The 56,283-nt window shown below is 73.3% G+C and carries 58 protein-coding genes and 1 pseudogene (2 of these 59 cut by a window edge); 34 read left to right on the top strand and 25 right to left on the bottom strand.

Translation table 11 applies throughout. The features are described 5' to 3' along the window. The 4 genes in view from cofD to KPL59_RS09500 are tightly spaced (at most 38 nt apart) and all read right to left on the bottom strand, a layout consistent with a single transcriptional unit that may run on beyond the window. Positions 1–94, bottom strand: partial view of a 2-phospho-L-lactate transferase gene (gene cofD, locus KPL59_RS09485; protein ID WP_226360589.1) — the 5' portion only. 905 nt of this gene lie to the left of the window's left edge; 94 of the gene's 999 nt are visible here — the first part of the coding sequence; its start codon is at positions 92–94; its stop codon lies off the left edge, out of view. A gap of 19 nt (positions 95–113) precedes the next feature. Continuing rightward, positions 114–1,061, bottom strand: a complete 948-nt coding sequence (locus KPL59_RS09490; protein WP_226360590.1) for a DNA-3-methyladenine glycosylase — start codon at positions 1,059–1,061, stop codon at positions 114–116. A gap of 11 nt (positions 1,062–1,072) precedes the next feature. Next, positions 1,073–2,143: a sugar phosphate nucleotidyltransferase gene (locus tag KPL59_RS09495; protein ID WP_020625544.1), complete on the bottom strand. Its 1,071-nt coding sequence runs from the start codon at positions 2,141–2,143 to the stop codon at positions 1,073–1,075. Positions 2,144–2,181: 38 nt separating this feature from the next. After that, positions 2,182–3,060, bottom strand: a complete 879-nt coding sequence (locus tag KPL59_RS09500; RefSeq protein WP_226353208.1) for a glycosyltransferase family 2 protein — start codon at positions 3,058–3,060, stop codon at positions 2,182–2,184. Between the two features lie 404 nt (positions 3,061–3,464). On the opposite strand from KPL59_RS09500, the gene KPL59_RS09505 reads away from it, so the two are divergent. From KPL59_RS09505 to KPL59_RS09520, 4 genes are read left to right on the top strand one after another with little or no spacing between them, the layout of a single operon-like run. After that, the gene (locus KPL59_RS09505) at positions 3,465–5,123 is read left to right on the top strand and encodes an LCP family protein (RefSeq protein ID WP_226360591.1); all 1,659 of its coding nucleotides are present in this window, start codon (positions 3,465–3,467) and stop codon (positions 5,121–5,123) included. 17 nt (positions 5,124–5,140) lie between these two features. Then, the gene (locus tag KPL59_RS09510; RefSeq protein WP_226360592.1) at positions 5,141–5,887 is read left to right on the top strand and encodes a TIGR03089 family protein; all 747 of its coding nucleotides are present in this window, start codon (positions 5,141–5,143) and stop codon (positions 5,885–5,887) included. 22 nt (positions 5,888–5,909) lie between these two features. Beyond that, complete coding sequence (ilvA, locus tag KPL59_RS09515) at positions 5,910–7,175, top strand: threonine ammonia-lyase IlvA (protein ID WP_255676813.1); 1,266 nt, start codon at positions 5,910–5,912, stop codon at positions 7,173–7,175. Between the two features lie 58 nt (positions 7,176–7,233). Continuing rightward, on the top strand, positions 7,234–7,506 hold the full coding sequence (locus KPL59_RS09520) for an MSMEG_0570 family nitrogen starvation response protein (protein WP_226360665.1): 273 nt from the start codon (positions 7,234–7,236) through the stop codon (positions 7,504–7,506). 9 nt (positions 7,507–7,515) lie between these two features. On the opposite strand, the gene KPL59_RS09525 is transcribed toward KPL59_RS09520, so the two are convergent. Further along, positions 7,516–8,694: a benzoate/H(+) symporter BenE family transporter gene (locus KPL59_RS09525; RefSeq protein ID WP_226360593.1), complete on the bottom strand. Its 1,179-nt coding sequence runs from the start codon at positions 8,692–8,694 to the stop codon at positions 7,516–7,518. A 234-nt stretch (positions 8,695–8,928) separates the two neighbouring features. Here KPL59_RS09525 and KPL59_RS09530 point away from each other — a divergent pair, with 234 nt between their 5' ends. Genes KPL59_RS09530 through KPL59_RS09540 form a run of 3 tightly spaced genes read left to right on the top strand, consistent with a single transcriptional unit; the run spans position 8,929 to position 10,291 of the window. Beyond that, positions 8,929–9,447, top strand: a complete 519-nt coding sequence (locus KPL59_RS09530) for a DUF1097 domain-containing protein (RefSeq protein WP_020627729.1) — start codon at positions 8,929–8,931, stop codon at positions 9,445–9,447. Between the two features lie 25 nt (positions 9,448–9,472). Continuing rightward, complete coding sequence (locus KPL59_RS09535) at positions 9,473–9,709, top strand: MerR family DNA-binding transcriptional regulator (protein WP_020627730.1); 237 nt, start codon at positions 9,473–9,475, stop codon at positions 9,707–9,709. Positions 9,710–9,757: 48 nt separating this feature from the next. Further along, entirely contained in the window at positions 9,758–10,291 is a 534-nt protein-coding gene (locus KPL59_RS09540; protein WP_226360594.1) for a helix-turn-helix transcriptional regulator, read from the top strand. 56 nt (positions 10,292–10,347) lie between these two features. Here KPL59_RS09540 and KPL59_RS09545 read toward each other — a convergent pair whose 3' ends face one another. Together KPL59_RS09545 and KPL59_RS09550 are read right to left on the bottom strand one after the other, a co-directional pair. Further along, a complete protein-coding gene (locus tag KPL59_RS09545; protein WP_226360595.1) occupies positions 10,348–11,313 on the bottom strand; it encodes a squalene cyclase in 966 nt (321 codons plus the stop codon). 14 nt (positions 11,314–11,327) lie between these two features. Then, positions 11,328–12,482, bottom strand: a complete 1,155-nt coding sequence (locus KPL59_RS09550) for an acyl-CoA dehydrogenase (protein ID WP_226360596.1) — start codon at positions 12,480–12,482, stop codon at positions 11,328–11,330. A 60-nt stretch (positions 12,483–12,542) separates the two neighbouring features. Between KPL59_RS09550 and KPL59_RS09555 the strand changes: the two genes are divergently transcribed. After that, complete coding sequence (locus tag KPL59_RS09555; protein ID WP_075310316.1) at positions 12,543–13,250, top strand: TetR family transcriptional regulator; 708 nt, start codon at positions 12,543–12,545, stop codon at positions 13,248–13,250. 161 nt (positions 13,251–13,411) lie between these two features. Here KPL59_RS09555 and KPL59_RS09560 read toward each other — a convergent pair whose 3' ends face one another. The 3 genes from KPL59_RS09560 to KPL59_RS09570 all read right to left on the bottom strand — a co-directional run bounded on the left by KPL59_RS09560 (position 13,412) and on the right by KPL59_RS09570 (position 16,554). After that, positions 13,412–14,335, bottom strand: a complete 924-nt coding sequence (locus tag KPL59_RS09560) for a hypothetical protein (protein ID WP_051050250.1) — start codon at positions 14,333–14,335, stop codon at positions 13,412–13,414. 462 nt (positions 14,336–14,797) lie between these two features. Next, complete coding sequence (gene purE / locus KPL59_RS09565) at positions 14,798–15,313, bottom strand: 5-(carboxyamino)imidazole ribonucleotide mutase (RefSeq protein WP_020625222.1); 516 nt, start codon at positions 15,311–15,313, stop codon at positions 14,798–14,800. Beyond that, positions 15,310–16,554, bottom strand: coding sequence for a 5-(carboxyamino)imidazole ribonucleotide synthase (locus KPL59_RS09570; protein ID WP_226360597.1), 1,245 nt, complete (start codon positions 16,552–16,554; stop codon positions 15,310–15,312). Before KPL59_RS09570 ends, purE begins: the two co-directional genes overlap by 4 nt. Before the next feature lie 34 nt (positions 16,555–16,588). Between KPL59_RS09570 and KPL59_RS09575 the strand changes: the two genes are divergently transcribed. Then, positions 16,589–17,122, top strand: coding sequence for a GtrA family protein (locus KPL59_RS09575; RefSeq protein WP_020625224.1), 534 nt, complete (start codon positions 16,589–16,591; stop codon positions 17,120–17,122). Here the strand turns inward: KPL59_RS09575 and KPL59_RS09580 are convergent. Next, the gene (locus KPL59_RS09580) at positions 17,119–18,393 is read right to left on the bottom strand and encodes a HAMP domain-containing sensor histidine kinase (protein ID WP_020625225.1); all 1,275 of its coding nucleotides are present in this window, start codon (positions 18,391–18,393) and stop codon (positions 17,119–17,121) included. The two genes, KPL59_RS09575 and KPL59_RS09580, sit on opposite strands and share 4 nt — an antisense overlap. A 7-nt stretch (positions 18,394–18,400) precedes the next feature. After that, the gene (locus KPL59_RS09585; RefSeq protein ID WP_043279754.1) at positions 18,401–19,057 is read right to left on the bottom strand and encodes a response regulator transcription factor; all 657 of its coding nucleotides are present in this window, start codon (positions 19,055–19,057) and stop codon (positions 18,401–18,403) included. Between the two features lie 65 nt (positions 19,058–19,122). Here KPL59_RS09585 and KPL59_RS09590 point away from each other — a divergent pair, with 65 nt between their 5' ends. Beyond that, positions 19,123–19,941: an inositol monophosphatase family protein gene (locus KPL59_RS09590; RefSeq protein ID WP_051050249.1), complete on the top strand. Its 819-nt coding sequence runs from the start codon at positions 19,123–19,125 to the stop codon at positions 19,939–19,941. A gap of 20 nt (positions 19,942–19,961) precedes the next feature. Here KPL59_RS09590 and KPL59_RS09595 read toward each other — a convergent pair whose 3' ends face one another. The 3 genes from KPL59_RS09595 to KPL59_RS09605 form a co-directional block, all read right to left on the bottom strand. Beyond that, the gene (locus tag KPL59_RS09595) at positions 19,962–20,894 is read right to left on the bottom strand and encodes a hydroxymethylglutaryl-CoA lyase (RefSeq protein WP_075310312.1); all 933 of its coding nucleotides are present in this window, start codon (positions 20,892–20,894) and stop codon (positions 19,962–19,964) included. After that, complete coding sequence (locus KPL59_RS09600) at positions 20,891–21,514, bottom strand: PH domain-containing protein (protein WP_075310310.1); 624 nt, start codon at positions 21,512–21,514, stop codon at positions 20,891–20,893. The genes KPL59_RS09595 and KPL59_RS09600 overlap by 4 nt, the downstream gene beginning before the upstream one ends. An 80-nt stretch (positions 21,515–21,594) precedes the next feature. Continuing rightward, positions 21,595–22,443, bottom strand: a complete 849-nt coding sequence (locus tag KPL59_RS09605; RefSeq protein WP_226360598.1) for a biotin--[acetyl-CoA-carboxylase] ligase — start codon at positions 22,441–22,443, stop codon at positions 21,595–21,597. A gap of 145 nt (positions 22,444–22,588) precedes the next feature. Here KPL59_RS09605 and KPL59_RS09610 point away from each other — a divergent pair, with 145 nt between their 5' ends. The 7 genes from KPL59_RS09610 to KPL59_RS09640 all read left to right on the top strand — a co-directional run bounded on the left by KPL59_RS09610 (position 22,589) and on the right by KPL59_RS09640 (position 28,314). After that, entirely contained in the window at positions 22,589–24,229 is a 1,641-nt protein-coding gene (locus KPL59_RS09610) for an acyl-CoA carboxylase subunit beta (RefSeq protein WP_226360599.1), read from the top strand. Beyond that, positions 24,229–24,486 carry an acyl-CoA carboxylase epsilon subunit gene (locus KPL59_RS09615; protein WP_226360600.1) on the top strand — a complete coding sequence of 86 codons (258 nt, stop codon included), beginning with the start codon at positions 24,229–24,231 and terminating at the stop codon, positions 24,484–24,486. The genes KPL59_RS09610 and KPL59_RS09615 overlap by 1 nt, the downstream gene beginning before the upstream one ends. Before the next feature lie 153 nt (positions 24,487–24,639). Further along, positions 24,640–25,137, top strand: a complete 498-nt coding sequence (locus KPL59_RS09620) for a hypothetical protein (protein WP_226360601.1) — start codon at positions 24,640–24,642, stop codon at positions 25,135–25,137. A gap of 39 nt (positions 25,138–25,176) precedes the next feature. After that, the gene (locus tag KPL59_RS36825) at positions 25,177–26,358 is read left to right on the top strand and encodes a histidine kinase (protein WP_226360602.1); all 1,182 of its coding nucleotides are present in this window, start codon (positions 25,177–25,179) and stop codon (positions 26,356–26,358) included. Then, positions 26,355–26,597 (top strand): hypothetical protein, encoded by a 243-nt coding sequence (locus tag KPL59_RS37500; protein WP_374111611.1) that lies wholly within the window; start codon positions 26,355–26,357, stop codon positions 26,595–26,597. Before KPL59_RS36825 ends, KPL59_RS37500 begins: the two co-directional genes overlap by 4 nt. Positions 26,598–26,706: 109 nt before the next feature. Beyond that, positions 26,707–27,279, top strand: coding sequence for an HNH endonuclease family protein (locus tag KPL59_RS09635; RefSeq protein ID WP_226360603.1), 573 nt, complete (start codon positions 26,707–26,709; stop codon positions 27,277–27,279). A 270-nt stretch (positions 27,280–27,549) separates the two neighbouring features. Then, on the top strand, positions 27,550–28,314 hold the full coding sequence (locus tag KPL59_RS09640) for a transposase (RefSeq protein ID WP_226360604.1): 765 nt from the start codon (positions 27,550–27,552) through the stop codon (positions 28,312–28,314). A gap of 231 nt (positions 28,315–28,545) precedes the next feature. On the opposite strand, the gene KPL59_RS09645 is transcribed toward KPL59_RS09640, so the two are convergent. The 5 genes and pseudogenes from KPL59_RS09645 to KPL59_RS35575 all read right to left on the bottom strand — a co-directional run. Further along, positions 28,546–29,769: an ISAs1 family transposase gene (locus tag KPL59_RS09645; protein ID WP_226351754.1), complete on the bottom strand. Its 1,224-nt coding sequence runs from the start codon at positions 29,767–29,769 to the stop codon at positions 28,546–28,548. Positions 29,770–30,805: 1,036 nt separating this feature from the next. After that, positions 30,806–31,036 (bottom strand): hypothetical protein, encoded by a 231-nt coding sequence (locus tag KPL59_RS09650; protein ID WP_226360605.1) that lies wholly within the window; start codon positions 31,034–31,036, stop codon positions 30,806–30,808. A 990-nt stretch (positions 31,037–32,026) separates the two neighbouring features. Further along, positions 32,027–32,209 (bottom strand): hypothetical protein, encoded by a 183-nt coding sequence (locus tag KPL59_RS09655; protein WP_226360606.1) that lies wholly within the window; start codon positions 32,207–32,209, stop codon positions 32,027–32,029. Between the two features lie 1,452 nt (positions 32,210–33,661). Then, positions 33,662–34,087 carry a transposase family protein gene (locus KPL59_RS36830; protein ID WP_308187863.1) on the bottom strand — a complete coding sequence of 142 codons (426 nt, stop codon included), beginning with the start codon at positions 34,085–34,087 and terminating at the stop codon, positions 33,662–33,664. After that, positions 33,979–34,425, bottom strand: a pseudogene (locus KPL59_RS35575) (transposase family protein); the annotation flags it as partial. The pseudogene KPL59_RS35575 and the gene KPL59_RS36830, both read right to left, overlap by 109 nt. Before the next feature lie 587 nt (positions 34,426–35,012). Between KPL59_RS35575 and KPL59_RS09665 the strand changes: the two are divergent. After that, on the top strand, positions 35,013–35,390 hold the full coding sequence (locus KPL59_RS09665) for a hypothetical protein (protein ID WP_226360607.1): 378 nt from the start codon (positions 35,013–35,015) through the stop codon (positions 35,388–35,390). After that, complete coding sequence (locus KPL59_RS09670; RefSeq protein ID WP_226360608.1) at positions 35,365–36,030, top strand: response regulator transcription factor; 666 nt, start codon at positions 35,365–35,367, stop codon at positions 36,028–36,030. The genes KPL59_RS09665 and KPL59_RS09670 overlap by 26 nt, the downstream gene beginning before the upstream one ends. Positions 36,031–36,130: 100 nt before the next feature. Here KPL59_RS09670 and KPL59_RS09675 read toward each other — a convergent pair whose 3' ends face one another. From KPL59_RS09675 to KPL59_RS09685, 3 genes are all read right to left on the bottom strand, one after another. After that, on the bottom strand, positions 36,131–36,610 hold the full coding sequence (locus KPL59_RS09675; protein WP_226360609.1) for a zinc ribbon domain-containing protein: 480 nt from the start codon (positions 36,608–36,610) through the stop codon (positions 36,131–36,133). Positions 36,611–36,672: 62 nt separating this feature from the next. Continuing rightward, on the bottom strand, positions 36,673–37,968 hold the full coding sequence (locus KPL59_RS09680) for a hydroxyacid-oxoacid transhydrogenase (RefSeq protein WP_226360610.1): 1,296 nt from the start codon (positions 37,966–37,968) through the stop codon (positions 36,673–36,675). Beyond that, a complete protein-coding gene (locus KPL59_RS09685; RefSeq protein ID WP_226360611.1) occupies positions 37,968–38,780 on the bottom strand; it encodes an N-acyl homoserine lactonase family protein in 813 nt (270 codons plus the stop codon). The genes KPL59_RS09680 and KPL59_RS09685 overlap by 1 nt, the downstream gene beginning before the upstream one ends. 137 nt (positions 38,781–38,917) lie before the next feature. Between KPL59_RS09685 and KPL59_RS09690 the strand changes: the two genes are divergently transcribed. From KPL59_RS09690 to KPL59_RS09750, 13 genes are all read left to right on the top strand, one after another. Next, complete coding sequence (locus tag KPL59_RS09690; protein ID WP_226360612.1) at positions 38,918–40,732, top strand: helix-turn-helix domain-containing protein; 1,815 nt, start codon at positions 38,918–38,920, stop codon at positions 40,730–40,732. A gap of 11 nt (positions 40,733–40,743) precedes the next feature. Further along, entirely contained in the window at positions 40,744–41,361 is a 618-nt protein-coding gene (locus KPL59_RS09695; RefSeq protein ID WP_226353438.1) for a nucleoside triphosphate pyrophosphatase, read from the top strand. 40 nt (positions 41,362–41,401) lie between these two features. Then, the gene (locus tag KPL59_RS09700) at positions 41,402–42,292 is read left to right on the top strand and encodes a sulfurtransferase (protein WP_226360613.1); all 891 of its coding nucleotides are present in this window, start codon (positions 41,402–41,404) and stop codon (positions 42,290–42,292) included. Then, positions 42,289–42,753, top strand: coding sequence for a SufE family protein (locus KPL59_RS09705; protein ID WP_020622450.1), 465 nt, complete (start codon positions 42,289–42,291; stop codon positions 42,751–42,753). Before KPL59_RS09700 ends, KPL59_RS09705 begins: the two co-directional genes overlap by 4 nt. 168 nt (positions 42,754–42,921) lie before the next feature. Continuing rightward, positions 42,922–43,863 (top strand): TIGR04222 domain-containing membrane protein, encoded by a 942-nt coding sequence (locus KPL59_RS09710; protein WP_305080540.1) that lies wholly within the window; start codon positions 42,922–42,924, stop codon positions 43,861–43,863. A 90-nt stretch (positions 43,864–43,953) separates the two neighbouring features. After that, positions 43,954–44,847, top strand: coding sequence for a DUF692 family multinuclear iron-containing protein (locus KPL59_RS09715; RefSeq protein ID WP_226360614.1), 894 nt, complete (start codon positions 43,954–43,956; stop codon positions 44,845–44,847). Continuing rightward, positions 44,844–45,278 carry a hypothetical protein gene (locus KPL59_RS09720; protein WP_226353442.1) on the top strand — a complete coding sequence of 145 codons (435 nt, stop codon included), beginning with the start codon at positions 44,844–44,846 and terminating at the stop codon, positions 45,276–45,278. Before KPL59_RS09715 ends, KPL59_RS09720 begins: the two co-directional genes overlap by 4 nt. A gap of 115 nt (positions 45,279–45,393) precedes the next feature. Then, entirely contained in the window at positions 45,394–47,172 is a 1,779-nt protein-coding gene (locus KPL59_RS09725; RefSeq protein WP_226360615.1) for an acetyl/propionyl/methylcrotonyl-CoA carboxylase subunit alpha, read from the top strand. A gap of 4 nt (positions 47,173–47,176) precedes the next feature. Continuing rightward, a complete protein-coding gene (locus tag KPL59_RS09730; protein ID WP_020622275.1) occupies positions 47,177–47,761 on the top strand; it encodes a GNAT family N-acetyltransferase in 585 nt (194 codons plus the stop codon). 312 nt (positions 47,762–48,073) lie between these two features. Then, entirely contained in the window at positions 48,074–48,580 is a 507-nt protein-coding gene (locus tag KPL59_RS09735) for a hypothetical protein (RefSeq protein WP_051050033.1), read from the top strand. Between the two features lie 138 nt (positions 48,581–48,718). Continuing rightward, a complete protein-coding gene (locus tag KPL59_RS09740; protein ID WP_226360616.1) occupies positions 48,719–49,084 on the top strand; it encodes a hypothetical protein in 366 nt (121 codons plus the stop codon). After that, positions 49,081–51,039: a hypothetical protein gene (locus KPL59_RS09745; RefSeq protein WP_226360617.1), complete on the top strand. Its 1,959-nt coding sequence runs from the start codon at positions 49,081–49,083 to the stop codon at positions 51,037–51,039. The genes KPL59_RS09740 and KPL59_RS09745 overlap by 4 nt, the downstream gene beginning before the upstream one ends. Further along, positions 51,032–51,811: an ESX secretion-associated protein EspG gene (locus tag KPL59_RS09750; protein WP_226353611.1), complete on the top strand. Its 780-nt coding sequence runs from the start codon at positions 51,032–51,034 to the stop codon at positions 51,809–51,811. The genes KPL59_RS09745 and KPL59_RS09750 overlap by 8 nt, the downstream gene beginning before the upstream one ends. Here KPL59_RS09750 and KPL59_RS09755 read toward each other — a convergent pair. Next, complete coding sequence (locus KPL59_RS09755) at positions 51,786–53,189, bottom strand: NAD(P)H-quinone dehydrogenase (protein ID WP_226360618.1); 1,404 nt, start codon at positions 53,187–53,189, stop codon at positions 51,786–51,788. The two genes, KPL59_RS09750 and KPL59_RS09755, sit on opposite strands and share 26 nt — an antisense overlap. A gap of 143 nt (positions 53,190–53,332) precedes the next feature. Here KPL59_RS09755 and KPL59_RS09760 point away from each other — a divergent pair, with 143 nt between their 5' ends. Continuing rightward, positions 53,333–53,797 (top strand): gamma-glutamylcyclotransferase, encoded by a 465-nt coding sequence (locus KPL59_RS09760; protein ID WP_020624005.1) that lies wholly within the window; start codon positions 53,333–53,335, stop codon positions 53,795–53,797. A 105-nt stretch (positions 53,798–53,902) separates the two neighbouring features. Here KPL59_RS09760 and KPL59_RS09765 read toward each other — a convergent pair whose 3' ends face one another. Further along, entirely contained in the window at positions 53,903–55,150 is a 1,248-nt protein-coding gene (locus KPL59_RS09765; RefSeq protein ID WP_226360619.1) for an amidohydrolase, read from the bottom strand. A 474-nt stretch (positions 55,151–55,624) separates the two neighbouring features. On the opposite strand from KPL59_RS09765, the gene KPL59_RS09770 reads away from it, so the two are divergent. Further along, positions 55,625–56,283 carry the 5' portion of a serine/threonine-protein kinase gene (locus tag KPL59_RS09770; RefSeq protein ID WP_226360620.1) on the top strand. Its footprint extends 1,018 nt past the window's final position, so the window shows 659 of its 1,677 coding nt (coding positions 1–659); its start codon is at positions 55,625–55,627; its stop codon lies beyond the right edge, outside the window.

Here is a 56,283-nt window from a genome sequence, read left to right on the forward strand (position 1 = left end):
CCCCCGCGCCGACCGCGGGCAGTCCGAGCGCGACCTTCACGCCTTGCAGGAAGCGGGCCCCGCCGACGCCGCCGACCAGTACGGTGACCTTCACGGGTACGACCCTACGTCGGTCAGAACGAGCGGTAGTCGCGCGGGGAGAACCGCGGCCCGAACCGGGGGCGGCGGAACCCGGACGCCTCGATGTAGCGCACCGCGCGCTGGCGTTGCGGGACGTAGGGGGCGAGCACCTCGAGCATCCCGGCGTCGTCGAGGTCGTGGCCGAGCAGTGCCCAGCCGACGGTGTTGGGCACGTGGAAGTCGCCGAAGCTGACCGCGTCCGGGTCGCCCCAGGCGCGCTGGGCGGTCTCCGCGGCCGTCCACACCCCGATGCCGCGGACCCGGCGCAGCAGCACCCGGCCCTGCTCCCCGCCCAGCTCGGCGGCCCGTTCCAACCGGTGGGCGACGACGGCGGCGTGCAGGATCGCCGTCCGGCGCGCGTGGTCGACGCCGGCCCGGTGCCACTCCCACTCGGGGATCGCCCGGACCTGCTCGGGCGTCGGCGGCACCCGCATCCCGGCGGGCACCACCCCGGCGGGCCCCGGCGCGGGGTCGCCGAAGCGCCGGGCGAGCTCGCGGAAGCTGCGGCGCGCCTCGGTGCCGGTGACCTTCTGTTCCAGCACCGCGGGCAGCAGCGCGTCCCACACCCGGCCGGTGGAGCCCAGCCGCAGGCCGGGACGGCGCCGGTGCGCGTCGGCGACGAGCGGGTGGTGCGCCACGAACGCCGCCGGGTCGTCGTCGGCCCCCAGCAGCGACGGCAGCCGGTCGATCTCCCAGGCCGCGCCCGGTCCCCAGCCGGTCGCCCGCACGGTGCCGTACGGGCCCCCGTCGGCCCGGCGGCGGATCGCGACGGTGGCGGGGCCGGCAGGCGTCGTCGAGACCCGCCAGACCACGGCGCCGTCGACGGCGGTGCGCCAGGTGGGGTCGCCCCGGCCGCGGCGCAGCGGGGCCAGCACACCGTGCAGGTCGAGCGGGAACGGCGGCCGCCATTCCCGGTCCACCACCACGGCGACCGCGTCCACGCCCCCGATGGTCACACGTCGGGCGAGAACCGGACCCCGTGGGGCGGCAGCGTGACGTCCGGCCACACCCGCATGTTGTGCCGCAGCTCGCAGTGCGCGCCGATCACGGCCCGGTCGCCGACCACGGTGTCGCGGATGCTCGCGCCCTCCTCGACGACCGCTCCGGCCCCGATCACCGAGTTCTCCACGACCGCTCCGGCCCGGACGACCGCGCCGTCGAACAGCATGGAGCCCTCGACCCGGGCCCCGGAGCCGATCCGGGCGCCGCGGCCGACGGTCGTCCCGCCGAACACGAACGCGTCGGCGGCCACCTCGGCCCCCTCCAGCACCATCGACTCGCCCGTCGGGCCGGGCAGTGCCGCCGAGGGCGCGACCCCGCGGACCAGGTCCGCCGAGCCGTGCACCAGGTCGCCGGGGGTGCCCATGTCGCGCCAGTACGCGACGTCGACGTGGCCCTGCACGTGCGCCCCGGAGGCGAGCAGGTCGGGGAACGTCTCGCGCTCCACCGACACCGGCCTGCCCGCGGGGATCGTGTCGATCACCTCGCGACGGAAGACGTAGCACCCGGCGTTGATCTGGTCGGTCGGCGGGTCCTCGGTCTTCTCGAGGAACTCCAGCACCCGGCCGGTCGGGTCGGTGGGGACGCAGCCGAAGGCCCGCGGGTTCTGCACCCGCACCAGGTGCAGCGTCACGTCGGCACCGGTGCTCCGGTGGGTGTCGGCGACGGCGGTCAGGTCGGTGCCCGCCAGCACGTCGCCGTTGAAGATCATGACGTGCTCGGCCGAGAGCTTGCCGGCCACGTTGCGGATGCCCCCGCCCGTGCCCAGCGGCTCGGTCTCGGTCACGTAGGTGAGGTCCAGCCCCAGCGACGAGCCGTCGCCGAAGTGCTCCTCGAAGGTCTCGGCCAGGTAGCTCGTACCCAGCACCGCCCGCCGGATGCCCGCCTCGCGGATCCGCGACAGCAGGTGCGCCAGGAACGGCACCCCCGCCGTCGGCAGCATCGGCTTGGGCGCCGACAGGGTCAGTGGCCGCAGCCGGGTGCCCTTGCCCCCGACCAGCACGACCGCCTCGACGTCCTGCAATGCAGGTTCCCCCTCAGGTTCCTTCTTCTCGTTCGCGCTCAGCCGGTCCGCCGCAGCAGACCCGAGCGCACGGCCAGGCCGGCACGCAGGGCCGCACGCAGCGGTGCGTGCACCGGACCGCGGTGGCGGTCGGCCAGGTACCGGTAGGCGCTGCGGTGGTGCTCGGCGAGCATCCGTGCCGACACCCCCGGCTTGCCCGTGGACGCTCCGCCCACGTGTACGACATCGGCACCGGGGACGTACACGTTTCGCCATCCGGCGAGCCCCAGGCGTTCCCCCAGGTCGACGTCCTCGAAGTACATGAAGTAGCGCGGGTCGAAACCGTCGACGGAGTCGAACGCGGCGCGCCGCAGGAGCAGGCACGACCCGGACAGCCAGCCGGCCGACCGCTCGGTCAGGTCCTCGCGGCTGCGCCGGTAGGCCGCGGTCCACGGGTTGGCGGGCCAGACCGGCGCGAGCGCGGCGTGCCCGGCGCCCGCGAGCAGCGACGGGACCTCACGCGCGGAGGGGTAGACCTCGCCGGACGGCTCGCGGATCAGCGGGCCGAGCGCCCCGGCACGGGGGTGCCGACGGCCGGCGTCGAGCAGGGTGTCGAGCGACCCGGCGCCCCACTCCAGGTCCGGGTTCGCCACGACGACCCAGCCGTAGCGGTCGGGCAGCGAGGCCACCCCGCGGTTGGCGGCGGCGCCGTAGCCGACGTTCTCCCCGATCGGCAGGAACGTCACGTGGTCGCGCTCGCGGGCCGCGCGCTCCGGGGCGCCGTCGACGGATCCGTTGTCGGCCAGGACGACCGGCACGTCCGTGCGGGTCGTGGCACCGCGCAGCGAGTCGAGGAAGGTGTCCAGCAGCGCGCCCGGCGAGTAGGTCACCGTGACGACGGCGACCTCGTCGCCGTAGGACCGCACGTCGTCGGCCACCTGGTCTCCCCGTCCTTCTCCGTCCACCCGGCGCATGTCCGGCAACCTAGTCAGCACCGGTGCGACCGGGCCCGGCGGCACCGCCCGTTCGCGCCAGCGAAGATCACACTCCGTCACCATACCGGAGATCGCGATACTGTAACCCTAATATCGGGACCGTCCCCGAGCTGCGGCGACACGCCACAGCCGTGCGTCACCCTCAAGTCCCGACCCCCTACGACGACCGGGCGAGCGGCCCGACACGCAGGCCCGCGCGGCCCGCGGCGCGGGTCCCGATGCTGCACCCTGGTCCCGACCGGGGTGTCCGGTCCTGGAGACGCACGGCGCGCGCCCGGGTTCACCGGACTCCCCCGTCCGGGTGAGACACGGCTGCGCGGACGAGACGGACCCCGAGGGGAGCGAGCATGGGCGAGAGCTACCGGGACCGCTCCCGCCCGTCGGCGGCCGAGCGCGCCGCCGCCCGGCGGTCCGGCCGCCCCACCGCTCCCGACGTCCGGTCCCGCTCGCCCCGCGTCCGCCCCGACACCGGCGCCGCACGCGGGCGACCGGCGGGCTCCGCGGGCTGGAGCCGGGCCGGGACCGGCCCCGACGAGCACCCGCCGTACCCGGCGCGCGACGGGCGCACCGGCGGACGGCCACCCCGGGGCCGCGGGCTGCTGGCCCGGCTGCGTCTCGCCGTCGCCGTGCTGTCGGCGCTGACGGTGCTGCTCACCGGCGCCGCGTGGACCCTCTACCGCGACGTCACCGGCGGCATCACCACCACGAACCTGCTGTTCGGCGGCTCCGCCGGGGGCGAGCAGAACATCCTGCTGGTCGGTGTGGACAGCCGCACCGACGCGCAGGGCAACCCGCTGCCCGCCGACGTCCTGGCCCAGCTGCGCAGCGGCGCCGAGTCCGGCGTCCTCAACTCCGACACGATCATCGTCGTGCACCTGCCCGCCGACGGCAGCAGCGCGACCGCGTTCTCCATCCCGCGCGACTCCGAGGTGTCGATCCCCGGGATCGGCCGCAACAAGATCAACGCGGCGTACCCGCAGACGAAGGCGCAGACCGCGTCCCGGCTCGTCGCCGAGGGCGTGCGCGACCCCCGGCAGATCGACCAGGATTCCTCGCAGGCCGGCCGGCAGGCGCTGATCGACACCGTGCAGGACCTCACCGGGCTGGCCATCGACCACTTCGCCGAGGTCAACCTGCTCGGCTTCTACAACCTCACCAACGCCGTCGGCGGCGTCGACGTCTGTCTGAAGGCCCCGGCCAAGGACGCCTTCTCCGGCGCCGACTTCCCCGCGGGCCCGCAGACGATCTCCGGTGCCGACGCGCTCGCGTTCGTGCGGCAGCGACACGGCCTCGCCGGCGGCGACCTGTCACGGATCAACCGCCAGCAGGTGTTCCTCGCCGCCGTCGCCAACAAGGTCCTCTCCTCGGGCACGCTCACCGACCCCCGCAAGCTCGGCGCGCTGGTCGAGGTGATCCAGCAGTCCGTCGTCATCGACAGCGGCTGGGACCTGCTCGGCTTCGCCCGCGAGGCGTCGTCGATCGCCGCCGGGAAGATGGACTTCCTGACCATCCCCACCGGCGGCCCGGAGACCACCGGCGGCAAGGACGTGCTGCTCGTCGACCCCGCCGAGGTCCGCGACTTCGTCGCCCGCCACACCGAGCCCGAGCCCGAGGAGTCCGCCGCGACCTCCACGGAGGCGGCGCCGCCGGTCGTGGCCGACGTGGCGAACGGGTCCGGGGTGACCGGGCTCACGGCGCAGGTCGCCGACACCCTGGGCCGCAACGGGTTCACCCCCGGCGAGGTCGGCAACGCCCCGGACCGCACCACCTCGGTGGTCCGCTACAGCCAGGCCGACGGCGACGTCGCCGCCCGCCGGGTCGCCGACGCGCTGGGCGGGATCGGCGTCGAGCAGTCCGACGCCGTCGCCCAGGGCCGGGTGCAGGTCCTGCTCGGCACCGACCGCGCGAACGGCGGCCGGACCAGCGCCGCGGCGGCCGCGCCCGCCGCCGCCCCGGCGCCGTCGACCCCGCCGATCACCGCGGGCGGGGTCCCGTGCATCGACTGACGTAGCGTTCCGGGGCGATGGACACCGTCTTCGGCTCCGGCCTGTTCCTCACCGACGCACTGCTCGGCCCGGCGCTCGGCGCCGCCGCCCCGCGCCCGCTGGTCACCCACTACGACGACGCGACCGGCGAGCGGACCGAGCTGTCCGGCACGACGACCGCGAACTGGACCGCGAAGGCGGCGAACCTGCTCCGCGACGAGGTCGACGTCGAGCCGGGCACCCGGGTGGCGGCGCTGCTGCCCGCGCACTGGCAGACCGTCGCGGCGCTGCTCGCCGTCTGGTCCTGCGGCGCGGAGCTCGTCGGCGACCCGGCGGGCGCCGACGTCGTCCTCGCCGACGCGGCGCGGCTCGACGTGGCGCTCGCCGCCGGCGCGGGCACGGTCGTCGCGTTCTCGCTGGACTTCTTCGGCCGCGGCCTGGGCGACCTGGCCGGCGGGGCCGTCGACTTCGCGACCGAGGTCCGGGCGCACGGCGACGAGTTCGTCCCCTGGGACCCGGTCGACGGCGCGGCCCCGGCCTGGGACGGCGCGAGCGGCGAGCAGGTGCTGGCCACGGCCCGGGAGCGGGCGGACGCGCTGGGCATCACCGCGGGCGCCCGGGTGCTGTCGGTCATCGGCTGGGACAGCGCCGACGGCCTGCGCGACGGGCTGCTCGCCGTTCTCGCGGCGGGGGCGTCGCTGGTTCAGACGGTGAACCCGGCCGCCGACCCCGCCGCCCTGGACCGGCGCGCCGAGACCGAGCGGGTCACCCTGCGCCTGGGGTGAGCGGCGGCCCCGGCCGGGGGTCATGACACCCTGGTCGACCGTGACCCCCTCTGTGAGCGCCCGGGACGTCGACGACGCGGCGGCCCGGCTCCGCGCCGTCATCGGCCCGACCCCGCTGCAGCTCAACCCCCGCCTGTCCGACGCGCTCGGCGGCGAGGTCTGGGTCAAGCGCGAGGACCTCCAGCCGGTCCGCTCGTACAAGATCCGCGGCGCCTACAACCTGATCGCGCAGCTGCCCGAGACCGACCGTCTCGCCGGCGTCGTCTGCGCCAGCGCCGGCAACCACGCCCAGGGCGTCGCGTTCGCCTGCCAGCGCCTCGGCGTGACCGGGCGGGTCTACCTGCCCGGCACCACCCCGCGCCAGAAGCGGGACCGCGTCGCGCGGCTGGGCCGCGACGCCGTCGAGATCCGGGTGGTCGGCAACACCTACGACGAGGCCGCCGCGGCCGCCCGCGCCGACGCCGAGTCCACCGGCGCCACCCAGGTCCCCGCCTTCGACGACCCGCGCACCGTCGCGGGCCAGGGCACCATCGCCCGCGAGATCCTGTCCCAGCTGGCCGACCCGCCGGACGTGCTGGTCGTCCCGGTCGGCGGCGGCGGGCTGCTCGCCGGGGCCATCACCTACCTGCGCGAGCACGCGCCGTCGACCCGGATCGTGGGCGTCGAGCCCGCCGGGGCGGCGAGCATGGCGGCCGCGGTGGCCGCGGGCGAGCCGGTGGACCTGGGCACGCTGGACCCCTTCGTCGACGGCGCCGCCGTGCGCAAGGTCGGCGCGGCCACCTTCGACGTGGTGCGCGATGCGGGCGTGGAGCTGCTCGCGGTGCCCGAGGGCCGGATCTGCGTCGAGATGCTCGCGCTCTACCAGTCCGACGGCATCATCGCCGAGCCCGCCGGGGCGCTGTCCCCCGCGGCGCTGGACCGGCTCGGCATCCCCCGCGACGCGACGACGGTCTGCCTGATCTCGGGCGGCAACAACGACGTCTCGCGCTACGCCGACATCGTCGAGCGCGCCCTGGTCTTCGAGGGACGCAAGCACTACTTCCTCGTCGAGTTCCCGCAGGAGCCGGGCGCGCTGCGCCGCTTCCTCGACGACGTCCTCGGCCCGGACGACGACGTCACCCTGTTCGAGTACACCAAGCGCTCCAACCGGGAGACCGGCCCGGCGCTGGTCGGCATCGAGCTGGGCTCCCCGGACGACCTGCCCGCGCTGCTCAAGCGGATGCAGGAGGCTCCCCCGCACATCGAGCCCATCCCGCCGGACAGCCCGCTGTTCGGCTTCATCCTGTAGACGTCGCGCGCAACACGCTGGCAATCCGGGCCGCCTACCGTGCACGACCGTGCCCGAGATGATGTTCGACGTCCGCTGGCCGGACGGCACCGAGGTCAGCTACTACTCCCCGTCGCTGGTGGTGACCGAGCACCTGGACACCGGCACGACCTACCCGGTGGCGGAGTTCGTCACCCGCAGCCGCACCTGCATGGAGATCGCCGACTCGCGGGTCCGCGCGAAGTACGGGTTCGGCTGCGCGCAGTCGGCCCGCACGATCGCGCTCATCGACGCCGCCGCGGGACGGTTCGCCCCGACCGACGAGGTGCGGGTGCAGGGCTTCCGCCGCTGATCCCGCGCCTCACGCGGCCGCCGCACGTCGGCGCAGCGCCAGGTGCAGCACCACCCCGGCGAGCAGCCCCCAGAACGCCCCGCCGATCCCGGCGATCGTGACCCCGGCCGCCGAGACCAGGAACGTGGCCGCCGCGGGCACCCGCGCGACGGCCGGGTCCGGCGTCCCGTCGGCGACGGCGAGGGCCCCCGCGAGCGCGGCACCGAACGTGCCGAGCAGGGCGAGCCCCGCGACGGACTCCACGACCCCGGGCGGCGCGGCCGCGACGAGGGCGGCCAGCGTCGTCGCGAGCGGGGCCAGCAGCAGGCAGGTGACGCCGTTGGCCTGGCACGCGATCCAGCGCCGGGCCGGGTCGGGATGGGCCTCGGGCGAGGCCGGCAGGGCCGCAGTGATCGCGGCCAGGTTGATCGCGTGCGCCCCGGCGGGGGCGCCGAGCGCCGTGCCGGCGCCGGTGAGGACCATCGCGTACCGCCACGGCACGCGGTAGCCCGCCGCGCCGAGCACCGCGACGCCCGGCACGTTCTGAGAGGCCATCGTCACCACCCACAGCGGCAGCGCCACCCCGACCACCGCGGCGAGGGAGAACGACGGCACCGTCAGCGCGATCCGCGGGGCCTGCAGCCACCCCCAGCCGTCGGCGAGGGCCATGACGATCACCAGTGCCAGCCCGAACGCGGCCGGCGAGGCCCAGCGCGGCGCGACGCGCGACAGGACGACCCACAGCACCACGATCGGCGCGACGAGCAGCGGCCGCTCCACCAGCGCCCGGACCGGCGCCAGGCAGAGCGGCAGCAGCACCCCGGCCAGCATCGCCTGCGCGATCGGCGCCGGGATCGCCCCGACGAGCCGCCCGAGCGGGCGCACGAGCCCCGTCGCGACGACCAGCAGGCCGACGACGACGAACGCGCCGACCGCCGCGGGCCACCCACCCGCGACGGCGCCGGTGGACGCCAGCAACGCGGCACCGGGCGTGGACCAGGCGATCGTCAGCGGGCGGCGGAACCGGCGGGACAGCCAGATCGTCGCCAGCCCCATCAGGGCGGTGAGCACCACCAGCCCGGACGCGGCCTGCGCCGGGTCGGCACCGGCCGCCGACAGCCCCGCGAGGACGACGGCGAAGGAACTGGTCACCCCGATCACCGCGGAGACCACACCGACCGACACCGGTTGCGCCCAGGAACGATCCACGGGCCCACTCTAACCGCGTCGTTCTGTAAACAGAACTCTCTTCGGGCGGTAAGCAGGATGTTCTGCAGCCGATACACGGGACGCCCTCTGCGGGACCAAAGATGACCGAACCGTGTCGTCCGGAAAACAGGCGGTGACGTCCGGCCCGGCGATCTTGGAACGGGCACCGGCGGCGGCCCATCCTGCGTGGGTCGCCGCGCCTGCCGGGCGCGGCCCTACCGGGAGGTCCGTCCCATGAAGCTGCCCGTCGCTCTGGCCCTGGTGATCGGCGTCGCCGGGGCGGTGATCGCGTACCTCTACCTCGGCCCGCTCTCCGGTCTCGGCCTGTTCGTGCCCGCCACGTTCCTGGGTGCCGCGACCTTCTTCGCGGCCGGTGGTGACCGGCCAGCGCTGGTCACCGCCCTCGCCACGAACATCTGGGGCATCGTCACCGGCACCGTCATGCTGATCCTGGCGGGACTCACCACGAACCCCGCCCTGCTGGGCCTGATCATCGGTGGGATGACCGCGGTGTTCATCCTCGGTGCGCTCGTGCCGGCGCTCGGGTTCGTGCCCGGGTCGGTCGTCGGGTTCGCCACCACGGCGGCGTTCGGCCTGCTCAGCGGCGCCTCCGGCACGGACTTCTCGCTGCCCACCGGCCCGTTCACGGTGATGCTGCTGTCGTTCGTGGTCGGCTCGGTGGCGCTCGGCTACGGCTGCAGCCTGATCGTCGGCCGCCTGACCGCCCGCGCCACGGCACCCGCCGCGGCCTGACCGGCGGCGGCACCCGGTGCGACTGGTGACCACCGGCGAGGCCGCGACCAGGCTGGCCCTGAGCCCGCGGGCACTGCACCGCTGGGCCAGGGCCGGTCTGGTGACGCCGGCCTTCCGCGAACCGGACGGCCGAGACCTCTGGGACGTGGAGGATCTGCGGGACCAGGTCACGGCGCTCCCGGCACGCTTCTCCGCGGCCACCGCGGTGCGCGACCCCGGAACACCCGGCCCCCCGCGCGGTCCGGACACCCCGGCCCGGTAGCCCGGGCGCAGGGGCCTCGTGTCGACCGGCCCCGGCTACAGTCGCCCGGTGGACGACGGGGCGCTGCGCACGGCCCTCGGCGCACGGGTGCGGGCGGCCCGGACCGCACGCGGTCTCTCCCTCGGGGTCCTCGCGGAGCGGGCCGGGATCGGCAAGGGGTCGCTGTCCGAGATCGAGAACGGCAGCCGCAACCCGACCCTGTCCACGCTGTACGCCCTCGCGGACACCCTCGCCGTGCCGCTGTCCCGGCTGCTCGCCGAGCATCCCGGGGCCGAGCTCGCAGGCCCCGGCATCACCGTGCGCCTGCTGGAGACCACCACCGACGACCACGGCACCGTCGAGGTGTACGCGCTGGCACTTGTCCCGGGGGCGGTGCACGTGTCCCCCGGGCACGGTCCCGGGGTGGTGGAGCACCTGCTCGTCACCCGCGGTGCCGTCCGAGCCGGACGCAGCGGGCACGAGGCCGACCTCGGCACCGGCGAGGCCACACACTGGCCCGCGGACGGCGAGCACACCTACGCCGCCCTCGCCGGGGAGCCGGCCGCTGCCGTGCTCGTCATCCGCACCCCACCGACTCCATGATCATCAGTACCTGAGCGCGATCCGCGCCGCCCCGGCCCGCGCTCAGGTACTGATCGTCAGGCCGCCGCGTCCCACCAGGCGAGGATCCGGGTGCCGTACAGGGTCAGCCACGGTGACGGCTCCCCCGGCGGCACGTCGACCTCGAACCACATCTCGCCGGGATCGCGACGGCCCTGCAGCCACCACCCGTCCGGACGCCGCGCCGCGCGCAGCACCGCGACGGCCTCCGCCAGGCGCGGGTCGGGCGCCGCGCCGTCGAGCTCCGCGGCGCGGCGGAAGTACTCGGTGCCACGCAGCACGTCGAGCCGCCAGCGCAGCGGGTACGCGAGCTCGGCGGGGTCCCGTTCGAGCGCCAGGCGGTCCCCGGTGGACAGCCGGTAGAGCAGGCGTCGGGACAGCAGGTACTCCTCACCGGAGCGGCGGGCGGCCCAGGTCCCCGACGTCCCTCCGGTCGCCCGCTCGTGGGCCAGCAGCCCGTGCAGGGAGTTGAGCGTCGAGTGGACCGACGACCGGGTGGCACCGTCCACCCAGTCGCAGTTCCAACCGCCGTCGGGGAGCTGGTGCTCGGCGAACCAGGCGGCGAGCGCATCCATGTCGCAGCCGAGCCAGAGCCCGTTGGCGACGGTCCAGGCGTTGATGCAGGCGTCGACCTCGCCGTCCCAGTAGGGCAGGTCGTCGTACTCCCAGCGGCACGATTCGAGCTTCTCCGCGGTGCCCGCGAGCGCCGCGGGATCCAGGCCCCACTCCCGCAGGGCGTTCAGCGACCAGGTCGTCGCCGTCCACGGCTGGCCCTCCACCGTCGACGGCTCGGCCGGGAAGTACGCCCCGCCCGCCCAGGTGCCGTCGGGGTCCTGACGGGCGAGCAGCCGCGCACCCATCCCCTCTGTCGCGACCCGAGCACGGGTGGCCTCCCAGACCTCGGGAGGCGCACCCGCCAGGTCGCGCTCGACCTGCCAGCGCAGCGCCGGATCGGTGTCGAGCAGCCGGTCGAGCAGTGCTCGGTCCACGACAGCCCCGTCCATGGGCTGTCAGGGTGTCACTTCAGGAGGTTGCGCGCCATCACCATGCGCTGGATCTGGTTGGTGCCCTCGTAGATCTGGGTGATCTTCGCGTCGCGCATCATGCGCTCGGCCGGGAAGTCACGGGTGTAGCCCGCTCCGCCGAGCAGCTGGACGGCATCGGTGGTCACCTGCATCGCGGTGTCGGAGGCGAAGCACTTGGCGGCCGAGGAGATGAAGCCGAGTCCGGGCTCGTCGCGCTCGGCGCGCGAGGCGGCGACGTAGCAGAGCTGGCGGGCGGCCTCGACCTTCATCGCCATGTCGGCGAGCATGAACTGCAGGCCCTGGAACTCGGCCAGGTGCTTGCCGAACTGCTTGCGCTCCTTCATGTACTGGGTCGCGACGTCGAGCGCGCCCTGGGCGATGCCGACGGCCTGCGAGCCGATGGTCGGACGCGTGTGGTCCAGGGTGCGCAGCGCGGTCTTGAAGCCGGTGCCCTCGGCACCGATGATCCGGTCCGCCGGGATGCGGGCGTCCTCGAAGTGGATCTCCCGGGTGGGCGAGCCGTGGATGCCGAGCTTGCGCTCCTTGGTCCCGACGACGAAGCCCGGGTCGTCCTTGTGCACCACGAACGCCGAGATCCCGTTGGCCTTCTTCTCCGGGTCGGTCACCGCCATGACCGTGTACCAGGTCGACTCGCCGGCGTTGGAGATCCAGCACTTGGTGCCGTTGAGCACCCACTCGTCGCCGCCGCGGCGGGCGCGGGTCTTCATCGACGCGGCGTCGGAGCCGGCCTCGCGCTCGGACAGCGCGTAGCTCACCATGGCCTCGCCGGAGGCGACCGACGGGAGAACCTGCTTCTTCAGCTCGTCCGAGGCCGACAGCAGGATCGGGGTCAGCCCGAGCCCGTTGACCCCCGGGATCAGCGACGACGACGCGCAGACCCGCGCGACCTCCTCGATCACGATGCAGCCGGCGAGTTCGTCGGCGCCCTGGCCGCCGTACTCCTCGGGGATGATCACGGCCTGGAAACCGGCCTTGACCAGGGCGTCGCGCGCCTCGACGGGGTACCGGCCCTGCTCGTCGACCTCGGCGGCGTGCGGGGCGATCTCCTTCTCCGCCAGGTCCCGGACCGCCTCGCGGAGGGCCATGTGCTCGTCGCTGAGCCGGTAGCTGTCGAACTCGCTGTTCATGCCGCCCATGCTAACGGCACTCCGTGCCACAGGCCAGGGGACCTTGCTACCCTCCGTGCCATGGCGACCAGCACGCGGCGCGGGCGTTCCCCCGAGGGGCGCGCCGAGGTGCGGAGGGACCTGGTCGCGGCGGCCGCGCGGCTGTTCACCGAACGCGGCTACGACGACACCACGGTGGACGACATCGCCGCCGCCGCGGGCGTCGGCCGCCGGACCTTCTTCCGCTACTTCCGCGGCAAGGAGGACGCGCTGTCCCCCGACCACGAGCGCGGGCTGGCCCGGATCAGCGAGGTGTTCGACGGCGCGCACCCCGACGAGCCGCTGCCGTCGCTGGCACTGCGTGCCGCGGAGACGGTGTTCGAGCTCTACACCGAGGACCCCGAGGTCGCCCGGCTGCGGTTCGCACTGGTCGGCTCGGTGCCGGCGCTGCGCGACCGCGAGGCCGCGTCGGTGCACCACTACCGGCGGCTGTTCACCCGCGAGCTCACCGCGCGCCTCGGCGACCGTCCCGACGGCGAGCTGCGCGCCGCGGTGACGGCCGCGGCGCTGGTCGCGGCGCACAACCAGGCGTTGCGCCGCTGGCTGGTCGACGGCGCACGCGACGCCGACCTGCCCGGCGCCGTCGACCACTTCCGGCGGGTCGCGCCGATGCTGCCGCTGGAGGACGCGGACGAGCCGGCCGCGGCGCCCGACCTGGAGGACGTGACCCGGCGCCTGGAGCGCGCGGCACGGACCCTGGAGCGGGAGTCGACCCGGCGGACGGGCTGAGCGGCCGCCGGGCCCGATCATCGGCACCCACCGCCGAGCCGCCAAAGCCCGCGATCGCGCGGCGGCCGGGAGTGCGCGGTCACCAGCACCCGCCCCGCAGTACCGCCACGTCGAGCACCACACCGGCGGCGCACGCCCCGGGGCATCGCCGTGGGGACCGGTCACGCCCGGACCAGGTCCGGACTCGGTGGTCCGACCCGCCGCCGGGCGTCCGCGACGACGGCCAGGGTGAGCCCGCCGGTCAGCACGGCCAGCAGTCCGACGGCGCCCCAGGTGAGCCCGTCCGGGTGCACCAGCGGCTGCCCCCGCAACGCCTGCCACGTCGTGATCGCGAAGACACCGGTCACCCCGAGCACGGCCACCCCCGTGAGTCGGGCCCGCACTCCCGGGTCCCGCAGCCAGACCACCCGGGCCGCCGCGAACCCCAGCGCCGACGCGAACAGCACCAGCACCTGGATCGCATGCAGGCCGACGAAGTGCGGCACCCGCAGGTCGCCCCCGGTGACGCTCCAGTTCGTCAGGGGCATGCCACCTCCGTCGGGCGTCCCCACCCCGTGCGCACCCGCGAGGGTGACCGGGCGGCCGTACGCGTCGGGCACCGTCCGGCTCGGACCGGCACCGGCGATCCCGAACGCGACCGCCATCCCGCCCGTCGCGAGCAGCAGCCCGGCCCGCAGTGCCCGGGTCAGGGCGACGTCGCCGACCCGCTGGAACAACAGCATCACCGCGATCACCAGGCTGACCCCGAACAGTCCGACGACACCGCTGGAGAAGACCTGCTGACCGATCGCGTTGACCGGGTCGGTGTTCTGGTTGAAGTGGCTGTAGGTGCCCCGCGCCGCGGCGAGGACGATGAACCCGACGTCGACGACGCCGGTGGCGGCGAACGCCGTACCGAGCCACCACATCGTGCGGCGGGCCCGCGGCAGCATCGGGACGAGTGCGCCGAGCGTCAGACCGTAGACGGCGAACGAGACGCCGAACTTCAGCGGCTTGGCCCAGACGGACTCGGCGAGCAGAGTGCGGTCGTCGACGACGAGGCCGACCGCGGCGACCGCGGCGACGGCGGCCATCAGAACGGACATGACGAGCAGTGGCCGGTGCCAGGACGGCGGTTGCGGCTCGGTGGTGTGGCGCACGGATCCCCCTCGGCCGGCACGGTGTGTGCCGTGTCACCGAGCGTGTCGGAGCCCGTAGCCGGTCTCATCGGGGACCACCCCGAACCCGGGCCGGGGTAGCCGATCCGGGACCCCGGGAGTGTCGATCCGGACGAACCCCGGACATGCGTGATCCCCGGGCCGCACCGGGAGTGCGTCGACCGAACCGGACAGCGTTCGGACCCGGGGATCACGGGTGACCGTCGGGAACTCGCCGGCACCACACCGGCTTCCACGACCGCCTCTCCGACGGGTTCTCCCCGCCGGAGCAGAACGTGGTGCTAGCTGACGGCCACCTCACGTGTCCTGCTGTAGCTCATCTGCTGGACCACCTCCTCTCCCGTGTGCCCACACCGTACGCACGGGGTCCAGCGGCCCGCCACCGCAATTTCAGCGGCTCTCGCGGGCGGTCACGCGCAGCGCCGCGTCCTTGTCCAGGACGCTGCGTTCGAGGTCGGCCTGGAACTCCACCATCGCCTGCCGGAGCCGCTCGTCGCCGGCGCCGAGGATGCGTACCGCGAGCAGCCCGGCGTTGCGCGCGTTGCCGACCGCGACGGTCGCCACCGGCACACCGGCGGGCATCTGGACGATCGACAGCAGCGAGTCCAGACCGTCGAGGTACTTCAGCGGCACGGGCACGCCGATGACCGGCAGCGGCGTCGCGGCGGCGACCATGCCGGGCAGGTGCGCGGCGCCGCCCGCCCCGGCGACGATCGCCTGCAGGCCGCGGTCGGCGGCCGAGGCGGCGTAGTCGAGCATCCGCTGCGGGGTGCGGTGCGCGGAGTAGACGCCCACCTCCCACGGCACGCCGAACTCGTCGAGCGCGGCGCCCGCGGCGCCCATCACCGGCCAGTCGGAGTCGCTGCCCATGATCACGCCCACGCGCGGGGAGCCGGTCTGCGTCATCGAGGTCCTTCCGGGGAGTGCGGGGAGCGGGGATCACCGGTGTGGGCGGACCAGCCGTCCGCCCACGTCGCGGTGGCGAGCCACCCCGCGGCGAGCTCCGCGCGGGTGCGCACGTCGCTCTCGTCGCGACCGAGGATCGTCACGTGGCCGATCTTGCGCGCCGGGCGGCCGTCCTTCGCGTAGAGGTGCACCTTCGCCTCGGGGAAGCGCGCGAAGCAGTGGTGCAGCCGCTCGTCCATATCCATCGCGGGCTCCTGCGCCGCGCCGAGCACGTTCGCCATCACCGCGACCGGGGCGACCGGGGCGGTCGAGCCGAGCGGGTAGTCCAGCACCGCGCGCAGGTGCTGCTCGAACTGCGAGGTGACCGAGCCCTCGATCGTCCAGTGACCCGAGTTGTGCGGGCGCATCGCCAGCTCGTTCACGACGACCTCGCCGGGCGCGGTCTCGAACAGCTCGACCGTCATCAGCCCGACGACGCCGAGCTCGGCCGCGATCCGCAGTGCCAGCTCCTGGATCCGCGCGGCGTGGTCCGGGTCGAGCCCGGGGGCGGGCGAGGTGACCCGAGCGCACTGGCCGTCGACCTGCAGGGTCTCGACGACCGGCCACGCGGCGGCCTGGCCGAAGGGCGAGCGGGCGACGCTCGCGGCCAGCTCCCGGGTCATCGGGACCGCCGACTCGACGAGCAGCGGGGTGCCGGCGTCGAGCAGGTCGGCGACCAGCCGCTCGGTGTCGTCGCCACCGGCGCGCAGGAACCAGACCCCGCGGCCGTCGTAGCCGCCGCGGGTGGCCTTGAGCACGACCGGCCAGCCGTGCTCGGCCCCGAAGGCGGCGACGTCGCCGGGCGCGGCCACCTCGGCGAACGCCGGCACTGGCAGGCCCATCTCCGACAGCCGTCGGCGCATCACCAGCTTGTCCTGCGCGTGCACCAGCGCCGAGGGCGGCGGCCGCAGCGGCACCCCGGCCTCGGCGAGCGGGACCAGCACCTCCTGCGGGACGCCCTCGTGGTCGAACGTGACGGCCGAACAGCCCGTCGCGAGCTCCCGCAGCGCGGCGGCGTCGTCGGGGTCGCCGAGGACCACGTCCGGCGTCACCCGGGCCGCCGGGTCGGTCGGCGACGCGGCCAGCACCCGCAGCGTCTGCCCCAGCGCGACGGCGGCCTGGGCGGTCATCCGGGCCAGCTGGCCACCGCCGACCATGCCGACGACGGGCAGGGCGGTCTTCTGCGCGTCAACCCTCTCCACGAGACCGGGAGCCTAATCTGGCACGATCGATCCCGTGACGGTGGTGGAGGCGACGCTCGCCAGGATCCCCCAGCCGTACCGCGACAAGGCGATCAAACACCGTGAGCTGATCAAGTTCCTGATGGTCGGCGGCAGCACCTGGGTCATCGACACGGTGGTGTTCCTGGTGCTGAAGGCCACGGTGCTGGCCGACAAGCCGGTGACCGCCAAGGTGATCGCGGTGCTGGTGGCGACGATGGTGTCCTACGTGCTGAACCGCGAATGGTCCTTCCGGACCCGCGGCGGGCGGGAGCGGCACCACGAGGCCCTGCTGTTCTTCGTGATCAGCGGGATCGGGGTCGCGGTGTACTCGGCACCGCTGTGGGTCTCGCGCTACGTCTTCGAGCTGCAGGTGCCGTTCGTCTCGCTGGTCGCCCAGGAGTCCGCGGACTTCGTGGCCGGGCAGATCGTCGGCACCCTGGTCGGGATGGCCTTCCGCTGGTGGGCCTTCCGTCGGTTCGTGTGGCCGGACCAGTTCGTGCGGCGTCAGCCCCCGCCCGCCCCGGTGGACCAGGAGCCGCGCCCCTAACGGGGTCCGGTCCGGTCCGGGACCGGCGCGGCGGCGGCGACGTCGTCGGTGCGCGCCGCGGGCAGGTAGAGCCGGAACACCGGCGGCCGAGCCCGCGACAGCTCCAGCCGCCCGCCGTCGGCCTCGACCAGCGTCCGGGCCAGCGCGAGCCCCAGACCGGTCGAGGACTGCGCGGAGATGCCGCGGTCGAACACGTGCGGGACCAGGTCCTCCGGGACCCCCGGGCCGGTGTCGGACACCTCGACCAGCAGCGCGTTCTCGCCCTCCCGGGCCGCGATCGTGACGGTGCCCTCGCCGTGCTGCAGGGCGTTGTCGACCAGCACCCCGATCGCCTCGCGCAGCCGGGCCGCGGTGACCCGCGCGAGGAGCCCCTCGGGCACCCGCACCCGGAGCGACCGGCCGGCCGCGGTGAGCGGACCGCGCCACTCCCGCTCGGCGTCGGCGACGGCCTCGGCCAGGTCGACCGGCTCGGCCCCGACCGCCCGTGCGGCGCGGGCGGACTCCAGCAGGTCGTCGAGGACGGCGGTGAGCCGCTCGGTCTGCTCCAGTGCCGCGTTGGCCTCGCGGCGGGCGTCCGGGTCGGGGTGGCAGGCCAGCTCGTCGAGGCGCAGCTGCAGCGCGGTGATCCGGCTGCGCAGCTGGTGGGACACGTCCCCGACCAGCGACCGTTCGCGGTGCAGCAGCTGGGACAGCGCGGTCGCCGAGGAGTCCAGCACCTCCGAGACCCGGTCGAGCTCGGCGATGTCGTAGCGGGCCGGGGACCGGCGGAAGTCGCCCGCCCCGAGGCGGGCGGCACGGGCCGCGAGGTCACGCAGCGGGTCGGACAGCCGGCGGGCGGTGTACACCGCGACCCCGGTGCCGACGGTGACGGAGAACCCGACCAGCAGCACGACGACCGCCACCACCTGGGTCTGCTGGGAGCGCATCACCGAGGTCGGCTGGGACAGCTCCATGATCCCGCCGGGCCCGAACGGCAGCGACTCGGTCACCGGCTCGTCGACCCGGTCCACGCCGTAGACGATCGGGGCGGAGTCCGGCGGCACGACGACCAGCCGCGAGTTCGGCGGGATCGCCGCCTCCACCAGCTGTTGCGACTGCGGCCCGGTGCCGTACTCCTCGACGGTCTCGGTGACCTGCTCCAGGCGCTGGGTCAGCTCGGCACGGGTGAAGTCCTCGACGAGCTGCCAGGTCGCGAGCGCGAGCGGACCGCCCAGGAACAGCGCGGTCAGCGCCACCGTCAGCAGGGTGGAGATCAGGATCCGGCGGCGCACGGCGACCTCAGTCCGAGTTGTACCGGAAGCCGACGCCCCGGACGGTGGCGATCCGCTTCTCGCCGCCGATCTTGCGGCGCAGCCACGACATGTGCATGTCCAGCGTCTTCGACGACTTCATGTCCGCGTCGCCCCAGACCGCGTGCAGGATCTCCTCACGCGTCACGACCTGACCGGCGTGGATCATCAGCACCCGCAGCAGCTCGAACTCCTTGTTGGCCAGCGAGACCTCCTCGCCGTCGAGCAGGACACGGCGGCCGGACAGCTCCATCCGCAGCCCGTCCACCTCGACGACGTCCTGGGTGCGGCGGCGCAGCAGCGCCCGCACCCGGGCCAGCAGCTCGGCCAGCCGGAACGGCTTGGACACGTAGTCGTCGGCGCCGGCGTCGAGCCCCACGACGAAGTCGACCTCGTCGGTGCGGGCGGTGAGCATGAGGACCGGCAGGTCCGGCAGGGTCGCGCGGACCCGCCGGCAGACCTCCAGGCCGTCCATCCCGGGCAGCCCGAGGTCGAGCACGAGCAGGTCGACCTGGGCACGCGTGACGCGGTCGACGGCGCCCACGCCGTCGGCGACGACGTCGACGTCGTACCCCTCGCGCTGCAGGGCCCGCGACAGCGGCTCGGCGATCGCCGCGTCGTCCTCGGCCAGAACCACTGTGGTCATTTCACCGAGCATAGGGCTCCGGGCCCCGGGCACGGTGGCGGTGCGAGCTGGCATGCTCGCCCAACGTGAACCCCGAGCGATGCGTGCCCGCCGAACCCGGTGACCTGGATCTCGCCCTGCGCCTGGCGGACCTCGCCGACGCGATCACGCTGCCCCGGTTCCGGGCCGCCGACCTGCGGGTGGAGCGCAAGCCGGACCGCACCCCGGTGACCGACGCGGACACCGCCGCCGAGGACGCGATCCGGGCCGCGCTGGGTCACGAGCGCCCGGGCGACGCGATCCTCGGCGAGGAGCGCGGCGGGTCCACCGACACCGCGCACGGCCGCGGCTGGGTGATCGACCCGATCGACGGGACGAAGAACTTCTCCCGCGGGGTGCCCGCGTGGGCGACCCTGATCGCGCTCGTCGTCGACGGCGTGCCGACGGTGGGTGTGGTGAGCGCGCCGGCGCTGCACCGCCGCTGGTGGGGCTCGGCGGGGGCCGGGGCCTGGGCGCGCGACCTGCCGTCGGGGACGCCGAAGCGGATCGCGGTGTCGGGGGTGGCCGACGTCGCCGACGCCTACGTGTCGACCACCAACACCGAGACCTTCCGCACCGACCCGTCCCCGGCGTCGCGGGAGGGTTGGATCGCGCTGACCGAGGCCTGCTGGGAGTCCCGTGCGTTCGGGGACTTCTGGCAGCACGTGCTCGTCGCCGAGGGGGTCGTCGACGTCGCGGTCGAGCCCGCGGCGAACCCGTGGGACCTGGCCGCGCCGGCGGCCGTCGTCGCCGAGGCCGGCGGGCGGCTGACCGACCTGGCCGGGAACCCGACCTGGTCCGGCGGGCACGGCCTGACCAGCAACGGGCTGCTGCACGACGCGGTGCTGGGAGTGCTGCGCGGCTGAGCCCGAGCGGGTGCCCGCGGTCAGGCCGACAGCGCCGTGACCACCCGCGACGGCGACGGCCGGCCCAGGTGCCCGGCCATCCACACGCTGGTGTCGACCAGCTTCGCCAGGTCGGCACCGTGGTCGATGCCGAGCCCGTCGAGCATCCACACCAGGTCCTCGGTGGCGAGGTTGCCGGTCGCGGACCCGGCGTAGGGGCAGCCGCCCAGGCCGCCCGCGCTGGCGTCGACGGTGGTCACGCCGTGCCGCAGCGCGGCGAGGGTGTTGGCCAGCGCCTGGCCGTAGGTGTCGTGGAAGTGCACCGCGAGCCGTTCAACGCCGACCCCGCGGGCGATGCAGGCGTCGAGCACCGCGCCGACGTGCGCCGGGGTGGCGACGCCGATCGTGTCGCCGAGGGAGAGCTGGTCGCAGCCCATCTCCATCAGCCGGGCCCCGACGGCGGCGGCCTGGTCCGGGTCGACGCCGCCCTCCCACGGGTCGCCGAACACCATCGACACGTAGGCGCGCACCCGCAGGCCCTCGCGCACCGCGCGGGTGACGGTGGGCTCGAACATCGCGAACTGCTCGTCGAGCGTGCGGTTGAGGTTGCGCTTCGCGAACGTCTCGGTGGCCGAGGCGAACACCGCGACGTGGTCGCAGCCCGCCTCGATCGCACGGTCCAGGCCGCGCTCGTTCGGGGTGAGCACCGGGTAGTCGAGGCCGGCGCGGCGGTCGAGCACGGCCAGCAGGTCGGCGGCGTCGGCGAGCTGGGGCACCCACCTCGGGTGCACGAAGCTGGTCGCCTCCAGCGTGCGCAGGCCCGCGTCGGCGAGCCGGTCGAGGAACTCGGCCTTCACCGCGACCGGGAGGACGGTCTTCTCGTTCTGCAGCCCGTCGCGGGGGCCGACCTCGTAGATCTCGACGCGTTCCGGGAGCGCGGGGTCGCGCACCGTCGTGGGTAGACCGTTGCTCACAGGGACGCCCTCTCTCGCTGCGGTGCGGGAGCCTCCATCCTGCCCCGCACGGCCGCGTCGGCGTGAGCGCGGCGGGCCGTGTGCTCGCTCGCCTTCTCGTGGCTGCGGCGCCGCTCGGCGAGCAGGCCGATCTCGCGGTGCAGCCGGGCCTGGACCCGTTCCACGCCCGCGACGTCGGTGAACCGCAGCCGCTCCCCGGCGACGTCGAGCAGCAGGGTGCCGTGGCCGAACAGCCGCCCCGCGGCGCCGGTCCGGACGCGGACCGAGTCGATGCGGTCGATGGGCACGTCGAGACCGTCGCGGACGAGCAGCCCCTCCCGGACGAGGAACCGCCGGTCGGTGACGACCAGCAGGGTGGCGCGCCAGCGCGCGATCGGCAGCAGCGTCCAGCGCACCGCGACGAGCGCGGCGAGCACCCCGAGCACGAGCCAGGCCCACGGTGCCCACGGCTGCAGCCGGACGACGGCGGCGCCGAACCCGGCGGCGGCGCTCACCCCGACCAGCACCGCGGCCGGGCGCAGACCCAGCCGCCAGTGCGGGTGCCCGAGCAGCACGACGCGCTCACCCTCGTCGAGAACCCGGTCCAGTGCCCGGTCCAGAGCGCTGTCGGGGGACGCCATGTCCCCCACGGTAGGACGAAGGGGGCCCGCCGCCACCGCGACGCGCGGGGGCTGCGTCGCAGGTCAGCGCAGCGGGTGACTCAGGGTTGGTCGGCCGCGCGCAGATGGACGATGTCCCCGGCCGCCACCGCGACGCGGGCTCCGCCGTCCGGGTGGACCAGCAGCCGGCCCTGCGGGTCGACGTCCTCGGCCGTCCCGATGAGGTGGTCCCCGGCCGGGCGTTCCACCCGGACCCGCGAGCCGAGGCTGGCGCAGGCCGACCGGTAGTCGCGGCGCAGGCCGCAGGCGTCGGCGTCGCCGTGGGCGTCCCGCCACTGCGCCTCGCGCCGGTACAGGTGCCCCAGCAACACGGTCGCGGTCTCGGCGCGGGTCGCGGTGAACCCGTGCGCGGCCAGCGAGGTCGCGCCCCACGGCAGGTCGGTGGCCGGGGTGGAGACGTTGAGCCCGATGCCCAGCACGATCCCCGGGCCGCCGCCGGAGACCGCGGTCATCTCGGCGAGGATCCCCGCGGCCTTGCCCCGCGTCGTCCCGACGAGCAGGTCGTTGGGCCACTTCAGGGCCACCGGCACGTCCGGGGCGAGCTCGGTGATCGCGTCGGCGAGCGCGACGCCCGCGAGCATCGGCAGCCAGCCCAGCCGGTCGGCGGGCACGCCCTCCGGGCGCCACAGCACCGACAGCGTCAGCGCCGCCCCGGGCCGCGAGAGCCAGGTACGGTCGAGGCGGCCGCGGCCGCGCACCTGGTCCTCGGCGATCAGCACCGAGCGGTCCGGGGCACCGCGCACGGCCTCGGCCAGCAGGTCGGCGTTGGTGGATCCGGTGGAGGCGACGACGTCGAGCGCCGTCCAGCCCCCGGCGGGACGGAGCACGGCAGTCCGCAGGGCGTACGGGTCCAGCGGGTCCCCGTCACCGTGATTCGTCCCGATCGTCATCACCGCGCACCGTAACGGCACCGCGACCCGCCGGGGACCGCGGAGGGTGCACGGATCGGTAACGCTGTCCGGGGACGGCCACCCGGTCGGCTGCGTCGGACGTCACGCCCGGACCGACGCTACTTGCGGGTTAGGCTCCGATCTCATGAGCGCCGCAACGGAGCCGATGGCGACCCCGGAAGACGGAAGCGCCGAGCCGGACGTCCACACCACGGCCGGCAAACTCGCCGACCTCTACCAGCGTTTCGAGGACGCGGTCCACGCCGGTTCGGCGTCCGCGGTCGAGAAGCAGCACGCGAAGGGGCGCCAGACCGCCCGTGAGCGGATCGACCAGCTGCTCGACCCCGGCTCCTTCGTCGAGCTGGACGCCCTGACCCGGCACCGGTCCACGAACTTCGGGATGGAGGCCAAGCGCCCGTTCGGCGACGGCGTCGTGACCGGCACCGGCACCATCGACGGCCGCCCGGTCGCGGTGTTCTCCCAGGACGCGACCGTCTTCGGCGGGGCGCTGGGCGAGGTCTACGGCGAGAAGATCGTCAAGGTCATGGACGTGGCCGCGAAGATCGGCTGCCCGGTCGTCGGCATCAACGACGGCGGCGGCGCCCGCATCCAGGAGGGCGTGGTCGCCCTCGGCCTCTACGGCGAGATCTTCACCCGCAACGTGTCGAGCTCCGGTGTGATCCCGCAGATCTCGCTGATCATGGGTCCGTGCGCGGGCGGCGCGGTGTACTCCCCCGCGATCACCGACTTCACGGTCATGGTCGACGAGACCAGCCACATGTTCATCACCGGCCCGGACGTCATCAAGACCGTCACCGGTGAGGACGTCGACATGGAGGAGCTCGGCGGCGGCCGGGCCCACAACACCAAGTCCGGGGTGGCCCACTACCTGGCCGGCGACGAGGCCGACGCGCTCGACTACGTCAAGCAGCTGCTGAGCTTCCTGCCGTCGAACAACCTGTCCGAGCCGCCGTCGTTCCCGGCGAGCGAGCCCGTCGAGGGGTCGATCGAGGACGGCATCATCGACTCCGACCGCGAGCTCGACACCCTCATCCCGGACTCGGCGAACACCCCGTACGACATCCGCGAGGTCATCAACCGGGTCGTCGACGACGAGGACTTCCTCGAGGTCCAGGAGCTCTGGGCGCCGAACATCGTGATCGGGTACGCCCGCGTCGAGGGCCGCAGCGTCGGCATCGTCGCGAACCAGCCGACCCAGTTCGCCGGCTGCCTCGACATCGACGCCTCGGAGAAGGCCGCGCGGTTCGTGCGGACCTGCGACGCGTTCAACATCCCGGTCCTGACCTTCGTCGACGTGCCGGGCTTCCTGCCGGGCACCGAGCAGGAGTGGAACGGCATCATCCGCCGCGGCGCGAAGCTGATCTACGCCTACGCCGAGGCGACCGTCCCCAAGGTCACCGTGATCACCCGCAAGGCCTACGGCGGCGCCTACGACGTCATGGGCTCCAAGCACCTCGGCGCCGACGTCAACATCGCCTGGCCGACCGCGCAGATCGCGGTCACCGGCGCGCAGGGCGCGGTGTCGATCCTCTACCGCAAGGAGCTCAAGGGCCTGGAGGGCGACGAGCTCGCCGCCAAGCGCGCGGAGCTGCAGCAGGACTACGAGGACACCCTCTGCAACCCCTACATCGCCGCCGACCGGGGCTACATCGACGCGGTCGTGCCGCCGTCGCACACCCGCGGCTACGTCGGCCGGGCGCTGCGGATGCTGTCCACCAAGCGGCAGCAGGGCCCGACCCGCAAGCACGGGAACATCCCGCTCTGATGGGCGAGCCGCAGGAGACGCAGGAGTCGGCCGAGGCCACCCCGGAGGAGCGCCGCGCGCTGTTCCGGGTCGTACGGGGCACCCCGGACGCCCGCGAGCTCGCCGCGCTGACCGCCGTGGTCGCCGCGGCGGCGAGCGTCGGTGGGCCGCCCGACCCGCCGCGGACGCCGGACCTGTGGTCGCACCCCGCGGCCCAGCTCCGCGCCCCGCTGCACGCGGGCCCCGGCGCGTGGCGCGCCTCCGGCCTCCCCCGCTGACCCACCTACGCACCACCGGCCGACGCCCGGTCCCGGCACACCACGGTGCCCGGGGCCGGGCGCGGTCCACCCGGGGGTGGAGGGCGCGCGTCCACCCGGGATCGACCCCGGCGCCGACGCGACGACCGGCCCCGCGGAGAGATCGTTCTCCCCATGGACGCCACCTCCCTCGTCATCACGGTCGCGATCGTCGGCCTGGTCCTCTACAAGCAGTTCCGCGGGCAGTTCGTCGGCGGATCACGGGACATGAAGCTCCCGCTCATCGTGATCGGCATCGGGGTGCTCACGCTCGCCCAGGCCCGTCCGGAGGTCACCGCGGCCGGGCTGGCGCTGCTCGCCGCCGAGCTGGTGCTGACGGCCGGGCTCGGGGTGCTGCGCGGGTACGCCTTCCGCCTCGGCACCCGCGACGGCTGGGCCTACCGCAGCGGCTCGGCCGCGTTGCTGGTCGCCTGGGTGCTGACCATCGGGGTGCGGGTCGGTGCCGGGGTGCTCGGCGGGGCCGTCGGCGCCGGGCTGCTGCTCTCGACGTCGTCGGCGCTGGTCTTCGGCGGGAGCCTGCTGGTCCAGAGCCTGGTCCTGCGCCACCGGGTGGACGCGGCCGGGCTGCCGGTCCGGCCGGCCGAGCCGCGCCGTGCCCGCACGGTGGCCTGACCGGCCCGCCCGGCCCGGCTGCTGTGTCAGAGTGAAACAGTGAGCACGCCCACCGCCCACGCGGCCCGTCGCGTCGAGGCCGACCGGTCGCCGCTGTTCGGGGTCCCCCGACGGCTGCTGTCACTGGTGTGGTTGCCGATCGTGCTGTTCCTGCTGTATTGGTCGCCGGGCCAGCAGGTCTCGCCGCCCTGGCTCTACGCCGGGCTCGTCCCGGCCGTCGCCGGGTGGGTGGCCTTCGCCCTCTACCGGGACATGCCGCCGGTCGCGACGGTGCTGACCAGCGTCGCGCTCGGCGGAGGCGGGATCGCCCTGATGGCCGGGTCCGACGGCTGGACCACCTCGGCGGCCTTCCCGATGCTGGCGGTGTTCGTGGCCGCGCTGCGGCTGCCCTACCGGGCCGCGCTGTTCGTCGACGTGCCGCTCATCGCCGCCACCACGATCGCCGTCGGTCCCTACGACTCCCTCTGGGAAGCGCTGCTGGTGGTCTCCGCGCTGACCGCGATGGTGCTGTTCGGGCTCGGCCGCCGCGACTCGGCCCGGCGCGTCGAGGAGCACGAGCAGGCGCTCGTCGCCGACGCGAGGGCCCGCGAGGAGCACGCCCGCGCCGAGGCCATCGCCGACCGCGCCCGGGTCGCCCGCGACGTCCACGACGTGCTGGCGCACTCGCTGTCCGCGCTGGCCGTCCAGCTCCAGGGCGCCCGGCTGATGGCGCTGCGCGACGGCGCGGCGCCGGACACGATCGCCCAGATCGAACGGGCCCAGCGGCTCGCCTCCGACGGGATCACCGAGGCCCGTCGCGCCGTGCGGGCGCTGCGCGAGGGACCGACGCCGGTCGACGTCGCCGAGGAGCTGCGCGAGCTCGGCCGGGCGCACCCGGACGCGACCGTCGAGGTCGCCGAGGGGCTGCGGCTCGGCGCGCGGGAGGGCGAGACCGTGCTGCGCACCGCGCAGGAGGCGCTGTCCAACGCCCGCAAGCACGCCCCCGGCGCCCCCGTGACGGTGCACCTGCGCCGCGACGGCGACGGCGCCGAGCTGGAGGTCGTCGACGTCGCCGGGGTGCCGCCGGCGCCCGGTGACGGCGAGGGCTCCGGGCTGACCGGAATGGCCGAGCGGGCGGCACTCGTCGGCGCCGAGCTGCAGACCGGCCCCACCCCCGACGGCTGGCGGGTCCGGCTCCGGCTGCCCGCCCGTTCCCCGGACCGCGAGAGGATCACGACGTGAGCGACCTGCGGGTGGTACTGGCAGACGACCAGCGGATCGTGCGCGACGGCCTCGCCACCGTCCTGGGCCTGCTCGACGGCATCGAGGTCGTCGGCACCGCCTCGGGCGGCGACGAGGCTGGCTTCACTGCCCTCATAAGGGCGGGGTCGTGTGGGATGCTGATCATGCTGCCGCGATCAACATCCTGGATCGAGACGGAGACCCCGACATCTCCCTGTGGACCCCGCACACGCAGGTGAAACAGATCATCCAGGAACGAGATCGTCACCGGTCCAGACTGCCGGACCAGGACTCCAGCACCGCTGGCTACTGCAGGTGCGGAGAGCGAAACATCCGTCCTGATCAACAATGATCAATGAACAGGAAGCAGAGAAGTTGGCGATGCTCCCCACCAAAGGCCGCGCACCGAAAACCGGGTACAGTCGTGAAGCGTTCGGTCAGCGTTGGGCCGACACGGACGGGAACGGCTGCGACCAGCGCAACGACATCCTCGCGCGCGACCTGAAGAACGTCGTGTACCGGCCGGGTGGGGCGCAGTGTGTGGTGGACTCGGGAGTGCTCGATCCGGACCCCTACACCGGGAAGGTCGTCGAGTTTAAACGGGGCTCGGACACCTCAGCGGCGGTCCAGATCGATCATGTGGTGTCCTTGTCGGACGCGTGGCAGAGCGGTGCCCAGCAGCTCGATGAGGCTGCTCGTGAAAGACTCGCCAACGACCCGGACAATCTCCTCGCGGTGGACGGGCCGACCAACGCTGACAAGGGCGACGGTGACGCAGCAACCTGGTTACCACCGCAGAAGTCCACGTGGTGTGACTACGGAACGAGGCAGGTCATGGTCAAGGAACGCTACCGGCTCTGGGTCAAGCCAGCGGAACGTGCCGCTTTGACTAAGCTCCTCGACACCTGTCCGACGACTTAAAAGGATCGAGCCCCCCCCCGTTTTCGCTGTTGACCCGGCGGAGGAGGGCTCGGTGCAACCCGAAGCTCGAAGGGAGCTTCAACATGACCCGGACCGTCTGAAAGGAACCCGACTCATGCAACGGAAGCCCCGAAGAGAAGAGAGGAACTCCGAGGCTTATTCAGGCCCCGTGAAATAACGATCTAGCCCGGCGTGTCGGGTTGGGCGACAGCCCGTCCATCGCGAATATTGGTTTGCCGAATCAATCCGAGATGAACGGGCTGCCGCAGTATGTACTATACCACTGGTTTCCGGCGTGATGAAATTCAGGATCTTGTCGCTATAGTGTATGAGCAGGATCAGCGGGACGCGACGGAGGCACGTTTGTCTTGGCCGCCGGTTCTGGGGTTGTTCTGGTCGGTGGTGATCACGTTGGCGTATCTGCGCGGGAATCGTGTGCAGTGGGAGTTGGCGGAAACCTATGGGGTGTCGCAGTCGACGGTTAGTCGAGCGATCGCGGGGGTGACACCGTTGCTGGCACAGGCGCTGCGGAGTGTCGTTCCGACGGCAGAGGAGCTTCGTGCCGATCGGCAGTACATCATCGATGGAACCTTGCTGCCCTGCTGGTCATGGGCCGCGGTGCCGGGTCTGTGGTCGGGCAAGCATCGCACCACCGGCGTCGTCGTCCAGGTCGCAGCCACCCTGGAAGGGCAGCTGTCGTGGATCTCCGACCCGACCCCAGGCTCCCGACACGACCTATATTGCCTCGACCAATCCGGCGCCCTCGACCACCTCGCCACATCCCCCCCGATCGGCGATAAAGGATACATCGGGCGCGGCATGCTCACCCCGTTCAAAAAACCACCCGGCCGGGAACTTCTCGACTGGCAAAAAACATTCAACAAGAGCCTCAACCACACACGCGCCACCATCGAACGAGTCATCGCCCATATCAAAACGTGGAAAGTTCTCCACACAGACTACCGGCGGCCCTACGCCACATTTAAAACGACAATCTCGGCAGTCATCGGACTCATCTTCTACACACTTACCTGACGGAGCCTGAATAAGCCTCTCCGTACGTGCAAGAGTACATGCTCAGTCTTGACGAAGGGAACCGCCCGGTAGGCGGATCCTGTGCTGGTCGACCAATGACGGCTGTGACCTGCGGTGTTCCTGGTTGCGCTGGATCGGAGCGATGAGCGCGGCGGCGTTTGACTCGGGGGCGTCGGCCAGTGATGAGGCGGCTGATGTCCCCCGGGCGTCTCCAGGGCCCCGGCAAAGTCGCTAGATGATCTTGTAGGTGGTCAGTGGTCGATGGGGGTCGCGGGCGTGGTGGCGGAGTGCTGCGGCGATGTTGCTGACGCCGTGCAGGCGTAGCGCGGTGATCGCGAGGTTCCGCAACGCCGACATGACCTGCGGGGCGTGACCGGTGTGGGCGGTGGCGCGGTCTTCGTCGAAGCAGACATCACGGACCCAGTGCAGGCGATTCTCGATCGACCAGTGCCCACGGATCCAGCGGGCGAGCAGTCCTGGATCGGCGTCGGTGCTGGTCAGGCTGGTGATCGCGTAGGCGGTCTCGGTTCTCCACTTCCCGCCAGGCCGCAGTGGGCGACGCCGGCGCACCAGCTTGATCGCCTGGGATGCGTGGGGGAAGAACTCTGCGCCCAGGTCGGGACAGGGGTGCAGGCTGACCACGCTGATCGTGCGGGTCTCGACGCGGCCGTGCCCACGCCCGCGTTGACGATCAGCGACGCCGATCTGGGTCCAGGGCAGCGCCCGTACCCGTGCCAGCAGCGTGGGCTGGTTCGCTTTGATCGTCATCAGGTAGTGCCCGCCGCGGCGGTGTAGGTAGTCGGCGTGGGCTCGCTGGGTGTGCAGAGCGTCCGCGGTGACCAGTACATCGTCGAGGTCGAGGGGGTCGAGCAGCGCGGTGAACGCGGTGATCTCGCTGCCCTTCTCTGCGACCTGAACCTGGCCGAGCACGCCACCGCTGGTCTGGTCGAGCACCGACACCAGATGCGGGAGCCAGACCCTGCCGTCGGCGGCACGGACGCGGGCGCCGCGCAGGGTCTTGCCGTCCAAGGCCAGCACGCGACGCTGTTCTCGCCGGGGTGTGCCCTCCGCCGCCGGCTGGGCGCTGAGCTGGGGCAACACCCAGGACTGCAACGCCGCCTCCAGCGCCGAGGCGTCGACCCGTTGCAGGACCCGGCGGATGGTCGACTCGTGCGGAGCGACCGCGCCCACCCCGAGCACGTCCAGCACGGCGCGGCCGACGTCATGGGCGTACTCGGCGATCGCGGTGAACGACCGGGCCCCCGCCAACACCGCGCACGCCCCCAGTAGCAACACCGCGAGGACACCGTGGCGGACACCGCGTGGTTTCCGCGGGTCCGGCACTCGCGACAGGGCCTCCACCAGCGACAACCCCGCCGCCTCACCGACCGGCGCGGCTCTCCCCGCGTCAGGACCGACCTCCAGGCCTTCCAGAGCAGCAACGATCGGAGACACTGACACTGCGGACACAGGCTTCCTGACGTGAGCAAGGATTCGACACCCTCATGATCACGCCAAGCCTGTGTCCGCACCCACCCCCACCCCCCACATCACCGCAGCTCAGGACCCACCCATCACGACTTTGCCGGGGCCCTGCGGGCGTCTCTGGGGCGGTTCATCGCGGCGCTGGAGCGCGCGGGAGTCTGGCACCGGGTCCGAGGGGACGAGGTGTCGTTCCGGTGCCCGTTGCCGGATCACGATGATTCGAACGCGTCGGCGGGAGCTCGCTGGTTGGCTGCGGACGGGCGCCACCCGGTGGGCCGTATTGCGATGCGGTGTCGCGCGTGTGGTCAGGGGCGGAACTCTGAGTTGTTGAGTGTGCTCGGGCTGGCCCTGGTGGATTTGTTCGATGACAAGCCCCGCCGCCCCGCCCCTGCTTCTCCGCGGGTGACAAGGCAGCCTGGCTCCTCGGGCGGGAGGCCCCGCGATGAGGGCCCCCGTTCAGCCGAGGGAGGCGCCGCCGCCGCCGGCGCGTGGACCGGCGAGGGTGACGAAGTACGGGTTCGAGGATGAGTCAGGACGGGTTGTTGCTCGGCTGATTCGGTTCGATCCGGTCGATGTCTCGTCGGGTGAACGCAAGGGCTTCATGTGGCAGCACCGGAGTGGTGCTGGTGGTGGCTGGGTCTCGGGGAAGCCCCCGGGAGGGGTGTCGTTGTATCGGCTGTCGGCGGTGAAGGCGGCGGTTGCGGCGGGTGCCCGGATCTGGCTGGTGGAAGGTTGTAAGAACGCTGACCAGCTCGGCGCGGTACTTCCGCCGGGGGAGGTGGCGACCACACCCCCGGACGGAGGTGCTTCGTGGCGCGATGAGTACGCCCAGGTCCTGGCGGGGGCAACGGTCACTGTGGTCGCTGACCGAGATGAGCCTGGTTACCGGCATGCTGCTCAGGTGGCGACTTCTCTACGGCGCGCGGGAGTGGTGTTGCGGCTCGTTCGCACGCCGTTGAATGAAGAGCACGGTGACGCTTCAGATCATCTCGACGCAGGTCTAGGGCTAGAAGAGTTCGAAGAGGTCCCGGCGGTGCTGCTGAAGCTGCCTGTCGAGCCTGAGCTGGCTGTCTCCGGCGGTGGAGGAGTCGAGGAGGAGGTCGAGTTGAGCGGTGTTGCTTCGGCCCGCGTAGCGGAATTGGACGAGAAGCGGCAGGATCACGGCTTCGGCCTTGGTGCGGAGAAGAAGCGGAAGCTCTCCGCCGCGCAGGCGTTGCTGAAGCTGGCGTTGGAGCATTGGGAGCCGATCTGCTCTGAGGGGGGCGAGTCGTATCTGATCCCCCGTGAAGGCCCTCGGATCGCGCGTCTGCTCCGAGAGGGCTCTCCCTTGTTCTCGGCCGAACTGGCGGCGCTGTACTACGAGCAGTCCGGGCGGGTCGCTGGTCATTACGCCCTCATTGACTGCTTATTGATCTTGCAGGGGATCGCTGAGCGGGGTCCCCGGGTGCGCTTGCACCGCCGTGTCGCTCGGTACGATGACGGCCTGGTGCTTGATCTGGGCGATGAGACCGGTCGGGCCGTCGTGATCACTTCCGCAGGGTGGGAGGTCCGCTCGGTGTCGCCGGTGCTGTTCTGGCGAACTACTGAGACGGAGGCTCTCCCGGTCCCGGTCCGGGGCGGAGATGTGTCCGAGCTGTGGTCGCTGGTTCATGTTGACCCTGCTGACCGGGGTCTGGCTGAGGCGGAGCTGGTGTTCCGTTACTTCGCTGATGTCTCTCACCCGATCCTGTCGTTGTCGGGTGAGGCGGGTGCGGGGAAGACCACGGCTGCCGTGACCCTGGCGTCGCTCATTGATCCGGCGCCGGTGGTGTCTCAGCCGAAGGACATCCGTGACTGGGCAGTCCGCGTGAGCCAGTCCTACAGCCCGGTACTGGATAACTTGCGTGGGCTGACGGAGTGGCAGTCCGATGCGTTATGCATGGCGGTGACTGGAGGGGAGATCTCGTTCCGCACGCTCCATACGAACCGAGGGGTCACGTCGTTCGGGGGGCAGCAGTGCGTCACTCTGACCTCGGTGGACTTGGGCGCGCAGGCTGCGGACCTGGTCACCCGAATGCTGCCGATCAGACTGAACAGGTTCCGTGGCGGCCGTATCGGCGAAGATGCTCACCGAGAGGCTCGGGAGGAGGCTCTCCCTCGGCTGCTGGGTGCTGTGCTGGACCGGGTATCTGGGGTGCTGAGGGTCCTGCCGCGGGTGCGGTCGATGCCGCTGGACCTGCCGCGGTTGTCAGGGTTCGCCCAGGCGTGTAAGGCGCTTGACGTTCTTGACGTTGATGCTGGTCTTCCGTCGGCGGATCGGTTCGGTGCCTATGCCCGTCTGCTGAACGATCAGGCGGGCGATATTGCTGACGAAGACGAAGTGGCTGCCGCGGTGACGGTATTTATGGCCGACCGGGTCAAGGCAGGTCAAGGGGCTTGGGAAGGACGTCCTTCTGACCTGCATGCAGTGTTGACGCCCGGGGCTTTCCGGTCCCGGTACTGGCCTGCGACGGCCGCGGCGTTCAGCAAGCGTCTGTATGGGGTGCTGGGTCCGCTGCGTGCAGCCGGTATCGAGGTAGTAAGAGGCGAAGGCCGCAGCGCTTCCCGTCGTCAGGTGACCATCCGTTGCATCCCGCAGCCAGGGGTCAGCGATTCCGGAGTCATCGAGATGCCCGCTACTGAGGATGTAGAGCAGCCTTCCCCTGCTGGGGTGTCGTCTCGCCACGAACCTGCCCCGGCCGCGGAGGAACTGCCCCTGATGGGTGCTGACTGCGACACGTGTAAGGGCCCAGGGCCAGTCTGCGGGCAGGTCACGGTTGCCACTGAGGTTTTGCCGTGTGTTCTATGCGGCGCAGCGACGGTGGTGCGTGCCCCATGCGGAACTCCGCGGCACGCACACTGCACGCCACGAGAGGACGATGACGTAACGACCCCGGACCCGCTACCGGTGACCCATGAGGTTGCCGAAGCGGGACCCCGGGGGGCTTCGACTACTCCTGCTGCGCCTGGAACAGCCTCCGGATCGCCGGTTCCCAGGGCCTCGGACACTCCTGCACCGTCACCGTCTGCTGACCGTCGCCGTTCAGGGCGCAGCGACCGCCGGGGACTTCACCTGTATGGGGTCTTGTGCGGTGAAGGCTTCACGATCGTTGCTGATCGGCGGGCCGGGCCGACTGAGCCATGGGATGGGGACCGTCCTTCTTCCCTGCGGGCAGCTGTGTCTTTCGCGCGGAAGCTGAACTGCGAAGCTCTGTGGATTCACACCAGTGCCCTGGAGAGCCTCGGGCTCGACCCGGAGACACGACCGGAAGGGGTGGACGGCTGGAGCGTTGACGGCCGGGGTGAGCCGGACCAGCTGGAAGTGGCGATCCCGGAGTGGATGACAGGAACAGGATCGTGGGCTGACCCACAGACGGGGCGTGAGCTAGCCGCAGCCCTGGCGGAGTATGAAGCCGCGATCGGGATGCGCTTCCGGGCAGGCCCAGCAGCAACAGCCATGGGGCTGCTGGGGATGCTACACAAGAGGACTGGGGCTGCTGAGCTGACACCGCCGTCCTGGCATCCACCGAGAGAAGTCACCAATAGCGAAAGAGAATTGCTCTGGGCTCGCCCATTGACAGAGCAGGAACGATCGGCTCGCTGGATCATCGGAGTGGACAAACACGGGGCCTACCCAGGCTGCATGTCTGACCTGCGACTGGGGCTCGGCGACCCGATCCGACATGAAGGATCAGTCTGCGATCCGAAAACCCCTGGGATGCACCGGATCACTGGCGCAGCACCGCCGGAAGGCAGAGATCCACTCCTCCCTGACGCGCTCATCGGTGTCGCCCGAGGAGGAGAGTGGCGTTCAACAGAGACAGTGAGGCTTATTCAGGCTCCGTCAGGTAAGTGTGTAGAAGATGAGTCCGATGACTGCCGAGATTGTCGTTTTAAATGTGGCGTAGGGCCGCCGGTAGTCTGTGTGGAGAACTTTCCACGTTTTGATATGGGCGATGACTCGTTCGATGGTGGCGCGTGTGTGGTTGAGGCTCTTGTTGAATGTTTTTTGCCAGTCGAGAAGTTCCCGGCCGGGTGGTTTTTTGAACGGGGTGAGCATGCCGCGCCCGATGTATCCTTTATCGCCGATCGGGGGTATGTGGCGAGGTGGTCGAGGGCGCCGGATTGGTCGAGGCAATATAGGTCGTGTCGGGAGCCTGGGGTCGGGTCGGAGATCCACGACAGCTGCCCTTCCAGGGTGGCTGCGACCTGGACGACGACGCCGGTGGTGCGATGCTTGCCCGACCACAGACCCGGCACCGCGGCCCATGACCAGCAGGGCAGCAAGGTTCCATCGATGATGTACTGCCGATCGGCACGAAGCTCCTCTGCCGTCGGAACGACACTCCGCAGCGCCTGTGCCAGCAACGGTGTCACCCCCGCGATCGCTCGACTAACCGTCGACTGCGACACCCCATAGGTTTCCGCCAACTCCCACTGCACACGATTCCCGCGCAGATACGCCAACGTGATCACCACCGACCAGAACAACCCCAGAACCGGCGGCCAAGACAAACATGCCTCCGTCGCGTCCCGCTGATCCTGCTCATACACTATAGCGACAAGATCCTGAATTTCATCACGCCGGAAACCAGTGGTATAGTACATACTGCGGCAGCCCGTTCATCTCGGATTGATTCGGCAAACCAATATTCGCGATGGACGGGCTGTCGCCCAACCCGACACGCCGGGCTAGATCGTTATTTCACGGGGCCTGAATAAGCCTCACTGGGCGCAGATGGAGCTGGACTCTCTTGACGGCGTGCCTGGTGAGAGAGATGATGAGATGCTCGGTGCGGCGTTGTTTGGCCCGGATAGTGGGTATTCGATTCCGCCTTCCGGGGGATGGCCTCGACCTGTGTCTGGAGATCTGGCAATCTCTTTCTAGGGGTCGATACTGTTATCGACAAAACGACAGTAGGCGGTTCGGTCGCGCGACAGGTCTGTGATTGGAGTCCCCGACGGTGGAGAGGGCGTCAACAATGAATAAGAAGCTGTCCTTGGTGGTCTCGAACCGCAGCAAGGCCGATGCCTGGAGGCTTATTCAGGGTGATCATGAAGTGCGGTGTTTCTCCAGGTCGGGACCGCAGCGAGGTAGCCCGCCAGGCGGCCCTGAATAAGCCTCCTGCTCCCGCGAGCTCGCGGCCGGTGCGCTCTATTCCGCGGCCCGTCCTCGCGTCCTGACCCTCGACCAGGTGCTCGCCGAGGACCCGACGCTCGGCGAGCACGGCTACGGGGTTTATAAAGGCTGGACTAAGACCCCGACTGATCGCGCCGCCGAGCTCCGCCGCCTGCGTGAAGAGCTACTCAGCCACCGAGCCGAGATCGACACCGTCTACGACTGGCTGGTCACCAACCTGTCGCCGATCAAGACCCTGACCGAGTGCAGCTACAGCCTCAAGCACATCGCCGAGAGAGCGATCGGTACCTACGTCAGCAACGGGCAGCTCATCGCCGCCGCGCTCATGGCTGGCTATCCGACCGGTCGACCCCGTGGGCACAACGTCCTCGTCGCTGTCAGTCGCCGTGACCTCAAGCGAGTCCTCGATGGCCGGTGGTCCCGAACCTTCTGACCTGTTGACGCCCCGCGCGTCACCGCAGCTCAGCACCCACCCATCACGACTTTGCCGGGGCCCTGCGGCTCATCCGGAGCTGCTTGATCCTGGTGGTGCGGGTCCGGAGGCCCTCGCCCGGGTCGCCGAGCTGGCCCCGGACGTGCTGCTCACCGACCTGCGGATGCCCGCGGGCGACGGCGTCTCCGCGACCCGCCGGGTCCGCGACGAGCACCCGGGCACCGCCGTCGTCGTGCTCACCACCTACGTCGACGACGACGCCGTGGTCGACGCGATCGCCGCGGGCGCCTCGGGCTGGCTGTCCAAGGACGCCGACGCCGAGGCCATCGGCCGGGCCCTGCGCTCGGCCGCCGACGGCGTGTCCACCGTCGACGCCGGCGTGCTGTCCCGGCTGGTCGCCGCCCGCGCGACGACCGCCCCGCCGGCACCGGTCGACCCGCCCGACGGGCTCACCCCGCGCGAGGTCGAGGTGCTCGGGCTGATCGCCGACGGGCTGTCCAACACCGAGATCGCGAGGCGGCTCGTGGTCGGCGAGGCGACGGTGAAGACCCACGTCAACCACCTGTTCGCCAAGACCGGGCTGCGCGACCGCGCCCAGGCCGTCGGCTACGCCTACCGCCACGGCCTGACCGGCCGCTGACCCGGACACCCCCGTGTCCACACCCCCTGGCCGGTAGCCACACCCGTTGCAACGGGTGTGGGTGCCGGCCAGGGGGTGTGGATGCCGACGGGGGTCGGGGTCAGTCGGAGGTGCCCGTGGTGGGGGGTGCGGGGGTGTGGCCGTGGCCATGTCCGTGGCCGTGGCCGTGGCCGTGGCCCTGTTTGGCGGCCACGCCCGCGCCGGGCATCGGGGCGGTGCCACCCAGCTGGATGTCGCCGGCCCGCAGCGGGACGTCGTGGTACTTGCCCTCGTGCGCCAGGATCGGCCGCTGGTCCCCGGCGATCTCCGGGTACTTCTCCTCCAGCCGTCGCCGCTGGTCCCAGGTCCGGCGCATCGAGTCGATGTACTCGGAGTTGCCGTTGTAGACCCCGCGCCAGGTCTGGGGCATCTCGTCCTTGGACAGGCCGGGGCTGGCCTGGCCGCCGAGCGCGAACCCGGCCGGGACCTTGCTCGTCGCGCCGTCGCCGCAGACCGGGCACGGCGGGGTGTGGGGGTCCGACATGGACGCGAGGTGCTCGAAGCGGGCTCCGCACCCGCACCGGAAGACGTAGATCGGCATCGTGCCGCCTTCGGATCGGCGTCCGCCGGCGGCCCCGCGCGGGGACCGCCGGCGGACGGGGGTCACCAGTTCTGGACGGACTTCGTGAGGATGTCGGCGATGTCGTCCTCGGTCGGGGTCCGCGGGCAGGTCGCGAGCAGCCGCTGCTGCTTCATCGTGCCGGGGACCAGGTCCGGGACGTCGGCCTCGGTGTACCCGACGCCGCCGATGCCGTTCGGGATGCCGATGTCGCGCATCAGCCGGGTCAGCACCCCGGGCAGCTGCTCCCGCGGGTCGTTCACCCTGTCCGCCCGCGGGTCCATCAGCTCCGCCGCCTTCAGGTGCCGCTCCGGCGCAGAGTCGAAGGAGAACCGGAAGGCCTCCGGCGCCGTCAGCGACACCGACTCCCCGTGCGGCACCATCGCCTCGTCCTGCGGGTAGCCCTGCGGCCGGTAGTCCTTGACCATGCCCGCGATGGGGTAGGCGTTGGCGTGCGGGATGTGCACCCCGGAGTTGCCGAAGCCCATGCCCGCGAACGTCGCGGCCATCATCATGTCCGAACGGGCCTCGACGTCCTCGGCGCCGCGCTGCACCGCCGCCCGGAACGACTTCGCCAGCAACGACATCGCCTTCTCGCACCACAGGTCCGAGACCGGGTTGGAGCCGCAGTAGGTGACCCGCTCCTCGGGCTTCTTCCGGTCGAAGGTCGTGTAGTACCGCGCCGTGTAGCTCTCCAGCGCGTGGCAGGTGATGTCCATCCCGGCGGCCGCGGTGACCTGCGGCGGCAGCGTCATCGTCAGCAGCGGGTCGATGACGGCCAGGGTCGGCCGCAGCCGCCAGTGGCTGATCCCGGTCTTGACCTTCATCGACAGGATGTCCAGCACGCACATCGCGGTGGACTCCGAGCCGGTGCCCGCCGTCGTCGGGACGGCGATCAGCGGCTTGAGCTGCCCCGGCGGCACCTTGGCGTTGCCGATCGGCTTGTTGATGTAGTCCATCAGCTCGCCGGGGTGGCTGGTCAGCAGGTTGATGGCCTTGGCGGTGTCGATCGCCGACCCGCCCCCGACGGCGACGAAGCCGTCCCACGGGCCCTGCGCGCGGGCGTACTCGGTCGCCTTGTTCATCGAGTCGTCGGTCGGCTCGACGTGCACGCCGTCGAAGATCTCGGACTCGATGCCGTAGCGGGCCAGGTTGTCGGCCAGCCGCTGCGGGGCGCCGAGCGCGTTCACGCCCGGGTCGGTCACGATCAGGACCCGCGACACGTCGTAGGCCGACAGCTCGAAGCCGACCTCGTCGATCGCGCCCGCGCCGAACTTCAGCGGCGGCGCGCCCCAGGTGAAGATCGTCTCCTCGGTGAACTCCGGAACCTCGAACGTCATCAGGTGTACGACCCCTCGGGCGCCTTGCGCAGCTGGTGGATCTGCTCGGCGTCGTGGCCGAACACCATCTGCGCGTTCGTCCGTTCCTGGATGCCGCGCAGCTTCTCCACCGAGGAGAACCAGTCCTCCAGGTTGTTCACGATCGCCGCGGGGGCGGCCGGCGGGCCGTAGCTCTCGCCCATGTAGACCGCGTCCGAGGTGAAGATCATCGTGCCGGTGTCGGGGAGGTCGACGCGCATCGACATGCACCCCGGGGTGTGCCCGGGGGTCTGGATCATGCTGACGCCGGGGAGCAGCTCGACGTCGCCGGAGACGATCTCCCAGTCGATGCCCTCGTAGTCGGCCTTGAGGTGGGCGCCGTTGAACGGGCCCTCGAAGCCGAGCGCGAACTCCTTCTCCTTGTCCGAGCAGATCATCTTCGCGTTGGTGTTCTTGAACATCTGGGCGTTGCCCGCGTGGTCGAAGTGCAGGTGCGAGAGCACCACGTAGTCGATCTCGTCGAGTCCGACGCCCATCTTGTGCAGCTGCTTGTCCAGGTACTCGTCGTCGGCGACCTGGTCGTAGGGGAAGAACTCCTGCAGACCGGTCGGCGCCCAGCGCGTCTCCCAGTCCGACGGGCAGCTGGTGTCCCACAGGAGCTTGCCCTCGTCGGTCTCGACGAGGACACAGTGCGTCGGCACCTCCACCCAGTCGATCGGGGAGTCCTTCTCGGACCGTGGCTTGATGCTGACACCGGGCTTGAGGAGCAGGAACGGGAGATTGGTGTGCATCGCCCCGCAGGGGATGACACTGAGCTTGTTCGCCGTGGCCATGAGGAGTCCCTTCGTCGATGGAGGGTTCTGGCAGTTCGTCGCCGGGCCAGTCTCGGGAAGCCGGGGTCGGGCGTCCATGGTCGTATGCGCCTGTCTTGATCGCAGGACATGGCGCGGACAGACATAGGGTCGGGCGCATGAAGCCGGCTCCGCCGTTCCCCGAGCCCAGCCAGGACGCGATCCTGCAGGCCGTCGGGCAGACGGCCGTGGACCTCGCGAACGTCGGCGACCGGGACGTCATGCTCGGCGCCGTCCTGCGCCGCACCCGGGCGCTGCTCGGCGCGGACATGGCCTACTTCAGCCTCAACGACCTGCACTCCGGTACGACCTACATCGAGCTGACCGACGGCGTCCGCACCCCGGAGTACCGCGCGATCCGGATGCCGTTCGGCACCGGGGTGCTCGGTCGCGCGGCGGCCGGCGCGGGCACCGTCGCGACCGCGGACTACCTGGCCGACCGGGCGCTCAACCACCTGTCCGGGATCGACACGATCGTGCGCGGCGAGGGTGTGCGGGCCATCGCGGGCGCCCCCATGCGCCTGGGCGGCCGGGTGGTCGGGGCGCTGCTGGTGGCCCACCGCGCGCCCCGGGTCCTCGGCCCGGCCGCGGAGGCGGCGCTGGAGCACATGGCCGTGCAGGCCGCCGTCGCACTCGAGCAGACCCGGCGCGGCGAGGAGATCCGCCGCCTGCGCACCACCCGCGACGACGGCTCGGCCCCCGGCGCCCGGCTGCGCCTGGAGCACCTCCTGCACCTCGACGAACGCCTGATGGGGGCGATGGCCGGCTCCACCGCCGAGGCGGCCGGGGTGTTCGCGGTGCTCGCCGAGTCGGTCGGGCACCCGCTCTCCCTGCACGACCCGTCCGGAGCGTTGCGCACGGGGCGGCGGCTGCTCACCCCCGAGGAGCTGGCCGGGTGGCGGCTGCGGGCGGCGGTCCGCACCTCCCAGCAGGCCGGCGGCGTCGCGATCGCGCACCTGCCCGGCGGTGGGACCTACGCGCTGCTCGCGATCACCACCGCGGGCGAGCACCTGGCGACGCTGGTCATGGAGGGCGCCGACGACGACGCCGTCGCCCGGCTGGCGCACGCCTCGGCGTTCATGACGGTCGCGCTGCTGGTCGAGCGGGCGCTGGCCGAGGCCGACGAGGCCGCCCAGACCACACTGGTCGAGGAGCTCGTCGACAGCCGGGTGCCGCCGCGGCCGACGCTGGGGAGCCGGCTCGCGCAGTACGGCATCTCCCCCGACGTCCCGGCGACGGTGCTGGTCGTCGACGTCGACCCGGCCGGTGCGGTGACCGCGGCGCGGGCGGTCCGGGGCCTGGACGGGGCGGGCCGCTGGCTGGTGTCGGTGCACGACGGGCACGTGTGCGTGATCGCCTCCGCCGGGACGACCGGTCCCGGCTGCGCGGGGACCGGGGCGGCCGCACTCGTCGCCGACGGGCTCGCTGCGGCCGGGACTCCGGTGCTCGTCGGCGCCGCGCACAGCCTCTCGGGCGGGCCGTCGGACCTGCGCCGGGCGCACACCGAGGCCGCCGACGTCGCCGCCGCGGCCCGCGCCCTGGGCCGCACCACCGGGCACGCGGACTTCGCCTCGCTCGGCGCGGTCGGCGCGGTGATCCGGGACCGGACCGGCACCACGTCGCGGGAGATCGTCGGGCGCCACCTCGGCCCCGTCCTCGACTACGACCGGCGCCGGCGGACCCGGCTGGCCGACACGCTGTGGCACTGGTTCGCCGCGGGCGAGCTGCTCGCCCCGGCCGCCGACGCGCTGTCGGTGCACCCGAACACCGTGCGCCAGCGCCTCGACCGCGTCGACGACCTGCTGGGCCCGGACTGGCGCACCCCGGAGGGGCGGTTCCACCTGCACCTGGCGCTGCGCCTGCACCGGGTCGCCGGGCCGGACCGCAGCGCCGACCCGGCGACGGACCACGGCGCCGCGACGGCGGGCCGGTAGCGTCTGCCGGCGTGCGTCTGGTTCTGGCCTCCGCCTCCCCCGCCCGCCTGTCGGTCCTGCGCGCCGCCGGGGCCGACCCCGCCGTGGAGGTCTCCGACGTCGACGAGGACGCCCTGCTCGCCGCGCACCCCGACGCCGACCCCGCGGCCGTGGTGACGCTGCTGGCCGCGGCCAAGGCCGCCGCCGTCGCCGAGCGGCTGACCGGTGACTGCGTGGTCGTGGGCTGCGACTCGATGCTGCTCGTCGGCGGCGAGCTGGTCGGCAAGCCGCACGACCCGGAGACGGCGCGGCGGCGGTGGAAGGCCATGGCCGGGCGCACCGGGGAGCTGCTGACCGGGCACGCGGTGCTGCGCCTGGCCGACGGCGCGGTCGCCCAGGAGGCCGAGGGTCACGCCGGCACCGGGGTGCGCTTCGCCGAGCCGACCGACGCCGAGCTGGAGGCCTACCTCGCCACCGGCGAGCCGCTGGCGGTCGCGGGTGCGTTCACCCTCGACGGGCTGGGCGGCTGGTTCGTCGAGGGCATCGACGGCGACCCGTCCAACGTGATCGGGATCAGCCTGCCGCTGCTGCGCCGCCTGCTGGGCGCGGTCGGGGTGTCGGTCGTCGACCTCTGGGCGCCGCGCGGCTGACCGGTGTGTGGGTGTCGGGGCACGTGGTTACCCTGCGGCCATGACTGTCGGACACGACCCCGACCCGAAGCTCGCCGAGTACGCCCACCCCGAGCGCCTGGTCACCACCGCCTGGCTGGCGGAGCATCTGGACGACCCCGGGCTGGTGGTCGTGGAGTCGGACGAGGACGTCCTGCTCTACGACACCGGGCACATCCCCGGCGCGGTGAAGGTCGACTGGCACACCGAGCTCAACGACCCGGTCACCCGGGACTACGTCGACGGCACCCGCTTCGCCGAGATCATGTCCGAGCGCGGCATCGGCCGGGACACCACGATCGTCGTCTACGGCGACCGGAACAACTGGTGGGCCGCCTACGCGCTGTGGGTGTTCTCCCTGTTCGGCCACGCCGACGTGCGACTGCTCGACGGCGGCCGGTCCAAGTGGGTCGCCGAGGGCCGCGAGATGGTCACCGACAAGCCCACCCCGGCCCGGGCCGACTACCCGGTCGTCGAGCGTGACGACTCCGGCATCCGCGCCTTCAAGGACGACGTCCTCGCCCACCTGGGCAAGCCGCTGGTCGACGTGCGGTCCCCGCAGGAGCACACCGGCGAGAAGCTGCACATGCCGGACTACCCGCAGGAGGGCGCGGTCCGCGGTGGGCACATCCCGGGCGCCGCGAGCGTCCCGTGGGCCCGCGCCGCCGCCGAGGACGGCTCGTTCCGCAGCCGTGCCGAGCTGTCGGCCATCTACGAGCAGGAGCAGGGGCTGTCGGCCACCGACGACGTCGTCGCCTACTGCCGGATCGGCGAGCGTTCCAGCCACACCTGGTTCGTGCTGACCCACCTGCTGGGCTTCGACCGGGTCCGCAACTACGACGGCAGCTGGACCGAGTGGGGCAACGCCGTGCGCGTGCCGATCGTGCAGGGACAGGAGCGCGGGTCCGCGTGAGCGGCGATCCCGGCACACTGCCCCCCGACCTGGCCGAGCTGGTCGAGGACTTCGCCGCGGTCGGCCCGAAGGACCGTCTCCAGCTGCTGCTGGAGCTGTCCCAGGAGCTGCCGGACCTGCCCGAGCGCTACGCCGACACCGCGGACACCATGGAGCAGGTCCACGAGTGCCAGTCGCCGCTGTTCCTCGCGGTCGAGGTGGCGGGCACCCCGGGCGACCCGCCCAGCGAGCGGCCGGTCCACCTGTTCTTCTCCGCGCCGAAGGAGGCGCCGACCACCCGCGGGTTCGCCTCGATCATGGTGACCGGGCTCGACGGGCAGCCCGCCGCGACGGTCCTGGCCGTCCCGGACGACTTCTACACCGACCTCGGCCTCGCCGAGGCCGTCAGCCCGCTGCGGCTGCGTGGCATCGCCGCGATGCTGGCGCGCATCAAGAACCAGGTGCGGGCCGCCACCGGCTGAGGCCCCACGAGTTCACTCCAGCGACAGCCGGGGTCACCGTCGGTGACCCCGGCTGTCCCCGTGCGCGGACCTTCCTCAAGTCCACCTCAAATCGGTCACTCTCCAGGGGTGAGCGGGCGCACACTGCTTCGAACGACGAAGTGTCGCTCACCGCAGGGGGTGGTGGAGATGGGCACGAACCTCACCGGGGACACCTGGGGCATCCCGGGCCAGACCTTCCTGGTCCTCTACGTCGTCGCGCTGGTCCTGGTGTCCGGGATCGTGCTGCGCCGGCGGCGGGCGATCGCGCAGGGGGATCCGCGCGGCGCCGGCACCCTCGACAGCAGACCCGAGGACGTCGCGTACCTCAACGGCGGGCCCGAGCTGGCCGTGTACGCGGCCCTGTCGGCCATGCACGTCGACGGCAGCCTGGTCACCTCCGGCCGCACCACGGGCCAGGTACGGGCGGGCCGGGTCCCCGGGCACGGCGCGTCGGCGCTGCAGCGCGCGATCCACCGCTGCGCGCAGCGCCTGACCCGGGGCCGGATGCTGGGCACCCACGAGCCGGTCCGCACCGAGCTGACCCGGGCCGCCCAGCGGCTGGAGACCGCGGGGCTGCTGCTGTCCCCTGCCGACCGGGCCCGCTATCGGGCGACCGCCTGGCCGGTCGGGGCGCTCGCCCTCGTCGGTGCGGTCCGGATCGCCGCCGGGCTGGGCGGCGGGCGCCCGGTCGGGTTCCTGCTGGTGCTCGTGGCCGCCACCGCGGTGTTCGCGGTGGTCCTCGCGACGCAGGTGCCCGCCCGGACCCGGGCCGGGGACGCCGCGCTCGCCGCCGTGCGGTCCCGCCACGACGCGCTGTCGCCGTCGATGCGCCCGGACTGGACGGCCGTCGGGCCCGCCGCGGCCGCGCTGTCGGTCGGGGCGTTCGGAGTGGGCGCGATGCTGGCCGCCGAGCCTGCCTTCGCCGAGGAGCTCGCCGCGCAGAAGCTCGGCACGCTCGGCGGGGCGCCCGCCGCGACCGGGGGCGGCTCCTCCGACGGCGGGGGCGCCGTCGGCTGGTCCGGCAGCGACAGCGGTGGCGGGAGCAGCTGCGGCGGAGGCGGCGGGAGCAGCTGCGGCGGGGGCGGCTGAGCCCGCGGGGGAACCGGATCTGCCGTCCCCGCAGCTGCACCGTGGGGGGTGTGAAGCTGCGGGGACGGCTCGTACGGCGGAGGTGACCGGATGACGGGTGTCCCGGGCGGAACCGGGGTCGGCTGGCGCAGCGGCATCGCGGCCGTCCTCGACGACGTCGACGGCCTCGCCTTCCACGAGGTCGTCGCCGAGTCGCTGCACCCCGACGCGGTCCCGGCGTCGCTGCTGCGCAGGCCGGTCGTCGTGCACGGGGTGCGGCTGTCGCCCGGCTCCCCCGAGGGCGTCGACCCGGGGCGGGTCGCCCACCTCGCGGCCTGCGCCGCCGCGACGGGTGCGGCACTGGTCAGCGAGCACATCGCGTTCACCCGGGCGGGCGGGGTCGAGGCCGGGCACCTGCTGCCGCTCCCCCGCAGCCGGGAGGCGCTCGACGTGCTCGTCGCGAACGTGGCGGCGACCCGGCCGGAACTGGACGTCCCGCTGGCGCTGGAGCCGATCGCGGCGCTGTTCGACTGGCCCGACGACGAGTTCGACGAGGCGGAGTTCCTGCACCGGCTGCACGACAGGACCGGGGCGCCGCTGCTGCTCGATGTCGCGAACACCTACGTCAACGCCCGCAACCGGGGCCGCGACCCGCGGGCCGACGTCGACGCGCTGCTCGCCGGGCTGCCGCCGGGGGCGGTGGCCTACTGCCACGTCGCCGGGCACGCCGCCGACGCGACGGGGCTGCCGCACGACACCCACACCGACCCCGTCCCGGACGCGGTGCTGGCGCTGCTGACCCACACCGTGGCGCAGCTGCCGGTGCCACCGCCGGTGATGCTGGAGCGCGACGGCCGCTACCCGCCCGCCGCGGAACTGCGCGCGGAGCTGGACGCAGTGGCGGCCGCGGCCGGGCACGCGTCGCCGTGCCGGACGGGTGAGGACTCCCGCCACGGGGCCGGGCCGGTGACCGCGCCCGCCGCGGACGGGACGGGCACGACGTGAGCGGGGACCTCGCGCAACGGCAGGCCGAGCTGGTGGCGGCGCTCGTCGCGGGCGGGGCGAACCCGGCCGGGTTCGACGAGGCGCGGCTGGCCGCGGCCCGGGCCGCCCTGCTGCGCAAGCGGGCCGGGCTCGTCGCCGCGGCGTGGCCGCTGCTCGCCGTCGACGCCGGGGCGGACTGGCAGGCCCGGTTCGCCGCCCGCTTCGACGGTGTCGCCCCCTACGGCGCCCAGCGGGAGGGCTGGGACCTGGCCCGCGAGCTGGCGGCCGCAGGTCGGCTCGGTGCGGGCGCCCGACGTGAGCTGGCCGCGCGCGAGGCGGCGCTGCACTACGACGGCCGGACCACCCCGCGGCCCCGCAGCCGGGTCGCACGGTGGTGGCACCGGTCACGCCTGGACCGATCACGACCGGGGTCGCGGGGCTCGGACGGGTGAGGGCGTTGCCATCACCACATTCCCCACCGGTAATTTCCCGGCCCTCGGCTCCTACACTCCCCGGTAACCCTGCGCCGGAGCATCGGGCCGGCGCCGTGACCGGAGGAGTTCGACCGTGCCCGCACTGCGCAAAGTGCTCGTCGCCAACCGGGGAGAGATCGCCGTACGCGTGGTCCGAGCAGCGAAGGACGCGGGACTGGAGAGCGTCGCCGTCTACGCCGACCCGGACCGGGACGCGATGTTCGTGCGTCTCGCCGACGAGGCCTTCGCGCTGGGCGGCTCCACCGCCGCCGAGTCCTACCTCGACATCGAGAAGGTCATCGGGGCCGCGAAGCAGTCCGGCGCCGACGCGATCCACCCCGGCTACGGCTTCCTGTCGGAGAACGCCGACTTCGCCCAGGCCGTGATCGACGCCGGCCTCACCTGGATCGGCCCGTCGCCGCACTCGATCCGCGACCTCGGCGACAAGGTGACCGCGCGGCACATCGCCCTGAAGGCCGGCGCCCCGCTGGTGCCCGGCACCAAGGACCCGGTCAAGGACGCGGACGAGGTCATCGCCTTCGCCGACGAGCACGGCCTGCCGGTCGCGATCAAGGCCGCCTTCGGTGGTGGCGGGCGCGGCATGAAGGTCGCCCGCGAGCGCTCCGAGATCGCCGAGCTGTACGAGTCCGCGGTCCGCGAGGCCACCGCCGCGTTCGGCCGCGGCGAGTGCTTCGTCGAGCGCTACCTGGACAAGCCGCGCCACGTCGAGACCCAGGTGCTGGCCGACCAGCACGGCAACGTGGTCGTCGTCGGGACGCGTGACTGCTCGCTGCAGCGCCGCTTCCAGAAGCTGGCCGAGGAGGCGCCCGCGCCGTTCCTGACCGACGAGCAGCGCACGACCCTGTACGAGGCCTCGAAGGCGATCTGCAAGGAGGCCGGCTACTACGGCGCCGGCACCGTCGAGTTCCTCATCGGCCAGGACGGCATGATCACCTTCCTGGAGGTGAACACCCGGCTGCAGGTCGAACACCCGGTCTCGGAGGAGACCACCGGGATCGACCTGGTCCGCCAGATGTTCCGGATCGCCGAGGGCCAGGAGCTGGACTTTGACGGCGACCCTGAGCCGCGCGGGCACGCCATCGAGTTCCGCATCAACGGCGAGGACGCCGGGCGGAACTTCCTGCCGGCGCCGGGCACCGTCGAGCGGATCTGGTACCCGGCCGGGCCGGGCGTGCGGATGGACGCGGGCGTCGAGGACGGCTCGGTCATCGGCGGCCAGTTCGACTCGCTGCTGGCGAAGCTGATCGTGTGGGGCAGCGACCGGCAGCAGGCGCTGCAGCGGGCCCGGCGCGCGCTCGCCGAGTTCAAGGTCGAGGGCATGGCGACCGTGCTCGAGTTCCACCGTCTCGTCGTCGAGGACCCGGCCTACGCCGCCGAGACCCTCGAGGACTTCACCGTGCACACCCGCTGGATCGAGACCGAGTGGAACAACACCGTTCCGCCGTTCGAGGGCGGTGCGGGTGCCGAGGACACCTCCGGCGAGCGGCAGACCGTCGTCGTCGAGGTCGGCGGGCGACGCCTGGAGGTCTCGCTGCCCGGCGACCTCGCCCTCGGCGGAGGCGGCAACGGCGGTAGCCCGGCCAAGGCGGCCCCGCGCAAGCGCGGCGGCAAGGGCGGCGGCGGGGCGAAGGCCTCGGGCGACGCCGTCACCGCGCCGATGCAGGGCACGATCATCAAGGTCGCGGTCTCCGAGGGCGACACCGTCGAGGTGGGGGACCTGATCGTCGTCCTCGAGGCGATGAAGATGGAGAACCCGGTCACCGCGACGAAGGCCGGCACCGTGACCGGCCTGGACGCGGAGCAGGGCTCCTCGGTCACCCAGGGCACCGTGATCTGCGAGATCAAGGACTGACGCGGTGCCCGTCCCGGTGCTCGACCCGGTGCTCGACCCGGTCGAGATCAACGCCGGGGCCTGGTACCTGCGCGGGCTGCGGCACGACGGCCGGGTGGACGACCGCCCGGCCGTCGCCGCGTCCTGCCGGGACCCGGAGATCCGGCGCTGGCGCAACCGGCCCGACCCCGCGGCCCCGGACTTCGACGCACAGGTGACCGCGCACGTCGCCGACCGGATCGACGGCTGGGCCCGCGGCACCCGCTGCGCCTGGGCCGTCGCCGAGCCGACGACCGGGGAGATGCTCGGCGAGATCACCCTGGAGCACCTCGACCTGGCCCACGGCACCGCGGAGCTGCGCTGCTGGACGCTGCCCGCCGCCCGCGGACGCGGCCTGGCCCGCACCGCGGCCGGGGCTGTCGTGCGCTTCGCCTTCGGCGGGCTCGGACTGCACCGCGTCACCTGGTGCCACGCCGAGCCGAACCGGGCCTCCGCCGCCGTCGCCGCGGCGCTGGGGTTCGTGCCGGAGGGCCGGCTGCGGGAGGCGTGGACCGTCGACGGCGAGCGAGTCGACGTCGTCGTGCTGGGGCGGCTGGCGGACGAGGGCTGAGGCGGTCCGGCACGCTCACCCTCCGCGGTCCGTGGCGACGGGGCCGTGGCGACGGGCGGTGCCGAGCGGGTCACGGCCCGTTGACCGGCACGCCCGGCCGTTCTAGCGTCCTCGGTGTGTCGCGCACGCCGTCCGGCGCCCGCGGCATGCACCGAGCAGTACCCACGACAACTCCACAGCCGACCCGTGTGCCCGATCCACGGGGCCCGGAACTACCGCCACGCGGAGTACCGCGCCGCGGATCCGCTCACCACGCAGGCCCTGCCGCGCCGTGAGCCGTCCCAGTTCGACCGAGACGTCACAGGATCCGTCATGCCCCCAGAGTTCGACCCCGCGTCGCCGACGTTCCACGTCACGACGCACGTCCACACCGACGGCCCGATCCCGGGCCCGCACTCCCTGCTCACCCTGACCTCCTCCGCGTACGGCGCGGGCGGGGTCCTGATCGGCACCTTCACCGCCAACCTCCGGGAGCTCCCGGGGGCCACCCTGCACCCGACCGCGCTGGCGACCTGGCGCACCCGGGCGGAGGACTGGCTCCTCACCCGGCGGGCCTCGCGCCCACCGGGCCAGGTCTCGAACGAGTACGCCGCCTGGGTCACCGACCTGGGCGGACGCGCGTTGTTCGTCACCGCCCCGGAGGACCCGGACCACCTGTTCGTCTACTGGTACCTGCAGCGTTTCGCAGGCCGGTGGCCGTTCGCGGGGACCGTTCCCGCCCACGACGGGACACCACGGCCCTGGGCCCCACCGCCGTGCCCGCTCCGCGGGTGCGCTCCGGTCGAGGTCCCGGCCCCGGCCGAGGTGACGGCGGCCTGACCGCGACGCACACCCCCGTCCGCACCGGTACCCACCGGCCGCGGACGGGGGTGTCGTCGTGTGCGGGCTTCGCGATCGCGACCGGTCCCCGCCGAATCCCCGCGGCGACGACCGTGCCGGCCTAGCGTGTGCCCGTCCGTGATCCGCCCGTCCGCACCGGAGGCCGACGTGCCCGACATCTCCCCGGACCTGCGCGTCGACCCGGCGGCCCCGGCCGGGGCGGCGGAGGCGCTCGACCGGGCCGCGTCCCGGCTGGCCGTCGCGCTGCGCACCCTCGACGCCGACGCCCGCCGGGTCGAGCCCTGGCTCGGTGACCCGGCCAGCGCCGAGGCCGCCGCCCGCTACGCCGTCCACGCCGCGGACGGCCCGGACGCGGCGATCGGCCGGCTGCGCACGGTGCACGCGGAGCTGCTGCGGGCACGCGACGCGGCCGCCGCCACCGGTCGCGCCTACACCCGCACCGAGGAGTCGACGACGGACGCGCTGAACGGCGGCGCCCGGTGACCGCGCCGCGCTGGGCGGGGCGCGGCCACGCCGAGATCGCCGCGATGGTGGCGGCCGGTCCGGGCCCCTCGGCGTCGGCCGGGGCGGAACGGGCGTGGCGCGACGCCGCGGCCGCACTCGCCGACGTCCACCGCGAGCTGTCCGGCCAGGTCCGCGGCCTGCCGGGGGGATGGTCCGGCACGGCCGCGGACGGCGTCACCGTGGCGCTCGGGACCCTCGACGGATGGGTCGTCTCCGCCACCGCCGACGCCGAGCGCACCGCCGACGCACTCGCCACCCAGGCCGGGCTCGCCGCGGACCTGCGGGCCCGGATGCCGGCCGCCGCGGCCCCGACACCGCCGGAGACCGCACCCGTGGGCCCGGCCCTGCTCGACGACTGGGCGGCCGCCGACCTCGCCGCGGGCAACTCGGCCGGTCGGGCCGCGGAGCTCATGATCCGCTACGACGACGACACCCACGCCACCGGCGCACCGTGGACCGGCTGGGGCGCGGCCCCGGTCGTGACCCACGACGGCACCGCGGCCGACTCCCCCGCCGTCCCGGCCCCGCCCCCCGGCGGGCCCCCGCACGGCACCGGCGGCGCCGGCGGCGACGCGGGTCCGGTCCCGGTGGACGGCGCGGGGTCGGGGACGACGGTGTTCGCGGGGATCGGCTTCGGCGGGCTCACGGCGGCGGTGCTGACCGGGAACGGACGGGCCGGGGTGCCCGGTGCGCGACCGATCGACGTCGGCGGGCCCTCCGCCGGGCGGGACCCCGCGGACGCCACCGCGACCGACGACCCCCGCACCCCCGCCACGGACCCCGCACCCGGGACCGGTGACCCCGGGGCCGCTCCGGCGTCCCCGGCGGGCGACGCCGGCACCCCGGGCGACCGCGGTGGCCCCGACGACGGCGGCACGGCCGTGACCGCCGCGGTGCTCGCGGGCGGGGCGCTCGGTGGCGCCGGGATCCTGATCGGCGCCACGATCCGTCGGGAACGGCAGGCCCGGGACGGGCGGAGCCCCTCCGGCGACGGCGACACCACCGGCCGCGGGACGCCACCCGGCAGCGCCGCCGACCACGGGGCACCGCCCGGCAGCGCCACACCGCCCGGTGACGGCACCCCACCACCCAGTGGCGGCACTCCGCCCGGTGACGGCACTCCGCCCCCTGAGGACGCACCACGTACGGGCGACACACCGCACCCTGACGACACCCGGGACCGACCGGGCGACACGACGACCAGCGGAGCCGAGCACCGCCCGCCGTCCGGCGGCGCGACGACCAGCGGCACCCGCGCCCCCAGCGGCGTGCCGGCGACGGGTGCCGCGGGCGGGGTGCCGCCGTCGACGCACGCCGGCCCCGTCCCGGACGCCACCGGCGATCCCGCCCCACACGGCGCGACGCCCACCGGGCCCGACGACCCCACGGCCGGCGGCGGCGCGCCGGACCGGCCCACGACCGACGGCCCGACCCCCGGGAGCGCGGCGGGCGCCCAGCCCACCGGCCCCGACACCACGCACCCGCACGTCACCGAGCCCCGCATCGCAGACCACCGCATCGCCGACCATCGCATCGCCGACCACGCCGTCACCCCGCACTGCCCCGCCCCCGCAGGGCCCCCGGGCCCGGCCCACCACGCCGTCACCACCGGCGACCTCGCCGTCCCCCACCCCGACGCCCCGGCGCCCCACGGTGCCGCCACCCACGGCGCCGCCACCCACGGCCGCTACACCCCGCCGGTGCCGTCGCACGGCGACCCGGCCGTCAACCCGGCCGGCGTGCCGGTGGGCGCGGTTCCGGCCGCCCCGCCGCCGGTCGCGGCGGCCGTCGGCGCGCCCGCCGACCCCCGGGTCCCGGCCTGGCGCCTCGTCGCCGACCAGCACGCCGTCCCCGACGACCCCCTGGAGCAGCCCGATGCCCGACCCGACCCCGGCGTCCTGCGTCCCGAGGCCCGGTGGCGGGGCCGTGGCTGAGCCGGCGCCCTGGATCCCGTCGGTGCCGTTCGTGCTCACCGGTACCGAGTTCGACGTCGTCTGGGAGCACCTGGGGCTCGGCGCCACCCCGGTGGCGCTGCGGCTCCCCTCCCCCGGGCGCACCCGCGAGGAGCGGCGCCGGGTCGTGGCGGCCGGCGTCGCCGGGCTGCGCGCCCGCGGCCTCGCCGGTCCGGCCGGACCCGACCCCGCGCTGGTACGGCTGCTGACCCTGCTCGCCCGCCCCGACCGTCACCTGGAGGTGCGCGGCCGGTTCGACGACGGCCCGCTGCGCGCGGTCGCCGCCGAACGCGACGGCGACGGCGTCCTCGCCGTCCACACCGGAACGGCCGTCACCGTGACCGCGGCGGGATCACCGGCGTTCGCCGCGGTGTCGGCCCTGCCCCGGCGCGCGCCGGGACCCGGGCCCGCCGTGACCCTGCCCACCGCCGAGCTGGCCCGCGTCCTCGACGGGGACGCACGCGCCGATCCCGGCACGGCCGGGGACGACGAGCAGCGGGCCCGGCTCGCCTCCCTGCTCGCCGGGCCCGCGCACCGTGCGCAGATCTGTGCCGTCCGGCACGACCACTGGGGCAGCCCGGCGCGGCTGCCGGGGCACGTCGCCGTCGTCGACACGCCGCGGGGGCGCTACCGGCTGACCCGCGGGACCGGCGCGCACGGCGGACCCGAGTGGTCCACCCTCGCCCCCGCGGGCGACGGCGAGCTGCGCGACCGGTTCGCCGAGCTGTTCAGTCCAGGTCGGAGTGCTGCATGAGCTGACGGCCCGCCTCGGTGATCGACCCGGACAGCGACGGGTACACCGAGAAGGTGTGGGCCAGGTCGTCCACGCCGAGCCCGTTCTGGACCGCCATCGCGATCGGCAGGATCAGCTCGCTCGCGACCGGCGCGACCACGACACCGCCGATGACCACACCGGACGCCGGGCGGCAGAACAGCTTCACGAAGCCGCGGCGCAGCCCGCGCATCTTGGCGCGCGGGTTGGTCGACAACGGCAGCATCACGGTGCGGGCCGGGACCTCGCCGGAGTCGATCGCGTTCTGGCTGATCCCGACGGTCGCGATCTCGGGCCGGGTGAACACGTTCGCCGCGACCGTCCGCAGCCGGATCGGGGACACGCCCTCCCCGAGCGCGTGCCACATCGCGATCCGGCCCTGCATGGCCGCGACCGAGGCGAGCATGAGCACGCCGGTGCAGTCGCCCGCCGCGTACACACCCGGCTCGGAGGTGCGCGAGACCTTGTCGACCGGGACGAACCCGCCGCGGTCGGTCTCGACGCCGATCTTCTCCAGGCCGAGCTCGGCGGTGTTGGGGATCGACCCGACGGTCATCAGGGCGTGCGAGCCCTCCACGACGCGACCGTCGGACAGGGTGACCCGGACGCCGTCGCCGGTGTTCTCGACGGAGTCCGCGCGCGCGTGGGCGAGGATCTCCACCCCCCGGTCGGCGAACACCTCCTCCAGCACGGCGGCGGCGTCGGCGTCCTCGTGCGGGAGGACCCGGTCGCGGCTGGAGACCAGGCTGACCCGGCAGCCGAGCTCGACGTAGGCGGAGCAGAACTCGGCGCCGGTCACGCCCGAGCCGACGACGATCAGGTGCTCGGGCAGCTCGTCGAGGTCGTAGAGCTGACGCCAGTCGAGGATCCGGTCGCCGTCCGGACGAGCCGAGTCCAGCACCCGCGGGGTGGCCCCGGTCGCGATGAGGACGACGTCGGCGACGAGGTCCTCGACGGTCCCGTCGGCGTGCGTGGCGGTCACCTCGTGCGCGGCGCGGGCCGCGGCGGGCCCGGCGAACCGCGCGGTGCCGGCGATGATCCGGACGCCCTCGTTCTCCAGCCGGGCCCGCACGTCGGCGGACTGGGCGAGGGCGAGGGACTTGACCCGCTCGTTGACCGCGGGCAGGTCGACCGCGGAGTTGCCGCGGTCCACGAGGACGCCGAGGTCCTCGGCACGGTGCAGGTCGACCCGGACGGCCGCGGAGGAGATGAAGGTCTTCGAGGGGACGCAGTCGTAGACGACGCAGGCGCCGCCCATCCCGTCCCGCTCGACGACGGTCACCTCGCTGCCGTGCTGTGCCGCGACGAGTGCGGCCTCGTAACCGGCCGGTCCGCCGCCCATGATGACGATGCGGGTCACGGGAGATCCCCCTGGAGAAGTCGGTGGTGGTGGACCGGCAGGCGGTCCCGCCCGCCAGCGTCGACGGGGCTCACAGTACGCGTGTCCCATCGTTACGACCGGGCGGGTCGAGGCCCCGTCGGGCTCCCCACTACCCTGCATGCGTGCCGCTGTATGCCGCGTACGGGTCGAACATGGACCCCGAGCAGATGAAGGAGCGCGCCCCGCACTCGCCGATGGCCGGGACCGGGTGGCTCCAGGGCTGGCGGCTGACGTTCGGCGGCGAGGACTACACCTGGGAGGGCGCGCTCGCCACCGTGGTGGAGGAGCCGGGCTCGCAGGTGTTCGTCGTGCTCTACGACGTCCCCGAGCACGACGAACGCCAGCTCGACCGCTGGGAGGGCGGTGAGCTGGGCATGCACAAGAAGCTCCGGCTGCGCGTCGCCACCCTCGACGGCAGCGTCCTCGCGTTCATCTACGTGCTGAACGCCTACGAGGGCGGGGAGCCCTCGGCCCGCTACCTGGGCGTGATCGCCGACGCCGCGGAGACCGCGGGCGCCCCGGACGACTACGTGAACGAGCTGCGCAGCAGGCCCAGCCGCAAGTCCTCGCCCGGCAACCACTCCTGACCGGGCCCACCGTCCGACGAGAAACGGCCCGGCCTCCGCACGTGCGGAGGCCGGGCCGTCGTCGTTCACCGCGGGAGGCGGTGGGTCGGTGAGTGCGTCAGCGGGTCAGGAGGCCGCCTGCGCCAGCGCGGACAGCGCGGCCTGGACCAGCACCCGCGAGCCGAACGGCAGGGCCCGCTCGTCGAGGTCGAAGGTCGGCTGGTGGATGTCGCGCTGCTTGCCGGTGCCCGACCACACCCCGAGCCGCGCCATGGCGCCCGCGGAGTGCTCCAGGTACCAGGCGAAGTCCTCGCCGCCGGAGGACTGCTCGGTGGAGGCGTCGGCGGCCTCGCCGCCGACGGTCACCGCGGCGTCGCGCAGCATCCCGGTGGACACCTCGTCGTTGACGACCGGCGGGACACCGCGGACGTGGTCGAGCACGTAGCCGACACCGGTGGGGGCGAGCACGGCCGCCACGAGCGCCCGCAGCTTCTCCTCGAGCTCGGTCCAGGTCGCGTGGTCGGCGGTGCGCAGGGTGCCGCGCAGCAGCCCGGACTGCGGGATCGCGTTCGCCGCGTCCCCGGCGTGCACCGCACCCCAGGTCAGGACGGTGCCCGAGCGCGGGTCGACGTGGCGGGTCAGCAGCAGCGGCACCTGGGTGGCCAGCAGCCCGAGCGCCTGCACGAGGTCAGCGGTCAGGTGCGGGCGCGAGGTGTGCCCGCCCGGTGAGGTCAGCCGGACCTCGATGAGGTCACAGGCCGAGGTGATCGGCCCGACCCGGGTGCCGAGCCGCCCGACCTCCAGGCGCGGGTCGCAGTGCAGCGCGAAGATCCGCTGCACGCCCTCCATCACGCCCTGGCCGACGGCGTCGAGCGCGCCGCCCGGCTGCACCTCCTCGGCCGGCTGGAACACCAGCCGGACCCGGCCGGGCAGCGACGGCGCGGACTGCAGCGCCAGTGCCGCGCCCAGCAGCATCGCGGTGTGCGCGTCGTGCCCGCAGGCGTGCATGACACCGGGCACCTCGGAGGCGAACGGGAGACCGGTCTGCTCCTGCAGCGGCAGCGCGTCCATGTCCGCGCGCAGGGCGACCAGCGGCTCGCCGTACCCCACCTCGCAGACGACGCCGGTGCCGTCGGCGAGGGTGCGCGGCTCCAGGCCCGCCCGCACCAGGGTCTCCGCGACCCGCGCGGTCGTGAGGTGCTCGCGACGGGCCAGCTCGGGCTGGGCGTGGATCGCGCGGCGCCAGCCCACGATCTCGCCCCTGTGCGCCCGCATCCACGACTCCAGCCAGGCCGGACCCGTGCCGACGCCGAGATCGTCGACCGCGAGATCGGTGATCTCCGGGAGCTCGGTGCGGGTCTGCAGCGCAGTCACCTTGTCCTCCTCGTACTGGCCTCCGGCCGGAACGGCCCGCCTGCCCGCGGTCGACGCGGACGGCGATCGGTCGTGTCCCACCACTCATGATGGTGCTCACCCGTCCGGCGGTGTTCCAGTCGAAATCGTCCGTTCACGCCTCCGCGCGGCAAGGGGTCGACGGGGTGCTGCCAGCGGGTTCACCTCCCCAGGTGAACGGGCGCGGGCGACCGCTCCTCCCGTCGGCGAACGGGCGTCCTCGCCGTTCACCGGCGGTTCGGGCGCCCGTCACGGGACGCGTGGCCGACGACGACACCGGACCGCGGCCGGAACGCCACCGGACCGTGACCGTCGGCACGCCCGGCCCGCCGTGGCCGCCGTCCGGACCGGCTGGCGCCGTCACCTACCGTCACTCCTGCGCACCGGCGGCGACGATCACGGGCGGAGGCGGTGTGCGGGGACGGGCCGCGCGGGCACGATGGAACAATCGGCGCCGTGTCCGTTCCCGAGGGCGAGGTCCAGCGCCGACAGTTCGCCGGGCGGTACCGCGTCGACGGTCCGCTCGGGAGCGGCGCGATGGGCACCGTCTGGTCGGGTTTCGACGAGGTCCTGCACCGCCGCGTCGCGCTCAAGGAGCTGAAGATCCCCGACGGCATCCCGGCCGGGGAGAAGCTGGAGCTGCGGGAACGCATCATGCGGGAGGCCCGGGCGCTGGCCGGGCTGTCGCACCCCAACGTCGTGACCGTCTTCGACGTGCTCGACTCCGGCGGCGACGAGCCGCTGGTGGTCATGGAGCTGGTGCCGTCGAAGAACCTGGCCGCGGCGATCACCGAGCTGGGCAGGCTCGACGCCGCGCAGGCCGGCGTCGTCGGGCACGGCACCGCGGCGGCGCTGCGGGCCGCGCACCGGGCCGGGATCACCCACCGCGACGTGAAGCCGGGCAACGTCCTGATCTCCGACGACGGCCGGATCAAGCTCACCGACTTCGGCATCGCCCGCAACGAGTCCGACGCGCCGATGACCTCCGCGGGCCTCGTGCTCGGCTCGCCCGCCTACATCGCCCCCGAGGTCGCCGCGGGCCAGCCGGTCACCCCGGCCGCGGACCTGTGGGGCCTCGGCGCGACGCTCTGGGCCGCCGTCGAGGGCCGCCCGCC

The organism is Pseudonocardia sp. ICBG1142 (assembly GCF_020496255.1).
Taxonomy (GTDB): domain Bacteria; phylum Actinomycetota; class Actinomycetes; order Mycobacteriales; family Pseudonocardiaceae; genus Pseudonocardia.

Coding starts and splice junctions, on each gene's coding strand:
- KPL59_RS09505 (WP_226360591.1), top strand. CDS start 3,465: ATGGGCGAGAGCTACCGGGACCGCTCCCGCCCGTCGGCGGCCGAGCGC.
- KPL59_RS09510 (WP_226360592.1), top strand. CDS start 5,141: ATGGACACCGTCTTCGGCTCCGGCCTGTTCCTCACCGACGCACTGCTC.
- ilvA (WP_255676813.1), top strand. CDS start 5,910: ATGACACCCTGGTCGACCGTGACCCCCTCTGTGAGCGCCCGGGACGTC.
- KPL59_RS09520 (WP_226360665.1), top strand. CDS start 7,234: ATGATGTTCGACGTCCGCTGGCCGGACGGCACCGAGGTCAGCTACTAC.
- KPL59_RS09530 (WP_020627729.1), top strand. CDS start 8,929: ATGAAGCTGCCCGTCGCTCTGGCCCTGGTGATCGGCGTCGCCGGGGCG.
- KPL59_RS09545 (WP_226360595.1), bottom strand. CDS start 11,313: ATGGACGGGGCTGTCGTGGACCGAGCACTGCTCGACCGGCTGCTCGAC.
- KPL59_RS09550 (WP_226360596.1), bottom strand. CDS start 12,482: ATGAACAGCGAGTTCGACAGCTACCGGCTCAGCGACGAGCACATGGCC.
- KPL59_RS09555 (WP_075310316.1), top strand. CDS start 12,543: ATGGCGACCAGCACGCGGCGCGGGCGTTCCCCCGAGGGGCGCGCCGAG.
- KPL59_RS09560 (WP_051050250.1), bottom strand. CDS start 14,335: ATGTCCGTTCTGATGGCCGCCGTCGCCGCGGTCGCCGCGGTCGGCCTC.
- purE (WP_020625222.1), bottom strand. CDS start 15,313: ATGACGCAGACCGGCTCCCCGCGCGTGGGCGTGATCATGGGCAGCGAC.
- KPL59_RS09585 (WP_043279754.1), bottom strand. CDS start 19,057: ATGACCACAGTGGTTCTGGCCGAGGACGACGCGGCGATCGCCGAGCCG.
- KPL59_RS09600 (WP_075310310.1), bottom strand. CDS start 21,514: ATGGCGTCCCCCGACAGCGCTCTGGACCGGGCACTGGACCGGGTTCTC.
- KPL59_RS09605 (WP_226360598.1), bottom strand. CDS start 22,443: ATGACGATCGGGACGAATCACGGTGACGGGGACCCGCTGGACCCGTAC.
- KPL59_RS09610 (WP_226360599.1), top strand. CDS start 22,589: ATGAGCGCCGCAACGGAGCCGATGGCGACCCCGGAAGACGGAAGCGCC.
- KPL59_RS09615 (WP_226360600.1), top strand. CDS start 24,229: ATGGGCGAGCCGCAGGAGACGCAGGAGTCGGCCGAGGCCACCCCGGAG.
- KPL59_RS09620 (WP_226360601.1), top strand. CDS start 24,640: ATGGACGCCACCTCCCTCGTCATCACGGTCGCGATCGTCGGCCTGGTC.
- KPL59_RS09635 (WP_226360603.1), top strand. CDS start 26,707: ATGATCAATGAACAGGAAGCAGAGAAGTTGGCGATGCTCCCCACCAAA.
- KPL59_RS09640 (WP_226360604.1), top strand. CDS start 27,550: ATGTACTATACCACTGGTTTCCGGCGTGATGAAATTCAGGATCTTGTC.
- KPL59_RS09650 (WP_226360605.1), bottom strand. CDS start 31,036: ATGCTCCAACGCCAGCTTCAGCAACGCCTGCGCGGCGGAGAGCTTCCG.
- KPL59_RS36830 (WP_308187863.1), bottom strand. CDS start 34,087: ATGGGCCGCGGTGCCGGGTCTGTGGTCGGGCAAGCATCGCACCACCGG.
- KPL59_RS09670 (WP_226360608.1), top strand. CDS start 35,365: ATGGCCGGTGGTCCCGAACCTTCTGACCTGTTGACGCCCCGCGCGTCA.
- KPL59_RS09675 (WP_226360609.1), bottom strand. CDS start 36,610: ATGCCGATCTACGTCTTCCGGTGCGGGTGCGGAGCCCGCTTCGAGCAC.
- KPL59_RS09680 (WP_226360610.1), bottom strand. CDS start 37,968: ATGACGTTCGAGGTTCCGGAGTTCACCGAGGAGACGATCTTCACCTGG.
- KPL59_RS09685 (WP_226360611.1), bottom strand. CDS start 38,780: ATGGCCACGGCGAACAAGCTCAGTGTCATCCCCTGCGGGGCGATGCAC.
- KPL59_RS09690 (WP_226360612.1), top strand. CDS start 38,918: ATGAAGCCGGCTCCGCCGTTCCCCGAGCCCAGCCAGGACGCGATCCTG.
- KPL59_RS09700 (WP_226360613.1), top strand. CDS start 41,402: ATGACTGTCGGACACGACCCCGACCCGAAGCTCGCCGAGTACGCCCAC.
- KPL59_RS09710 (WP_305080540.1), top strand. CDS start 42,922: ATGGGCACGAACCTCACCGGGGACACCTGGGGCATCCCGGGCCAGACC.
- KPL59_RS09715 (WP_226360614.1), top strand. CDS start 43,954: ATGACGGGTGTCCCGGGCGGAACCGGGGTCGGCTGGCGCAGCGGCATC.
- KPL59_RS09735 (WP_051050033.1), top strand. CDS start 48,074: ATGCCCCCAGAGTTCGACCCCGCGTCGCCGACGTTCCACGTCACGACG.